Source organism: Pseudoalteromonas sp. MER144-MNA-CIBAN-0113, from assembly GCF_040308965.1.
Classification (GTDB): Bacteria; Pseudomonadota; Gammaproteobacteria; order Enterobacterales; family Alteromonadaceae; genus Pseudoalteromonas; species Pseudoalteromonas tetraodonis.
Window position 1 is genome coordinate 1 of sequence record NZ_JBEOOG010000006.1, and the last position, 56,933, is coordinate 56,933.

Annotated in this window: 56 protein-coding genes, 3 tRNA genes and 1 pseudogene (1 of these 60 running past the window's edge); 36 read left to right on the plus strand and 24 right to left on the minus strand. The window is 40.9% G+C overall.

Features of this window, described 5'->3' with window-relative positions; genetic code table 11:
* Positions 1-370 precede the first annotated feature (370 nt).
* Genes AAEY57_RS02600 through uvrD form a run of 4 tightly spaced genes read right to left on the minus strand, consistent with a single transcriptional unit; the run spans position 371 to position 6,611 of the window.
* On the minus strand, positions 371-1,228 hold the full coding sequence (locus AAEY57_RS02600; RefSeq protein WP_350606164.1) for a chemotaxis protein: 858 nt from the start codon (positions 1,226-1,228) through the stop codon (positions 371-373).
* Between the two features lie 56 nt (positions 1,229-1,284).
* Positions 1,285-2,409: an ABC transporter substrate-binding protein gene (locus AAEY57_RS02605; RefSeq protein WP_350606167.1), complete on the minus strand. Its 1,125-nt coding sequence runs from the start codon at positions 2,407-2,409 to the stop codon at positions 1,285-1,287.
* Positions 2,378-4,468 (minus strand): GNAT family N-acetyltransferase, encoded by a 2,091-nt coding sequence (locus AAEY57_RS02610; protein WP_350606170.1) that lies wholly within the window; start codon positions 4,466-4,468, stop codon positions 2,378-2,380. The genes AAEY57_RS02605 and AAEY57_RS02610 overlap by 32 nt, the downstream gene beginning before the upstream one ends.
* Positions 4,446-6,611 carry a DNA helicase II gene (uvrD, locus tag AAEY57_RS02615; protein WP_008108265.1) on the minus strand — a complete coding sequence of 722 codons (2,166 nt, stop codon included), beginning with the start codon at positions 6,609-6,611 and terminating at the stop codon, positions 4,446-4,448. Before uvrD ends, AAEY57_RS02610 begins: the two co-directional genes overlap by 23 nt.
* A gap of 315 nt (positions 6,612-6,926) precedes the next feature.
* Here uvrD and AAEY57_RS02620 point away from each other — a divergent pair, with 315 nt between their 5' ends.
* From AAEY57_RS02620 to AAEY57_RS02630, 3 genes are all read left to right on the plus strand, one after another.
* The gene (locus AAEY57_RS02620; RefSeq protein WP_036955616.1) at positions 6,927-7,151 is read left to right on the plus strand and encodes a hypothetical protein; all 225 of its coding nucleotides are present in this window, start codon (positions 6,927-6,929) and stop codon (positions 7,149-7,151) included.
* Positions 7,152-7,265: 114 nt separating this feature from the next.
* Positions 7,266-7,634 carry a YacL family protein gene (locus AAEY57_RS02625; RefSeq protein ID WP_013463756.1) on the plus strand — a complete coding sequence of 123 codons (369 nt, stop codon included), beginning with the start codon at positions 7,266-7,268 and terminating at the stop codon, positions 7,632-7,634.
* 52 nt (positions 7,635-7,686) lie between these two features.
* The gene (locus AAEY57_RS02630) at positions 7,687-8,313 is read left to right on the plus strand and encodes a dUTP diphosphatase (RefSeq protein ID WP_064663519.1); all 627 of its coding nucleotides are present in this window, start codon (positions 7,687-7,689) and stop codon (positions 8,311-8,313) included.
* A 1-nt stretch (position 8,314) separates the two neighbouring features.
* Here AAEY57_RS02630 and yrfG read toward each other — a convergent pair whose 3' ends face one another.
* Positions 8,315-8,962 (minus strand): GMP/IMP nucleotidase, encoded by a 648-nt coding sequence (yrfG, locus tag AAEY57_RS02635; RefSeq protein WP_090495025.1) that lies wholly within the window; start codon positions 8,960-8,962, stop codon positions 8,315-8,317.
* A 286-nt stretch (positions 8,963-9,248) separates the two neighbouring features.
* On the opposite strand from yrfG, the gene nudE reads away from it, so the two are divergent.
* The 7 genes from nudE (at position 9,249) to AAEY57_RS02670 (ending at position 13,742) form a co-directional block, all read left to right on the plus strand.
* Positions 9,249-9,821 carry an ADP compounds hydrolase NudE gene (gene nudE / locus AAEY57_RS02640; protein WP_350606176.1) on the plus strand — a complete coding sequence of 191 codons (573 nt, stop codon included), beginning with the start codon at positions 9,249-9,251 and terminating at the stop codon, positions 9,819-9,821.
* Positions 9,814-10,611, plus strand: a complete 798-nt coding sequence (gene cysQ, locus AAEY57_RS02645; RefSeq protein WP_350606178.1) for a 3'(2'),5'-bisphosphate nucleotidase CysQ — start codon at positions 9,814-9,816, stop codon at positions 10,609-10,611. Before nudE ends, cysQ begins: the two co-directional genes overlap by 8 nt.
* A 141-nt stretch (positions 10,612-10,752) precedes the next feature.
* A tRNA-Met gene (locus AAEY57_RS02650) sits at positions 10,753-10,829 on the plus strand.
* Positions 10,830-10,911: 82 nt separating this feature from the next.
* Positions 10,912-10,988: transfer RNA gene (locus AAEY57_RS02655), tRNA-Met, on the plus strand.
* 174 nt (positions 10,989-11,162) lie between these two features.
* Positions 11,163-11,239, plus strand: a tRNA-Met gene (locus AAEY57_RS02660).
* A gap of 342 nt (positions 11,240-11,581) precedes the next feature.
* Entirely contained in the window at positions 11,582-12,196 is a 615-nt protein-coding gene (locus AAEY57_RS02665; RefSeq protein ID WP_024601286.1) for a trimeric intracellular cation channel family protein, read from the plus strand.
* Positions 12,197-12,230: 34 nt separating this feature from the next.
* On the plus strand, positions 12,231-13,742 hold the full coding sequence (locus tag AAEY57_RS02670; protein WP_013463762.1) for a YifB family Mg chelatase-like AAA ATPase: 1,512 nt from the start codon (positions 12,231-12,233) through the stop codon (positions 13,740-13,742).
* Here AAEY57_RS02670 and AAEY57_RS02675 read toward each other — a convergent pair.
* Positions 13,739-14,443, minus strand: a complete 705-nt coding sequence (locus tag AAEY57_RS02675) for a response regulator transcription factor (protein ID WP_013463763.1) — start codon at positions 14,441-14,443, stop codon at positions 13,739-13,741. The genes AAEY57_RS02670 and AAEY57_RS02675 overlap by 4 nt on opposite strands.
* Before the next feature lie 164 nt (positions 14,444-14,607).
* The gene (locus tag AAEY57_RS02680; protein ID WP_350606183.1) at positions 14,608-17,100 is read right to left on the minus strand and encodes an alpha/beta hydrolase family protein; all 2,493 of its coding nucleotides are present in this window, start codon (positions 17,098-17,100) and stop codon (positions 14,608-14,610) included.
* Positions 17,101-17,184: 84 nt separating this feature from the next.
* On the opposite strand from AAEY57_RS02680, the gene AAEY57_RS02685 reads away from it, so the two are divergent.
* Positions 17,185-18,252: a hemolysin family protein gene (locus AAEY57_RS02685; protein WP_028835911.1), complete on the plus strand. Its 1,068-nt coding sequence runs from the start codon at positions 17,185-17,187 to the stop codon at positions 18,250-18,252.
* Here the strand turns inward: AAEY57_RS02685 and AAEY57_RS02690 are convergent.
* Complete coding sequence (locus AAEY57_RS02690) at positions 18,249-19,466, minus strand: EAL domain-containing response regulator (RefSeq protein ID WP_350606185.1); 1,218 nt, start codon at positions 19,464-19,466, stop codon at positions 18,249-18,251. The two genes, AAEY57_RS02685 and AAEY57_RS02690, sit on opposite strands and share 4 nt — an antisense overlap.
* A 357-nt stretch (positions 19,467-19,823) precedes the next feature.
* Here AAEY57_RS02690 and AAEY57_RS02695 point away from each other — a divergent pair, with 357 nt between their 5' ends.
* Positions 19,824-20,840, plus strand: coding sequence for a site-2 protease family protein (locus tag AAEY57_RS02695; protein ID WP_350606188.1), 1,017 nt, complete (start codon positions 19,824-19,826; stop codon positions 20,838-20,840).
* Between the two features lie 39 nt (positions 20,841-20,879).
* Here AAEY57_RS02695 and AAEY57_RS02700 read toward each other — a convergent pair whose 3' ends face one another.
* A complete protein-coding gene (locus AAEY57_RS02700; RefSeq protein WP_350606190.1) occupies positions 20,880-22,190 on the minus strand; it encodes a short-chain fatty acid transporter in 1,311 nt (436 codons plus the stop codon).
* Between the two features lie 170 nt (positions 22,191-22,360).
* A complete protein-coding gene (locus AAEY57_RS02705) occupies positions 22,361-23,308 on the minus strand; it encodes a chemotaxis protein CheV (protein WP_350606194.1) in 948 nt (315 codons plus the stop codon).
* Positions 23,309-23,474: 166 nt separating this feature from the next.
* Between AAEY57_RS02705 and AAEY57_RS02710 the strand changes: the two genes are divergently transcribed.
* Positions 23,475-24,542: a potassium channel family protein gene (locus AAEY57_RS02710; protein WP_036955669.1), complete on the plus strand. Its 1,068-nt coding sequence runs from the start codon at positions 23,475-23,477 to the stop codon at positions 24,540-24,542.
* Positions 24,542-24,733 (plus strand): hypothetical protein, encoded by a 192-nt coding sequence (locus AAEY57_RS02715; RefSeq protein ID WP_013463775.1) that lies wholly within the window; start codon positions 24,542-24,544, stop codon positions 24,731-24,733. Before AAEY57_RS02710 ends, AAEY57_RS02715 begins: the two co-directional genes overlap by 1 nt.
* 21 nt (positions 24,734-24,754) lie before the next feature.
* On the opposite strand, the pseudogene AAEY57_RS02720 reads toward AAEY57_RS02715, so the two are convergent.
* A pseudogene (locus AAEY57_RS02720) lies at positions 24,755-25,782 on the minus strand (cytosolic protein).
* 126 nt (positions 25,783-25,908) lie between these two features.
* The gene (locus tag AAEY57_RS02725) at positions 25,909-26,364 is read right to left on the minus strand and encodes an EVE domain-containing protein (RefSeq protein ID WP_013463777.1); all 456 of its coding nucleotides are present in this window, start codon (positions 26,362-26,364) and stop codon (positions 25,909-25,911) included.
* Between the two features lie 83 nt (positions 26,365-26,447).
* Between AAEY57_RS02725 and tesB the strand changes: the two genes are divergently transcribed.
* Positions 26,448-27,305 (plus strand): acyl-CoA thioesterase II, encoded by an 858-nt coding sequence (tesB, locus tag AAEY57_RS02730; RefSeq protein ID WP_013463778.1) that lies wholly within the window; start codon positions 26,448-26,450, stop codon positions 27,303-27,305.
* Between the two features lie 52 nt (positions 27,306-27,357).
* Here the strand turns inward: tesB and plsB are convergent, their stop codons facing one another.
* Complete coding sequence (plsB, locus tag AAEY57_RS02735; RefSeq protein WP_350606198.1) at positions 27,358-29,796, minus strand: glycerol-3-phosphate 1-O-acyltransferase PlsB; 2,439 nt, start codon at positions 29,794-29,796, stop codon at positions 27,358-27,360.
* Positions 29,797-30,223: 427 nt separating this feature from the next.
* On the opposite strand from plsB, the gene rpsJ reads away from it, so the two are divergent.
* From rpsJ to AAEY57_RS02795, 12 genes are all read left to right on the plus strand, one after another.
* Positions 30,224-30,535, plus strand: coding sequence for a 30S ribosomal protein S10 (rpsJ, locus tag AAEY57_RS02740; protein WP_002957900.1), 312 nt, complete (start codon positions 30,224-30,226; stop codon positions 30,533-30,535).
* A gap of 27 nt (positions 30,536-30,562) precedes the next feature.
* A complete protein-coding gene (rplC, locus tag AAEY57_RS02745) occupies positions 30,563-31,198 on the plus strand; it encodes a 50S ribosomal protein L3 (RefSeq protein ID WP_008108338.1) in 636 nt (211 codons plus the stop codon).
* Between the two features lie 17 nt (positions 31,199-31,215).
* Positions 31,216-31,821 carry a 50S ribosomal protein L4 gene (gene rplD / locus AAEY57_RS02750; RefSeq protein WP_008108340.1) on the plus strand — a complete coding sequence of 202 codons (606 nt, stop codon included), beginning with the start codon at positions 31,216-31,218 and terminating at the stop codon, positions 31,819-31,821.
* Positions 31,818-32,120, plus strand: a complete 303-nt coding sequence (gene rplW / locus AAEY57_RS02755) for a 50S ribosomal protein L23 (protein ID WP_008108343.1) — start codon at positions 31,818-31,820, stop codon at positions 32,118-32,120. Before rplD ends, rplW begins: the two co-directional genes overlap by 4 nt.
* A 17-nt stretch (positions 32,121-32,137) precedes the next feature.
* Complete coding sequence (gene rplB, locus AAEY57_RS02760) at positions 32,138-32,962, plus strand: 50S ribosomal protein L2 (protein ID WP_008108345.1); 825 nt, start codon at positions 32,138-32,140, stop codon at positions 32,960-32,962.
* A gap of 15 nt (positions 32,963-32,977) precedes the next feature.
* On the plus strand, positions 32,978-33,256 hold the full coding sequence (gene rpsS, locus AAEY57_RS02765; protein WP_004588689.1) for a 30S ribosomal protein S19: 279 nt from the start codon (positions 32,978-32,980) through the stop codon (positions 33,254-33,256).
* A 13-nt stretch (positions 33,257-33,269) separates the two neighbouring features.
* Entirely contained in the window at positions 33,270-33,602 is a 333-nt protein-coding gene (gene rplV / locus AAEY57_RS02770) for a 50S ribosomal protein L22 (RefSeq protein ID WP_004588690.1), read from the plus strand.
* A 12-nt stretch (positions 33,603-33,614) separates the two neighbouring features.
* Positions 33,615-34,316 carry a 30S ribosomal protein S3 gene (rpsC, locus tag AAEY57_RS02775; RefSeq protein ID WP_008108350.1) on the plus strand — a complete coding sequence of 234 codons (702 nt, stop codon included), beginning with the start codon at positions 33,615-33,617 and terminating at the stop codon, positions 34,314-34,316.
* A gap of 12 nt (positions 34,317-34,328) precedes the next feature.
* Positions 34,329-34,742 carry a 50S ribosomal protein L16 gene (rplP, locus tag AAEY57_RS02780; RefSeq protein ID WP_008108352.1) on the plus strand — a complete coding sequence of 138 codons (414 nt, stop codon included), beginning with the start codon at positions 34,329-34,331 and terminating at the stop codon, positions 34,740-34,742.
* Complete coding sequence (gene rpmC, locus AAEY57_RS02785) at positions 34,742-34,933, plus strand: 50S ribosomal protein L29 (RefSeq protein ID WP_004588692.1); 192 nt, start codon at positions 34,742-34,744, stop codon at positions 34,931-34,933. Before rplP ends, rpmC begins: the two co-directional genes overlap by 1 nt.
* Positions 34,933-35,190 (plus strand): 30S ribosomal protein S17, encoded by a 258-nt coding sequence (rpsQ, locus tag AAEY57_RS02790; RefSeq protein WP_013463780.1) that lies wholly within the window; start codon positions 34,933-34,935, stop codon positions 35,188-35,190. The genes rpmC and rpsQ overlap by 1 nt, the downstream gene beginning before the upstream one ends.
* 319 nt (positions 35,191-35,509) lie before the next feature.
* Positions 35,510-36,712 carry an IS256 family transposase gene (locus AAEY57_RS02795; RefSeq protein ID WP_350606204.1) on the plus strand — a complete coding sequence of 401 codons (1,203 nt, stop codon included), beginning with the start codon at positions 35,510-35,512 and terminating at the stop codon, positions 36,710-36,712.
* Here the strand turns inward: AAEY57_RS02795 and AAEY57_RS02800 are convergent.
* On the minus strand, positions 36,701-37,183 hold the full coding sequence (locus AAEY57_RS02800; protein WP_350606206.1) for a hypothetical protein: 483 nt from the start codon (positions 37,181-37,183) through the stop codon (positions 36,701-36,703). The two genes, AAEY57_RS02795 and AAEY57_RS02800, sit on opposite strands and share 12 nt — an antisense overlap.
* Before the next feature lie 143 nt (positions 37,184-37,326).
* Here AAEY57_RS02800 and AAEY57_RS02805 point away from each other — a divergent pair, with 143 nt between their 5' ends.
* Together AAEY57_RS02805 and AAEY57_RS02810 are read left to right on the plus strand one after the other, a co-directional pair.
* Entirely contained in the window at positions 37,327-37,509 is a 183-nt protein-coding gene (locus AAEY57_RS02805; RefSeq protein WP_350606208.1) for a hypothetical protein, read from the plus strand.
* A gap of 113 nt (positions 37,510-37,622) precedes the next feature.
* A complete protein-coding gene (locus tag AAEY57_RS02810) occupies positions 37,623-38,219 on the plus strand; it encodes a glycosyltransferase family 29 protein (RefSeq protein ID WP_350606210.1) in 597 nt (198 codons plus the stop codon).
* 30 nt (positions 38,220-38,249) lie between these two features.
* Here AAEY57_RS02810 and AAEY57_RS02815 read toward each other — a convergent pair whose 3' ends face one another.
* On the minus strand, positions 38,250-39,863 hold the full coding sequence (locus AAEY57_RS02815; RefSeq protein WP_350606212.1) for an endonuclease: 1,614 nt from the start codon (positions 39,861-39,863) through the stop codon (positions 38,250-38,252).
* A gap of 298 nt (positions 39,864-40,161) precedes the next feature.
* Between AAEY57_RS02815 and AAEY57_RS02820 the strand changes: the two genes are divergently transcribed.
* The 4 genes from AAEY57_RS02820 (at position 40,162) to AAEY57_RS02835 (ending at position 45,186) form a co-directional block, all read left to right on the plus strand.
* Complete coding sequence (locus AAEY57_RS02820) at positions 40,162-41,976, plus strand: assimilatory sulfite reductase (NADPH) flavoprotein subunit (protein ID WP_028835919.1); 1,815 nt, start codon at positions 40,162-40,164, stop codon at positions 41,974-41,976.
* Between the two features lie 62 nt (positions 41,977-42,038).
* Positions 42,039-43,736, plus strand: a complete 1,698-nt coding sequence (gene cysI / locus AAEY57_RS02825; protein WP_028835920.1) for an assimilatory sulfite reductase (NADPH) hemoprotein subunit — start codon at positions 42,039-42,041, stop codon at positions 43,734-43,736.
* 42 nt (positions 43,737-43,778) lie between these two features.
* Positions 43,779-44,519 carry a phosphoadenylyl-sulfate reductase gene (locus AAEY57_RS02830; protein WP_350606215.1) on the plus strand — a complete coding sequence of 247 codons (741 nt, stop codon included), beginning with the start codon at positions 43,779-43,781 and terminating at the stop codon, positions 44,517-44,519.
* Positions 44,520-44,655: 136 nt separating this feature from the next.
* Entirely contained in the window at positions 44,656-45,186 is a 531-nt protein-coding gene (locus AAEY57_RS02835) for a DUF4124 domain-containing protein (protein WP_013463785.1), read from the plus strand.
* Positions 45,187-45,196: 10 nt separating this feature from the next.
* Here the strand turns inward: AAEY57_RS02835 and AAEY57_RS02840 are convergent, their stop codons facing one another.
* The 4 genes from AAEY57_RS02840 to AAEY57_RS02855 form a co-directional block, all read right to left on the minus strand.
* Positions 45,197-45,433, minus strand: coding sequence for a hypothetical protein (locus AAEY57_RS02840; protein ID WP_024601183.1), 237 nt, complete (start codon positions 45,431-45,433; stop codon positions 45,197-45,199).
* A 158-nt stretch (positions 45,434-45,591) separates the two neighbouring features.
* Positions 45,592-48,336: an aconitate hydratase AcnA gene (gene acnA / locus AAEY57_RS02845; RefSeq protein WP_033102717.1), complete on the minus strand. Its 2,745-nt coding sequence runs from the start codon at positions 48,334-48,336 to the stop codon at positions 45,592-45,594.
* A 200-nt stretch (positions 48,337-48,536) separates the two neighbouring features.
* The gene (locus AAEY57_RS02850) at positions 48,537-48,965 is read right to left on the minus strand and encodes a hypothetical protein (protein WP_350606218.1); all 429 of its coding nucleotides are present in this window, start codon (positions 48,963-48,965) and stop codon (positions 48,537-48,539) included.
* A 96-nt stretch (positions 48,966-49,061) separates the two neighbouring features.
* Positions 49,062-49,445 (minus strand): RNA-binding S4 domain-containing protein, encoded by a 384-nt coding sequence (locus AAEY57_RS02855; RefSeq protein WP_013463789.1) that lies wholly within the window; start codon positions 49,443-49,445, stop codon positions 49,062-49,064.
* 243 nt (positions 49,446-49,688) lie between these two features.
* Here AAEY57_RS02855 and AAEY57_RS02860 point away from each other — a divergent pair, with 243 nt between their 5' ends.
* On the plus strand, positions 49,689-49,967 hold the full coding sequence (locus AAEY57_RS02860) for a hypothetical protein (protein WP_013463790.1): 279 nt from the start codon (positions 49,689-49,691) through the stop codon (positions 49,965-49,967).
* A gap of 56 nt (positions 49,968-50,023) precedes the next feature.
* A complete protein-coding gene (locus AAEY57_RS02865) occupies positions 50,024-50,689 on the plus strand; it encodes a hypothetical protein (protein WP_128583478.1) in 666 nt (221 codons plus the stop codon).
* Position 50,690: 1 nt separating this feature from the next.
* Here AAEY57_RS02865 and AAEY57_RS02870 read toward each other — a convergent pair whose 3' ends face one another.
* The 5 genes from AAEY57_RS02870 to glnA form a co-directional block, all read right to left on the minus strand.
* Positions 50,691-51,149, minus strand: coding sequence for a Crp/Fnr family transcriptional regulator (locus tag AAEY57_RS02870; RefSeq protein WP_013463792.1), 459 nt, complete (start codon positions 51,147-51,149; stop codon positions 50,691-50,693).
* A 31-nt stretch (positions 51,150-51,180) separates the two neighbouring features.
* Positions 51,181-52,566 carry a nitrogen regulation protein NR(I) gene (gene ntrC / locus AAEY57_RS02875; RefSeq protein WP_010391999.1) on the minus strand — a complete coding sequence of 462 codons (1,386 nt, stop codon included), beginning with the start codon at positions 52,564-52,566 and terminating at the stop codon, positions 51,181-51,183.
* Between the two features lie 15 nt (positions 52,567-52,581).
* Positions 52,582-53,652, minus strand: a complete 1,071-nt coding sequence (gene glnL / locus AAEY57_RS02880; protein WP_128583479.1) for a nitrogen regulation protein NR(II) — start codon at positions 53,650-53,652, stop codon at positions 52,582-52,584.
* An 81-nt stretch (positions 53,653-53,733) separates the two neighbouring features.
* Complete coding sequence (locus tag AAEY57_RS02885) at positions 53,734-54,255, minus strand: DUF4124 domain-containing protein (RefSeq protein WP_350606221.1); 522 nt, start codon at positions 54,253-54,255, stop codon at positions 53,734-53,736.
* Positions 54,256-54,369: 114 nt separating this feature from the next.
* On the minus strand, positions 54,370-55,776 hold the full coding sequence (glnA, locus tag AAEY57_RS02890) for a glutamate--ammonia ligase (RefSeq protein WP_013463795.1): 1,407 nt from the start codon (positions 55,774-55,776) through the stop codon (positions 54,370-54,372).
* A 508-nt stretch (positions 55,777-56,284) separates the two neighbouring features.
* Here glnA and typA point away from each other — a divergent pair.
* Positions 56,285-56,933, plus strand: the 5' portion of a protein-coding gene (gene typA / locus AAEY57_RS02895) for a translational GTPase TypA (RefSeq protein WP_350606224.1). 1,175 nt of this gene lie beyond the right edge of the window; 649 of the gene's 1,824 nt are visible here — the first part of the coding sequence; the start codon lies at positions 56,285-56,287; the stop codon falls past the right edge of the window.

A 56,933-nucleotide genomic window follows, 5' to 3' on the forward strand; every position in this document is an offset into this window, starting at 1 on the left:
TGACCTCCAATAAAAAGTTGAAGGTATTTTCAAATACAAAAAATGGTGTTGCTAGGTGTGGTTGGCCGGACGCTTACGAAATAGTCGGGCTTTTTTACGTCTGTAGGAAAGTGAAAATGCAGGTTCGAGGTGAAAGGTATTAGGTTAAAGGAAGAGAGTCGATCAGAGCTGACACCACGATATTCTACTGCGTTGTTGCTACGAAGTAGCGCACCATGGCTCCAAATTTAGAAAGCCCGACTCACTGAGTCGGGCTTTTTTAAACGTTCCAAAATTAGATGAAAGGCCTGAGGTTAAAGAAAAATATTCAGAGCCAAAAACACACTAACTGCACTGTTGTTCGTTAGTATTGTTTATACAAATAATTAGCTTAGAACAGTCCATAGGCTTCAGTCTCTTGCTCTTGTGCGTTGCTAGAGGTTTGAAGCTCTTTGGGTTTAAATATAGCGCTTGGATCAATAAGTACGCTGTGTTTGTCGGCTAGCTTAATTAATCCATGCATCATATTTCTTGTTTGTGGATCAATATCAAAGCCTATTTCAGTCAACTTATCGAGAGGTTTTATATCTTCTTGTCTATATTCAATATTATCTTCTACTTTATCAACTAATAAGCCAACATGCGGGGTCATTCCATCTTTTGTTGTAAAAACAATAATCGGTTTATAGTCTAAGGTTATTTGCTCTTTGGCTGATTCAAATAAGCGCTCTAATTGGATCAGCTCATGGCGCTTTACAATTTCAAGCTGTATGAGGACTTGTTTACTATTTTTTTGTTTATGTACTTTAATAGCGTCTTCTACTTTTTGTAAAAGTGATTTAAACGGCTCATTAAAGCGTGACATCGTACTTTTTAATTCGTCGTTATCGGTTTTAAATTCCATATAAAATTGTTCAAAGTCAGCAAGCTCATATTGACTCGTATTTAACGAATTTTGCGAACTTAGTAACGCTTGTTCTAATTTATTAAACCACGTATTGAGTTGTTTTTGCCAAGATTTAAGTTGCTTTAACGCATCACGGTTACTGTGCTCGGTAGACACGCCATTTAAAATTATTCCTAAGTCAAATACTGGGGTTGGGATCCCCATATAATCTTTAACGCCTAGGAAGCTCTCGTTATCGTTAGGCAGCACCGTGAGGTTATTATGAAATTGTTCCGTTAATAAGATATCAAGAATCTTAAGTGAAATGGTTTTATAACCCACTTTAAAATTAATTAAGTCCATGGCTTCCTCACATACTAAGTTTGTATACTAAGGATAGAACAATATTTGCAAGGTATTTATTTATTCACATAATAAGAGCGATAAACATTACGTTTATTGTTGTTTTCAGTATTTATGAATAACTTTTGGATAAGTGTATCGGTTACTAATAAAGAATTAAGCTCATTCATCAGGCAGGATTGCTGAAGGGGGAATTGACAGTTTTTCGCTGCTTTGCTAAATGCCATAGCGTTAATATAACCCTCAAAATGAAGACGACTCGGTTTTTTAATGTTGCTCGCTTGCATATCGGCTAAAAACTCAGTACAAAAATTATCGTTACAATTTAGTGGGTTTGGAACAATCTCCGTTACCATAATATGTGAGGGTGAGTTTACTTCATCAAATAAGTCAAAGCTGGGTACAAACGAAACGCTAGTATATTCAGGATTAAACCCTTGCTTTTGGGCGCTATTAATAAACTCAGAGAGTGGTTCATAAGTGCCGACTAAACAGATTGCCGTAACTCCGCTTAATTTTAAGGTATTAAGTGCCGACTCCACATCTTGGCTATTGCGTTTGTAGCGAGCAACTATTACCGGTGTAAGGTTATATTTAGCGAGTGCTTCTCTTAGTCCTGATTCTACATATAAGCCAAATTCGTCAGCCTGTATAAACAGCCCTATTTTAGTATGTTTATGCTCTTCAACGAGGTATTTGATTTGTTCTTGTGCTTCGTCGTTATAGCTTGCTCTTAAGTTAAATGCTTTAACTGACGGTTTTTCACGTAGAAAGCTCGCCCCGCTAAAAAGCATTAAGAACGGAATTTTTGATTGTTCTAGTAAAGGTATAATTGCATGGCTGGTTGGGGTACCCATGGCACCAAACAGGGCATCAACTTTATTTGTGTAAATAAACTCACGAGTATTATTAACGGTTTGTTTGGGTTCATAGTGATCGTCAGCAACTAAAAGTAGCACCTTAGCGCCATTAATGCCGCCAACGTTATTAACTTTGTCAAAATAAACGCTGCTACCTTTATGTAACTGTTGGCCAATATTTTTAGCCGGGCCAGTCAGTGCAGTAGACATGCCCAGCTTAATTACTTTGTTGTTGGTTTGCTCGGCATGCGCGAAAGTTTGCCCAAGCACTAATGCTATAAGGACAATGTTAAGGTTTGCTATTATGCGAAATGCGCTCATACCAATTATTTACAGCCTTTTTAAATAATGTATTAAATGACTTTGTGCCATTCAAACCTAACTGACTTTGGATATTTTTCGGTGTCCAATTTTGTAATACTAGCCTAATAAAAACATATTGGAAATTATCGTCATCGGTTGGCAAGCTATACGGCAATGCCCAAAAACGTCGCCAGAGCAATGGTTTTATATTAAAAAGCTGGTAGTCACTTGTTAACATAGACTTTAATCTTAATTGCTCAGTGATACTGCTAGTATGAGTATTAAAATGAGAGACAATTTTCGCGACCAGTTGATAATCAAGCTGACTATAGTGATCGAGTAGTTGCAAAGGGAAATCGGCTTCAAACTGTGCTACTAATTGCTCTACTAGTTGATCACTTTTAGTTAAGCTTTTAACAACTAATGCACTGTGCTCGCCCGTTGCCTTATCTTTTTGAAAACCGAGTTTAACTAAATCAAAGCCATTACTTTGCCAAAAACTGAGTAATTGCGCATTGCCACCAAAGCTGGCACCAAACCAATGACACTCGCTCTGCAATTGCTGTTCACAGTATTTAAGTAACTGTGTGCCTATTTTTTTGTTGTGATGCTGTGGATCAATGGCAATACGCACCACGCGGGCGCAGTGTTGTTTTAAAACATCAGCATTAAAACTCAATTGTGCTAACGTTTGTGCCATTAAGTGACCTTGAGGCCTGCGCTTTCCTTGTGCTATTTCATTGCTCATGGCGGCATTAAACCCACCTTCAATCGCAATTAAACAGACACCGAGAATATTATCACCTTGTTGGCAAACAAATACATGTTGTTTAGTGGCGTCTAGTAAGTGGCGTAAATCATTCACACTGGTTTGATAATGTGCCAGCGTTAGCAACCCAATCACTTGATAAAGTAGTGACTCGTTACTAGCAAGTTGATGTGCCTGTAACTGCTTAAATTGCAGAGGGGTAGAGTGTAAGGTGAGGCTGTGATGTTCAGCATCTAAGGCTAATAACGTGCGAATGTGCTGCTCTAATGGGTCCTGCTTTGCAAAGCGAATAGGCTGCTCAAGAGTCATACTGCGCATATTTTTAAAATGCGTTTTAATGTAGCGAGTAAACTTTAGAATATAGCCGCGACCATTGCCTTCATAGCCAACCATGGTGCTTGAAAATACCACGCGAGGATAAAGGTGGAGTAGTTTTATGAGCATTGGAACAGGGATTGCTGCCGCTTCATCAATTAATAGCAAGTCACACTCAGGCTGTTCGTTAAGTAGTTGATCAGGTGCCACATATTGCATATTTGCAATGCATTTATTGCCTGCTTGATACTCTAAATTGAGTGCGTTTGCTAAATGTTTAAAGCTGCTGTGTAATGCGCGAAATTGCACAGAGCTGATAAGGATTTTTTTATCGCTGAGCTCGCTTGCGGCAATCCCTAATGCCGCTGATTTCCCCCGTCCCCGATCAGCATTAATCAATAATGGTCTATTTGCCCGTCCGTGCGCGGTTTTTTTTATTAATTTAACACATTGTTGTTGCTCGGTAAAATCTATTGTACCTGCTGATGCATCAATGTCGGCAAGAGTAACCCAGCCATCTTGTTGATTAAAATGTAATAAGGAGGCGCTGCTCAGTAAGTGCTTTAAGCGTTGATTAAAAAAGCTGTATTGATGCGCTTGTCCAAATGATTGAAATAATGGCAGCGCAGGATCGCACCAATGTTCAAGTGATTCGAGCGCTGGAAGTAATACAATTAAAAAGCCACCCGCTTGAACTACGCCCGCTAAGGCTGCTAGTTTATCTGGCACCAGTCCACTGTAGCCATCATAAACAGCATGGGCGCACTCTTGCCCTAAAATTTGATGGGTATGCTCTGGCCAATGTGCATTAACTAAATTTGTGTTTTTAGAAAGAACAAAAGAGGGTTGCTGTAATTGAGCAAGCAGCTGAGTGCATTGCTCATAACACCAATTTTTATCGCCTGTAAGCAAGAGTAACTGACGATGTTTAGCATTCGTTAGCTGCTGTTGCAGATGCTCTATAACGCGGTTAAACGGCTTGTAGTCTTGCATAAGCTGTTACTAACCACTTACTACCTAAGTCGTCAAAGTTAACCTGTACTCGCGATTGTGCGCCACTGCCTTCGTAATTAAGCACCGTACCAATGCCAAATTTTGCATGTAGCACCCGTTGACCTAAATTAAATCCGCTTTCTTCAAAGGCGGCATGGCTAACCGATGCACTAAAGCGACCAGCTGCTGGCGGGCGAGAAACCTGGGTTTTAATGCGAATTTCTTCTACGCAGTCTTCGGGTATTTCACGTAAAAAACGCGATGGGCTGTGGTATTTTTCTTGACCATATAAACGGCGGCTTTCTGCGTGGCTTATATACAGCTTATCCATAGCACGGGTCATACCTACATAACAAAGGCGACGTTCTTCTTCTAAACGGCCCGTTTCTTCATTACTTTGTTGTGATGGGAACATGCCCTCTTCAACACCGACCATAAATACCAGCGGAAACTCTAATCCTTTAGCTGAGTGAAGCGTCATCATTTGTACCGCATCTTCATGTTCATCAGCTTGCCCTTCACCTGATTCAAGCGAGGTGTAGGCTAAAAAGCCTTGTAGTGGTGAACTAAACTCTTCCTCTTCAGGGAGTTCATATTGATCGCAGGCGCTAATTAATTCTTCTAAGTTTTCAACCCGAGCACGGCCTTTTTCACCTTTTTCAGCCTGATACATTGCCATTAACCCTGAGGTTTGAATGGCATATTTAGCTTGCTCATGCAGCGTTAAGTCACTAATTTTATCTTCAATATGTTCAATTAACTCAACAAACTTGGCAACCGCTCCAGAAGCGCGACCCGATAAATGCTGTTGCTCTACAATGGCTTTAGCAGCATACCAAAGCGGCAAAGATTCAGCGCGAGCGCAGTCACGTATATGGCTTAATGTTTTATCGCCAATGCCGCGGGCGGGCGTATTAATAACACGCTCAAATGCCGCATCATCTTGGCGGTTACCCACTAAGCGTAAATATGAAAGTGCATCTTTAATTTCTTGGCGTTCGAAGAATCGCATACCGCCATAAATTCGGTATTTTAAACCTTCTTGTAGCATTGCTTCTTCAAGTACCCGCGATTGCGCATTACTACGATATAAAATAGCCGCATCTTGAAGTGCATTACCCGCATTAAGCCAGCTACGTAATTTGCTACTCACAAAGCGCGCTTCATCTAGCTCATTAAAAGCAGCATAAATAGAGATAGGTTCACCGTCGTTACCGTCGGTCCATAAACTTTTTCCCATTCGCTCGGAGTTATTTTGAATTAACGCGTTTGAGGCTTTAAGAATAGTGGCAGTCGAGCGATAGTTTTGCTCAAGGCGAATCGTCTCTGCATCAAAATCGGTTAAAAAGCGTTTAATGTTTTCTATTTTTGCGCCGCGCCAACCATAAATACTTTGGTCATCATCGCCTACAATCATGATGCTGCTGGTATCGCCCGCAAGTAGTTTTAACCACGCATACTGAATGGTGTTGGTATCTTGAAACTCGTCTACAAGCATGTGCGCAAAGCGCTGCTGATAATGACGCAGCAAGGTTGGGTTATTTTTAAGAACCTCATAGCTACGTAGTAATATTTCTGCAAAATCAACAAGGCCCGCTCTATCACAAGCTTCTTGATAGGCGGCATAAACGCGCAGCATCATTTGCTCGTTAATATCGTATGCCTGAATATCTTTAGGGCGCAGAGCTTCATCTTTTTTAGCGCTTATGTACCAACCAAACTGCTTTGCCGGCCATTTTTTATCATCGATATTCATCGATTTTAATAAGCGCTTGATCATACGAAGCTGATCGTCAGAGTCTAAAATTTGAAAGGCTTCAGGTAAGTTTGCTTCACGGTGATGTGCACGCAAAATTCGGTGCGATAAACCATGGAAAGTACCAATCCACATGCCGCCTACAGGGGCTTTTAATGTTTCTTCAACCCGTGAGCGCATTTCTTTAGCGGCTTTATTAGTAAAGGTTACCGCAAAAATACTATAGGCAGAGGCTTGCTCTACTTGCATTAACCAGGCAATACGATGAACCAATACTCGAGTTTTACCTGAACCTGCTCCTGCTAATACCAGCATGTTTTGTAATGGCGCTGCAACGGCATCGCGTTGTTTATCATTTAAGCCATCGAGTAATTCTGAAACGTCCATCGTTACGCCTTTTTAATCAATAATGAGAGCAGTATAACAGGTGTTTTTGTTAGGCTAAATAAAATACTGTTTTTATAAACAGCTATTTATAAAATACGTATTTAAGTTGTTGAATAGTTAACAGTATAAACTGAGCAAGTAACTAAAATAGCTATTTAAAATTGCTAATTTGACTTATTTTTGGCAAAAAATACTAAACTGATAAATTCGTAATAATTTAACTGTATGATTTGTAAGCCTTAATAAATTGGCATAAAGTGTGTAAGTATAAATAATAAGTACAAATACAAAATTAATTAAACTACAGAGGTTAGTATGTCTCAACAAGGTTCTGGCGGAAATGTAATCGCCGCTCTATGTAATATTTTTTTCCCAGGTTTAGGGCAGTTGGTTCAGGGCCGTATTTTAGCGGCACTTGTTTTTGCAATTCTGGTTTTTGGCGGTTATGCGCTATGGTTTTTAGTTGTTCCAGCCATTGTTGGAGCCGTATTCCATTTATGGGCAATTATTGATGCTGCCCGCTATCGCTCAGGCGGTTAGCTATAGTGAGCATACTTTAATAGCGCCTTATGGCGCTATTTTTGTATCTGGCTTGCGTTATTCATAACTGACTAGGTTATAATCTGTTGTATTTAGCAGTACTGGAATAAAGTTATGGAATACCAATTTATTCGCGATCCTATTAGTGGGTTAAGAATTAAAATTAGCAGCGAGCACGCGATTATAGGCCGTTGGTTAAATGAAGAAATAGGCAAAGACAAAGTGGCTATGGTGCAGGCACTTATTAGCTCGGTGAGTTCAAGCTTTGAGCCGGTAACACTTAAAGGCCAAGAAATTGACCTAATTCTATCTAAAGATGAAGCATTATTCGAAGCGCATGCGCTGCATCAAGATAACGAAGATATATTAGCCTACCAAGATGACGAACTCATGCTTGAAGAGAATGATTTAAGCAGTGGTTGTGGTTTTGAAGACTTTGTTGACCTGATCAACTCGTGGCATGAGTTTTCGGCTGGTCGTTAAGTTATATTATCTGTATTATTACCCTAATTATAAATCCAACAGTGGAACCAATATGTCTGCGAATTTAAACAAACTAGTTGTTATGCTAGAAATGCAAAATGCCATGAATACCAAAGTACATGAGCAATGGTTTAGTCAAGGCTTTGAATGGTATAGAGCTATTTGGGTTGAATGTGCAGAAATGCTGGACCATTACGGTTGGAAATGGTGGAAAAAGCAAACCCCAGATACTGAGCAAGTGATTTTAGAGCTGGTTGATATTTTTCATTTTGGTTTATCGCTACGTATCGACGGTAAGACCAGCTACGAGCAAATCGCTACGCAGCTACAAACTCAAATGAGCGCCCCACAGCAAGGCGATGATTTTAAACAAACGCTTGAATTATTAGCGGCCAGTGCGGTTGCCAATAAAACTTTTAACGCGGCTGCTTTTGCCGGTTGTATGGCACAAATCGGTATGGATATTGATGATTTATATCGTGGCTATGTGGGTAAAAATACGCTGAACTTCTTCCGTCAGGATCATGGTTACAAAGAGGGTAGCTACATTAAAGTGTGGCATGGCAAAGAAGATAACGAACACTTAGTTGAAGTAGTTAAAAGCCTTGATACTGAGCATGCAGATTTTGCAAAACAGGTATATCAAGGCTTAGTAGCGCGTTACCCTCAGGGTGAATAAGCTAAATAAGCTTACGGTAATCGGTAACGCTTAAGTAATCGGTTATTTCGTTATGTGGTTGCTGGCTATTCGGGTTAGCAACCGCAAGTAAATGCTCAATGCCGTATTCTCGAGCCGCATTTAATACCGGTAAGCTGTCATCTACAAATAATGTGCGGCGTTTATCAAACCCTAAATCCCCTTGAACCTTATGCCACAAACTTTGTTGCTCTTTACTTACCCCATATTCATGCGTTGACACCACTCCGTCTAAATAATTATCAATAGCGGTATGTTCAAATTTAAGCATTACACATTCTGGATGAGCATTGGTAAGTAAAATGAGTTCTTTACCTGCACGTCGAAGTTCAGTTAAAAAATGCGGAACATCTTCACGTATTTTGATTAAGTGAGCAGACTGACGCTTTAATTCGAGAATAGGTAAGTTTAGCTGTGCTTCCCAATAGTCAGAGCAGTACCACTGAATTTTGCCACTCACAGCCTGATAGCGTTTTAAGATATCTGCGCGGGCTTCCTCAAAACTGATATTTTGAGCCAGAGCATGTTGTTGTGGAACAACATTGAGCCAAAAGTCAGTGTCGTAATGTAAATCAAGTAAAGTCCCGTCCATGTCGAGTAATACAGTATCGATTTTTGACCAATTGAGCATGATATATCCTTGTGGAAATTGAGGCGTTAAATGATTACGTTGCGATGAAATGCTTACAAGCGAAATATAATGGGCTCTGTTAATTGAACTTTAAAAACATATACCCAATGATGAAATATTAAGGGCGAATTCAATAACGCCAGATAAATATTTAACCTTAACTACGGGTAAGATATTTTATGATTAATTCTGCATTTAAATTGCTTTTAATTCAAACTGAAACTCGCATCTTATACTCATTTGGGTATATGATTAGTATAACTGCAATGATAGCAAATTGATGCCCATGACACAGAAAAAGCACCCAACACCACCACAAATTCTCAGTAATAATGTTGTCGCTAAAAGTCGCTTATTTACTGTGGAGTCTTTAGAACTAAAATTTTCAAATGGCGAAGAGCGTCAGTATGAACGAATTCGCGGCGGTGGCCGTGGAGCCGTTATGATTGTACCCATCACAGCTGAAAACGAATTACTACTCGTTCGAGAGTATTGCGCCGGCACCAATGACTATCAGTTAGGTTTCCCTAAAGGATTAATTGACCCCGGTGAAACACCTGAGCAAGCGGCAAACCGAGAGCTCAAAGAAGAAATTGGCTTTGGTGCAGAATACTTTGAAGCACTTAAAACGGTCACTATGGCGCCTAGTTATTTCAATGCCACTATGCATATTCTCTTTGCTAAAGATTTATACCCTGAAACCCTATTAGGTGATGAGCCAGAGCCATTAGTGCTTGTTAAATGGCCACTTGCGCAGTGGCAGTCGCTATTAGAACAACCTGACTTTACTGAAGCACGTAGTGTTGCCGCTCTGCTATTATTAGATAAGTACTTAGCCTCAGGAGCGACTAATGGATAAATTACTTGAACCATGCATAACACTTGCCCAAAGTGCAGGTGATGCAATTATGGCTATTTATAAAAAAGATGATATTGGTCAACAAGAAAAATCAGACAATACGCCAGTTACTAAAGCAGATTTAGCCGCAAACGATGTACTTGTTGCTGGCTTAAAAGCGCTAGCTCCCGATATTCCTATTATGTCCGAAGAAACGCCGATCCCAGCATTGGAGGACAGGCAGCACTGGCAACGCTATTGGCTGCTTGATCCGATGGATGGCACCGGTGAATTTATATTAGAAAGCGGCGACTTTGCCGTTAATATTGCGCTGATAGAAAATAATCATCCTGTATTGGGAGTGATTCATTGGCCAGCAAAGGGCGTGACCTATTTTGCTACCGCTAATAATGGGGCGTTTAAGCGTAAAGGCGAGCATGATAAACAAATATTTGTAGCGCCTCCCGAAAGTTTAACTTTGGCTGTAAGTCGCCGCCAAAAAATAGAAGCCGTGAGTCAGTATTTAAATGCGCAATTTGCAACGGTGGCTTTAGGCTCATGTTCGCTTAAAGCCTGTATTGTTGCTGAAGGGAAAGCTGACTGCTTTTTAAGAATTGGTCCCACTGGTGAATGGGATACTGGCGCATCACAAGTAATAGTTGAAGAGGCGGGGGGGTGTATTACCGATGCTGAGTTTAACCCTCTGACCTATAACCAAAGGGAAAGCACAGAAAACCCAGACTTTATTGTTATGGGGCATCCCGATTGGGAGTGGCAAAAAATGATAAATCCACATCAGCGATTACTGTAAATATCACTGTTTGATGGGTTTTTGTTCACTTAAACGTTTTTAATTAGTAAAACCTTGCATTATAGGTTTATTCCTATATTATAGCGCTCTCTTCGAAACAGGCTTGTGAATAACACAATACTGTTACTAAGAAATTACAGGCGCGGGATGGAGCAGTCTGGTAGCTCGTCGGGCTCATAACCCGAAGGTCGTTGGTTCAAATCCGGCTCCCGCAACCAATTTCCTTTAGAGGTTTTAGGTTACTGTAAACTCTAACTTAAGAGATTAAATTAAGTAGTCGATAGACTTAAAATATACAGGCGCGGGATGGAGCAGCCTGGTAGCTCGTCGGGCTCATAACCCGAAGGTCGTCGGTTCAAATCCGGCTCCCGCAACCAATTTCCTTTAGAGGTTTGAGGTTACTGTAGAGTGTTAGTTAAGGAAAAGCTTGTCGGTCTCAGCTCTTCATTAGCCAGCAAAGGTAGTCGCTTTAAATCCGGCTCCCGCAACCAATTTTTCATTGAAAGCCAAGTTGTAATGTAAGCAACTATAAATAAATCTGCAATTTCAGGCGCGGGATGGAGCAGTCTGGTAGCTCGTCGGGCTCATAACCCGAAGGTCGTTGGTTCAAATCCGGCTCCCGCAACCACTGAAATAACATGTTTTATTAAATCGACACGCCTAAAGCGTGTTTTTTTATGCCTAAAATTCAGTGAAGTAAATAGCTCGTCGGTCTCAGCTCTTCATTATAACGCAAAGGTCGTCGGTTCGCTCCTTACAAACTCTGGCTCCCGCAACCACTGAAATAAACAGTTATAGTAAAGCAACACGCCTAAAGCGTGTTTTTTTATGCCTAAAATTCATATTCCCTCACGCTATTTTTAACACGTATTTCTGCTGTTCTTTTCTAATTCTACTTTTTGAAAGTGTTATTGCTGAATATTTAGTATGCTATGCGTTAAACTCTTTAAAACTTTTTGTAATCAAAATTATGACTGAACTCTATCACTGGTTTGATTTAATTGGCGTAGCGGTATTTGCTATATCGGGCACCTTGGTTGCCTATGAAAAGAAAATGGATGGCTTTGGTGTGGTTGTGCTTGCAACCGTTACGGCTATTGGTGGCGGTACTGTTCGCGATGTGATACTCGATCAACCCGTATTTTGGTTACACGATCAAAGCTACTTCTATGCTATTTTAGCCGCAGTGCTTGTTACAACACGACTGATCAATAAACAAAAATCGATTCCTTATTATGTTTTACAAACAGCCGATGCATTTGGTTTAGCCTTTTTTGCGGTAATGGGAGCACAAAAAGCGCAATTGGCCGGTATGCCTGATATGACGGTTATTATTATGGCGGTGATCACCCCCTGTTTTGGTGGTTTGATTCGCGATGTGCTTGCCCGCGATATTCCTATGCTGCTCAAAGGTGAGCTCTATGCTATTACCTGTATTGCTGGTGGTATTGTGTATACGTTAGCTATAAACCTATCTTTAACGGTGGAAGTGGCGATGATCTTGAGTATGTTAATGACCTTATTGCTACGCTTTTCGGCCATTAAATGGAAGATTATATTACATGTTTTTAAATATCCTGACTAAACTGGTTTAATACAGCAGTTAACTAGGATAAGGAATGTCGTTAGCCCGTATATTTTCTCGCGCACAAGTAGGAATTAATGCCCCCGAGGTTATGGTTGAAGTGCATTTAGGGAATGGTTTACCTGCATTTCATATTGTCGGCTTACCCGAAGCATCGGTTAAAGAGGCCAAGGATAGAGTACGCAGCGCCCTTGAAAACTCTCAATTTGGATTTCCCGATCAACGTATCACCGTTAATTTAGCACCTGCCGATTTACCAAAAGACGGCGGGCGGTTTGACCTTGCGATTGCGGTAGGCATTTTGGTCGCATCGGGGCAAATAGTCTGCCCTGATATTCATAAGTATGAGTTTTATGGTGAGCTTGCACTTAATGGTGAAATACGTGCAGTGAATGCTATTTTACCCTCAGTGCTCGGAGCTAAAGAGCAAAACCGTTGCTGTTTTCTTCCTCTTGAAAACGATAGTTTGGCCAGCCTTGTCAGCGGTGTAAAACGAAAAGCGGTAAGCTCTATACAAGAGGTGTGGGGAGACTTACTCAACCAACAACCTTTACCATTGAATATTGCCTACCCTGACTGTACCCAAGCGCCAGATTTTTTACTCGATTTAAGTGATGTAAAAGGCCAACCCGGTGCTAAACGAGTACTAGAAATTGCTGCCGCAGGTGGACATAACCTACTATTTTTAGGGCCACCAGGAACCGGCAAATCAATGCTTGCGCAACGAATGTCTACAATAATGCCAACCATGTCAGATGATGAAGCCATTGATACTGCCGCTTTGTATTCCATTATTGGCCACTCAATCGATTTAACCAATTGGCGTCAGCGACCATTTCGAAATCCTCATCACACTTGCTCTGCAGTTGCGCTGGTAGGCGGTTCGTCTAACCCTAAACCCGGTGAAATATCGTTAGCGCACAATGGCGTATTATTTTTAGATGAGCTGCCTGAATTTGAGCGCAAAGTACTGGACTCGTTACGAGAACCAATGGAAACCGGAACCGTGACGATTTCGCGCGCGGCAAGACAAATGGAATTTCCGGCACAGTTTCAGCTTATTGCAGCACTTAATCCCAGCCCGACTGGGTGCCATCATGATAAACGGGCGACCCCTGATCAAGTGATGCGTTATTTGTCGCGGGTATCAGGACCGTTTATCGATAGAATTGATTTGCAAATTGAGCTCCCTAGACTAAGCAGCGTGGAGCTACAAAGTACGACTGCAGAAGAAACCAGTGCTGAAGTGAGAGCGCGAGTAGAAGCGGCTTATGCAATACAATTAAAACGCCAAGGTAAAGTGAATGCGCGGCTAAATAACAAAGAAATGAGCTTATACTGCGAGTTACCCGCTGCGGAGCTACAGTTTTTAGCTAGAGCCAGTGAAAAGCTGGCGTTATCGCCGCGCTCTTATCATAGAGTGATAAAAGTAGCGCGTACCATTAGTGATTTAAAAGGCGCGCCACAAATTAGTTTAAATGAGCTTAAAGAAGCGCTTAATTATCGGGCATTTGAGCGTTTATTATCGCAGTTAACCCAATACTAAATAGATAGCATATAGCCTTTACCACGCACGGTGACGATGCGTTTTTGATCTTTCTCATCGTTAAGCTTTTTACGTAAACGACCCACTAACACGTCTACGGTACGATCGTTGGGGCTCCAATCAGGCTGGCCAATTTCTTCTGATATTTTTTCACGTGAAGTGGCTTTACCGGCATTGCCGATTAAACAAATAAGCACTTTATGCTCTGCTTCGGTGAGCCGTGATTCAATCCCACTGGCTGTAATGAGTGTGCGGTTATCTGGATGGAGTTTAAAATCAGCGTATTCGATAAACTCTTCACTGTCATCGTCGTGTTGATTGTTTGCAATACGTTTGTATAAAGCGCGCATTCTCAACTCAAGCTCGAGTAAATCGACAGGCTTGCAAATATAGTCATCGGCACCTTGAGCAAGACCAGCAATACGATCAGCTTGTGAGTCACGGCTCGATAACAAAATAACACCAATATCGGTGAGCGTATTTAACTCTTTGGCAAGTTGTAAACCATTGCGCTTTGGCAGCACAATATCAATAATTGCCAAGGAAATAGCACTGCGCTGATTTACACGGCTTTTAACCATGCTTAAAGCATCGGCACCCGTTGCGTCAACGTCAATAGAGAACTCGGTATTTATAAAATGATTTTGGATGCGCTTTACTAGCAGCTCGTCATCTTCAACCAATAAAACATTAATTGCCATAGTCTGTTATTTTTTTAATAGTAGCCTTGCATGTTAGCATTATTCGTTACATGCATAACACAGAGTTTAATTTTTTCGGTAACTTTATATTACAAAAAAGAATAATGAAATTACCTTTGTATTGCGCACTTTATATAAATGATTTTAAGTGCGCATTTAAATGACTACTGGCCGTACATTGAGTCCCACCATTGTGGTTCATTTTTTAACTTTTTATCAAAGTAAGCCAACATAGTGTTCCACCAATTAAAGCGCTTATCGCGAGCAAATATTTGATGATCGGCTCCTTTGTACTCAATCATTTCAACATCTTTATTTAGCAGTTTTAGCGCGGTGTACATAGTTAAGCTTTCACCTACTGGCACATTCGTATCGCTGTCACCATGAATAAGCAGTAATGGCGTGGTCACTTTATCGGCATGAAACACTGGGCTATGTTGGCTATAAAGTTCAGAGTTATTCCACGGGAAACTATTTTTAGAGGCTTCGCCTGAGTATAAATATCCCCACCATCCTTCACCCCAGTAAGAAGTTAAGTTTGAAATTCCCGCATGAGCAATAGACGCGCTGAACATATCGGTTTTAGTAGCAAGCAGCATCGTCATAAACCCACCGTAAGATGCCCCTAAATTACCGACTTTACTTCTGTCTACAAAATCATATTTAGCTAAAAATGCCTCTGTGCCTTGCATAATGTCATCGGCGGTATAATCGCCCCACGCATTGACATGTTGCGCTGAAAAAGTTTGTCCAAAGCCCGTTGCACCAGTTGGCTGTACCACATAAACCACATAGCCGTTTGCTGCCCATAAATTAAAAGGGTAACGCCCTGTAAATCCACGAGTCACAGGTGAGGTGCCACCATAGTAATAGACCAGAGCAGGGTGCTTTTTAGTTTTATCAATATTACTTGGCAAGTAAACACGACCAGATATTTCTACGCCACGCTTATTGGTAAAGTTAAATTCTTCAAGCTTAGGAATCGTGGTATTGGCATATGCAATCGGGTTTGAATCCCAGATTAACTCCACCTTATTTTTGCTTACGTCAAAGCGCTTGAGTTGTTGGGCGCTTGAAGCATTACTGCCAGAGAGCAGTAGCTGGGTATTGCGAGTATTTGAAAAACTAAACTGTTCTACAATATCAAACCCTGTATCTAACTTTTTAAAGCGTTGTTTACTCAGATCATATAAATACAGTGGTTGGGTGTCTTTTTCTGTCACTTTGATTAACGCATCGCCATTGCTTAGTACTTCCAATGTGCCAATCGCAGGGTCAAATTGTTTACTTAACGCCGTTACTTTTTTAGCGTTATCGGTTAGTAAATACAGCTGGCCATCATAATTATTCGCCAGCATGGTTTGCGGTAGTACTCTGCCTGCGCCATTTTTAAAATCAGGGCCTGCAACAACATAAATATTGTTTGCGGTATATTTCGCTTGATTAAAGGTTTTAAACTTACCTAACGATTTTATGCTGTTGGATTTTAATGTAAGTTCAACCAGCTCAGTCTCTGGATGGGTTGAGGCTTGCATGGCCATTACTGGACGACTTATTAATAGTTTTCCACGGTTGCTATTAGCATCTTCAAGTTGATGGCTTAATACGCCTTCGGTCAGGGCTTTGGTTAAACCACTGTGGGTATCGAGTAAATATAATTGGCTAACCGTACGGGCGTAAGACCAACGGTCTTGCAAGCCTTTATGATGTTTAGTGAGGCTATTGGTTTCTTCAGGTGATTTGGACCAGCTAAAAAGAATACTATTATCGTTGTAATAGCTAAAGTTGCTTGCCCCCTCAAGGCCTGAGGCTAAGGTTTTTATAGCGAAAGTTTTACGGTTTAACTGCTTTAATTCGCCGTTGAGTAAATAGACTAAAAATTGATTATCAGGACTCCAAGTGAATTGGCTAGGCTGCGCTTCTTCAAATCGGTATACCGTTTGGTTATTAGTATTTTTAAGCTCGGTTGTGGTAATGGCGTCGTTGCCTGTTTTATCGCTGTAACGCTTTGTTGTACTTAAGTAATGCTTAGCATCAGGTGACAAAGACAAGCCGCTAATAGTTGGGGCGTCAAACAATTGCTTAGCCGATAAGCGCTTGGTCTTATTTGTCGTTAGGGTCACGGCGTCAGTTTCTGCTTTTGGCACAAACTCTAAGGTGACATCATTCCAATTAGCAACCTGTTGAGCAATGACAATAACGGTGTGTGAGCCGTTATTTAAAGCAAGCTGATAGCGTTGGTTTTCACCACTTTGTTTCTCACCGTTAATAAAAACCTGGCCTTGCTCTATTCCTTTAATGTTTAAGGAGCCTTGAGTAAATCGGTTAGTTTCAATATTAAATTTAAGTGCTTGTAAACCGCCTAAAGTAAGCGCGTTAATTTTATCAAGTGGTTGCCACTTGTGCTTTTTACCAAACACAACAAAGCTTTCTTTGTTTGATTCAATTTGTGCAAGCAGATTATTGATAATCACGTCGCCATGCGGTGTTTGAAATGGCTTTGCTTGCATGTCTTCTGCAAGAGGCCCGATAAACTGAATTTTTGATTGATCGAGTGGGGCAGCTAATGCCGTTAAACTCAAACTACTTAATGTGAGTAGGGCTGCCAAGTGAGTAAAACGTTTTGCGTAACGATGCCAAGGTGCGCTTAAATTCATTGCTATGCCTATTATTATTGGAGATTTGGCCAAATATAGCATGTATTGTTATGATGCTCATATATCCAATTTAGAGGAAAAAAAGTGACACTATTAATCGTTTACATGGTTACAGCGATTGTGATTTCGTTTCTATGTTCTGTCATGGAAGCGGTGCTATTGAGCATTTCACCTAGTTATGTTGCGCTGCTTCGTAAAGAGCGGCCAGTACTGGCTAAGCAACTAGAGAAGCTAAAAAGTAATATCGATCAGCCATTAGCGGCTATTTTAACACTTAATACTGTTGCACATACTGCCGGTGCTGCGGGCGTGGGCGCACAGGCTGCCGTGGTGTTTTCAGATGCGGCTGTGGGGATTGCGTCTGCGATTATGACTTTATTGGTACTGGTGTTATCTGAAATTATTCCTAAAACGCTGGGGGCTAATTATTGGCGTGCTTTAACGCCTAGTGTGACTTATGGTTTACGTATTTTGGTACTAGTCCTTAAGCCTTTTGTTTGGGCAGCACAAAAGCTAACTAATTTGATGGGTCAAAAGCATAATGAGGCCTATTATATTCGCCAAGAAATAGAAGCAATGGCCGACATTGGTAGTGAGTCTGGGGCGCTTCATGCTGATGAATCAGAAATCATTCGTAATTTGCTGCACTTTAGGCATGCAAAACTAACCGATTTAATGACACCGCGTACGGTCATTTTTAAAATCCATAAAGACCTTACCGTTAATCAATACTTGAGTGAACACGGTTCGTCGTCATTCTCTCGAGTGCTAATTTATGACAAAGACGCTGACGATATCATAGGCTTTGTACATAAAAACGATATTATGTTGGCATATCATCGGTTAGGCACAGATTACAAAATTAGTAAGTTAGTTAAACCTATCTATACGGTACCGAGCACCCAAAATGTATCGTCACTATTACAAACATTACTCACTCAACGTACCCACATTTGCTTAGTGATTGACGAATATGGTGATGTGCAAGGAATTGTAACGCTCGAGGATATGATAGAAGCGTTAATGGGCTTAGAAATTGTGGATGAGCGAGATCAATCTACCAATATGCGCGCCGTAGCAAAGCAGCGTTGGCACCAGCGTTTAGCTGATAGTGAGCATATCGTCAGCGCCGACGATAATGAATCTCGTTAGCTGTTTTTTGTTTTAGCAGCTGTTTTTATCCAGTGTTGGGCCCACGAGATAAATTCAGCTTTTGCTTTTGGGCAACTAAATAAAAAGCCCTGTATAGCTAAATTTGTTTGATAATGCTTGAGGTAGGCCAGCTCTTCGGGGCGCTCAACCCCTTCGGCCACTAATTCAAGCTGCTCTTGGGTTGTCATATTAATTAGTGAACTGACTACCACTTGAGAAAACTTATCGGTTTCTATGTGGCTGATAAAAGAGCGATCTATTTTTACTTCTGTAAATGGCAGCTGTTTCAGTTGGTTAATATTAGTAAAACCAGTGCCAAAGTCATCGAGTGAAATACCAAAGCCGAATATTCTTAATCTATTTAAGGTTTCGAGTTGTGTGTAGCTTGAAAGGGCATGCTGCTCGGTTATTTCAAGCACCACATCACTGGGTAAAACATCATGTTTTTGTAGAAGCTGTAATAACTTATTGGGGCTGTTTAAATCATCTAACTGACACGGCGATAAGTTAAATGACAATTTCAAATTTGTACCCAGCTGCTCTTTTAGTTGCTTGATGTCACCACAGGCTTTTTCAAATAGCGTAAACGTAATGTCATTGATTAAATCGCATTGCTCAGCCAGGCTGATAAAACGGCTTGGTAAAATAACTCGCTCGTCTTTACTTGATACAATGCGAGCCAGCACTTCAACACTTTGTATTTGATTGGTGTTTATATTTATTTTAGGTTGATAGTAAGGTGTTATTTCATTATTTTTTAATGCGTTAATTAGTTTTTCTTTAGTGATTGGGCGCTCTTTTACAAGTGTGTGGCTGTTTAACTGAGCGATTTTGGTAAGTAACGTATTTACCTGATTGAGTTGCACAGGCTTAGATAGGTTGCCAATTAAATGCACATTGTGCTGTTTAGCGAGGTCAGCGGCTAGGCTGATTATTTTAGGGTCCATTTCAGAAATAATAACAATTGCACCGCAATAGCCTATTTCACCTAAGTTACGGATCAGCTCCATGCCATCCATTTCTGGCATATTAAGATCGGTAAATATGGCATCAAAATAGTTTATATCAGCTTTTACTTTTTCAAGTGCTTTAACAGGGTTTAAACAGGTGGTTGTGGTTTGTGACATTTCGAGTTCATTAAAAATAGCTTTCATGACAATCAAAATGGCTTTTGAGTCATCGACAACGAGTATGTTTGGTAATTTTGTGTGCATTGTTGTCCTTAACTTAACGGTCGTAATTTATATCCTTCTGTTTTAAAAATAGTCGCTTGAATTGTTTTTGTCAGTATTTATTGCTGTTTTAAATTTTAAATATCAGCAAAGTCCAATCGACAAATTATTCTATCTTACTCGTGTTTTTTAGGTGGGTAGGTATACTAGCGCCATAATTTATAATGGTTATAATACCAATCCGCAATAATACTTAATCATTTTGAGGGGGCAAGTCAGACGCGAGCTGCGTTAAAAAATTCTTCTTTAAAGCAACTAAATAACGAAGTTTTTGCCTTGCTATCGACTGGATTTTTCTGCCTCAAAATAGCGCCCCTAATTAAGCGAACTGATATAACAATGATAAAAATCGATCTGAATCTAGCCGAACAACCGTTTACGCTTATGCTAGATAAGCAACAAATTGTAAAAATATTTCATGATCAGCAAGCGATTGCATTTGAAAATCCACGTGAAAACTATGTTGAGTTTATGCTTGATGAGCAGCTAATTGGTATTGATAGCAGTGACGTTAACCAACAGAGTATTGCGCTATTTGTAGATAATCAGTTTGCCACTCAGCTGGCTTTACCTGTGGCGGCGCAAGGCGAATCTAAAAAAGGCTTTTTGGGACTTGCGGCGCTAGGCTTTAAGTTATTTAAAAGTGCTAAGGTGGTTAAAGTGGCGCTAGCGAGCGCATCGGTGGCCGGTTATGCTTGGCTGTTTACCATTGAATTTGCGTTAATGCTGATTGCTTGCTTGGTGGTACATGAATATGGCCACGTACGAGCTATGAAGTATTTTGGGATAAAAACCAAAGGCATTTATTTAATTCCTTTTGTAGGCGGGTTAGCCGTTAGCGACGATAAAATAACTACGCGCTGGCAAGATGTGGTGATCTCACTAATGGGCCCTGCCTTTGGTTTGTTTACCTCAGTGCTAGGTGTAGTGTTTTATTACGCTACAGAAATGGAAATATTTGCAGGCGTTGCGGTACTTAGTGCGCTGCTTAATTTATTCAATCTACTGCCTATTTTACCGCTAGATGGTGGGCATGTACTAAAAAGTATTAGCTTTTCAATGCGCTCATGGGTTGGTTTAAGTGTGTGCTTACTAGGTGTGCTATTTGGTTTATGGCTTAGCTATACGTTTGGCTTGATGTTGCTGGTGTTCTTTTTGTTTGTTGGCGCACTGGAAATTGTATTTGAATGGCGCGGCCGCCATTACTCGCATTTATTGCCATTAGATAAATATGGCCAAGGCTTTTCAACGGTCATGTATGCGCTGGTGGTTGCTGGCCATGTAGCAGTGATGATGCACTTTGCTGACTCAGAAAACGCCATTTTAAGCTTACCGATGAAGATTTTATCGAGCTAAATAAGTGCGGGCTGTAATATGAGTTACAGCCCGATTATATTAGTAAAAGCTTAATACCAACGAAATAAACACCCCAGTAATAATCAGCTGTACCACGCAAAAGCCCATAATGTCTTTAGCTTTTAATCCTGCAATGGCTAATACCGGTAATGCCCAAAAGGGTTGAATTAAATTAGTCCACGCATCTCCCCACGCCACAGCCATAGCAACCCGCGCCATATCTGCACCAAGCTCTTGTGCTGCAGGTATAACAATAGGCGCTTGTACCGCCCATTGTCCGCCACCTGAGGGCACAAACATATTAACGAGTCCTGCACTAATAAAGCTGTAAAATGGCAAGCTATCGGCATCCGCTATGGCTATAAAGCCCTGTGATATTTGTTGCGCCAGTCCAGTATCTACCATGACCGCCATAATGCCAGCATAAAAAGGGAACTGAATTACAATTCCTGCGCCACTCGGAATCGCTTGTTGCAAGCTATTAAGCACATTATGGGGTGTTTGATGCAGAGTGATTGCCATAAACAAAAACAGAGCAATTACGCTATTGAGGTTTAAGCCGCCACCTGCGATAAAAAAGTAATAGCCTAAGTAGGCAAGTCCGAGTAATCCAATGCCCATACCTAGCAGTTTGCTTTGCTCTAAATGTTGAGCAGGGCGTGTTATTGTTACTTTATCAGGTGGTGTGTTTTCAAGCAGTGAAGGGTCAATATAAACACTGTCTTTTTCACTCGGTAGCATGTAGCGATTAACCAACGGCATAATGATAAATAAGCCAATCAGAATCGCAATATTAAAGCCTGCGAATAAGGTTTGCTGTGTGCCAATAATACCCATAGTCGTCTGTGAAAAATGCCCTTCGCTGGCAATGGTGAGTGGTACGGATCCCGCCAATCCTCCGTGCCATACTACAAAGCCTGAATAGGCACTTGCCACTAATAGCCGATAATCCACTCGAGTCTGCTTAGCAATCGCTTTAGCAAATAAAGCCCCAATTACTAAGCCAAACCCCCAATTTAGCCAGCTTGCTAAAAGCGAAATAAATGTCACTAAAATAATGGCTTTTGGGGCCGTATTAGCAAGCGTTGCTAATTTTGTTAGTAACATACTTATTAAAGAGGTACTGGCGAGCATGTAGCCTGTTACTAATACTAACAGCATTTGCATGGCAAAGCTCAGTAAGTTCCAAAACCCGCTACCCCATGATGTTATTACCTCAAGTGTGGTTGCAGGGGTCGCTAAATTCGCAATGACTAAAGTAATAATGGTGAGCAAAATAACAAATATAAATGGGTCGGGTAAGTAGCGCTCGACGAGCTTGGTAAATGGACTGGCAACTTTATTAAGCATAATTAATAACGAGTTAGTGAAAACTTATTTGTTAATTAATCATGAAATCTTAGGATTAGCAAACACCGCTTTGAATAAACGCTCAGCAAGGCAGACTTTTTAAAGGTTGTTGATGAGGGAATGTCGCTAGCAAATACTTACCTTGGTCGGTATTTGCTAGTTATGCTCAATTAAGAATCACCAAGCACTTGCTTTAAGCGATTTTGTACTTCTTGAACGAGTAAGTCGGGCTGAAATTTTGATAAAAATGCATTACAGCCTACTTTTTCCACCATGGCTTGGTTAAAGCTACCACTCAGGGACGTGTTAAGCACCACATGTAAGTTTTTTAAGCGGTTGTCGTTACGTATTTCATAGGTTAAGCGATAGCCATCCATCGAAGGCATTTCGGCATCGGTAATCACCATTAGCAGCTCTTTTTCAACATCGCGTCCTTCATCAGCCCAGCTTTTGAGCATTTGTAGGGCTTCTAGGCCGTTACTGGCAGGAATAATTTCGATGCCAAGCTGCGATAACGTATCGCTAACTTGTTTACGTGCTGTTGGCGAATCATCGGCGTGCAATATTTTGCGTCCTGCAAATTCGTTTACTATGGTTTCATCTAACACCCCATCAGTAATATTGACCTCGTACTCAACTATTTCAGTGAGTACTTTTTCTACATCAATAATTTCAACTAATTGCTCTTGGCCATCACGCTGTACTTTAGTTAGTGCCGTAATATAATGATTTTTACCCACAGAGCTGGGTGGCGGCATAATGTCAGACCAGGTCATATTCATGATTTGATCAACCTTGCCAATTAAAAAACCTTGTGTGGTACGGTTATATTCAGTTATGACCAGATTACAATCTTCACCATATTCTTTTTTAGCCATAGAAATGGCTTGGCGAAGGTCAATCACTGGGATAGATTCACCGCGTATATTGGCTACACCGGTTACCTTAGGGTGAGAGTGCGGTATTTTGCTTAAACGGGGAAGCTTTACCACTTCTTTTATTTTAAATACATTGAGTGCAAATAAATGGCGGCTATGCAAATAAAAAAGTAGCAACTCTAAACGATTTTCGCCTACAAGCTGAGTACGCTGATCAACTGACGCTAAAACACCTGACATAATAGACCCATATTTTTCCTCATAACTTTATAACTATAGTTTACTCTTATTTTTCTTCATAACGAACCGTGAATATTTCGATTACAGTAAAACGTTGCTTAAGTGTTATCATGTGCAGTATCGTGTTACTAAATGATTTAAATAATCAATCGATTAACAAAAAATTATGCATCATATTTTCAAACGTATTGTTGTGCTGTTGCGCAGCCATATTGATCAGGTAAGTTGGCAGTCTGTTGTAATAGCAACATCCTTACATATGCTGCTTACTTGGTGCTTATTGTTAGTGGCAAATGAGCAGGCACTGCTTTCACCGGGTACTTTTTTTTACTACTACACGGTAACCACTTCAACGGTAGGGTATGGGGATTTAAGTCCATCAACTGACTTAGGTCGATGGATTGTCGCATTAATACAAATACCTTTTGGTTTGGCTTTATTTGGTGTCTTGTTGGGTAAAACAGGACAAACAGTAACTTACTTAATTAGGCGCGCTATGACTGGTGATAAAAACTTTGCTCACAGTAGCAATCATATTATTATTTTTGGTTGGCATAATGCTCGTACCAAAAAAATGATCGACTACATTTTGGCTGATACTAAGCGGACAGATCGCCGTATTTTATTAGCGGTTACTGAACAAATAGAGCATCCGTTTTTAAGTAATGAGAATGTTGATTTTGCTCGCCTAACCAGTTTCACCGATTTGGATGAATTAGAACGCGTTGCCATTCGCCACGCCGATAAAGTGATTATTGATGGCCAAGATGACGACCAAACATTTACCACCGCACTGCGTATTAGCCGTTTAGTCAAAGAAGAATGCCACATAAGTGCGCACTTTTTTGATGAAACAAAAGTTGAAATGTTATTAGAACATTGCCACAACGTAGAGTGTAGCAGTACTAAATCAGCAGAGATTTTAGTGCGCTCAATGCAAGACCCAGGCTCAAGTCGTGTACAAGAGGAATTATTATCAACCTTGCATGGTGATACGCAGTTTAGTTTACAAATCCCTAGTAATGTAAAAACCATGGAGTTTGGTAAATTATTTCATCACTTTAAGTACGATCATGATGCAATATTGTTAGGTGTGGCTCATAATTTAAGTGCAAAAAATATGGATTTAAATCCGCCTTTAGATTATGCAGTAAACGCCGGAGATATTTTGCATTACATTGCGCAAGAGCGAGTATTGAGTAATGAAGTTGACTGGCCTAGCTTGGAAAAATAATGACTGAAATTGCGTTTTTAATTATCGTTTTATGTGCTTACATTTTCCCTATTATGATAATCCTTAACAGTAAGCGTAGCCAAGGCCATGAAAAAAATGGCTGGCTAGTAGGCGCTATCTTCTTTTCGTGGATAGCGCTGATTCTTTACTTTTCGATTGTGCCCAAGCAAGGGCACGCCAAGAAAAAGTAAAGAATGAGTACCTTTTGTTACTTATTCTAATTGTCTCAGCTTATGCTCAACCAGCGGGTCGTCTGGCGCTAGCTGTTGAGCCACTTCTAATAGTTTAATGGCATCATTTGGATTTTCATCTTGATGCTTAATGGCTACGTCTATTAAAGGTTGAATATCAATTTTTTCTTGGTTCTCTTGCACGTGCGCTGCTTTTTCGTCGATTAAAATAGTGTGAGCGGTACTTAATAACGCTTGACGATGCGGCGAATTAGCATTGGCTTTATTAAGTTTTTTATAATAATCCTCTTTTAAACGCAGTGTTTTTGTTTGTAGCCTAAATTGTGCAATGTCGATTTGTTGATTAGCAATAAAATCAACAGCCACTTGTTTATAAAACCCAAACTTATTTAAATAAGTGGCATGGGTGCCGTGCCCCATCCCAAACACGCGTGAGTGAGCTGCTGGTAGCGTTTAGCGTGTTGGCGGTCAATGCGGTTGGTTGGGTCATAAATAATGTAGCCCTGTGCATCCCCTAAATCTAAATCATGGTAGTCACCTTGCCAGTCATATTGCTGGGCAATGTCGGTACTTGAGCGGTCATCCCAAGGGGCGATAAGTTTGTTTTTAGTGCTAACAGGATGGAAAAGCAGTACTTTGTCGAGTTTGAGTAATTTAGCAAATGCACCCACAGCAAAGCCGCCACGACTAAGTCCATAGCCTAGCTTGGTTTCAAAAGGAGAGAGTAGGGTTGATAGTTGCTCAATAAAAAAGATTAAATTGCGGTTACGAAACCAATTACTTTTACCCAAATGCTGAAACGCAATAATATTAACGTTTTGTTTTTGTGCTAAATGATAGCCCCAAGGTGCAAAGTCTTCGTTCAAATCACGCTCTTGTACATCAGTACCGGCAGGTGAAAAAGTAAAAAGCAGGGGTTTGTTGAGATCAACAAAGTGATATTTTACATACACATCACCGAGTAAATCCCCACCAGAGGTAGGTAGTTTTGCTTGCTTCTCATTATCGCTGAGAGTTAACCATTCATCTAACCAGTATAGTAATTTCATTTTTCCTCCAGTGCGCACAAGCCGCAGATCATAGCAAATCTGAGGGCATAAGAGAAATTGAGCCAAGCTATGCTGCGCTGGTGGAGTGCCTTTTTAATGGCAAAATGTATGTTACCTTTGCGACTATTAAGCCATGTTCAAGATTTCATTCCAGTCATTTTCGGTCACTGGCATGACCGATAAACGTCCCCCTTTTTTAAGAGCAATGTCTGTCACTGACTCATTTGCCTTAATTGCTTGCAAGCTCACTATGCTACTGAGATGAGAATGGTAGGTTACTTCCACCACAAACCAACGGGGGGTCTCAACGGTTGCTTTGGCATCATAATAATCGCTACTTAAGTCAAACTGAGTCGGATCAGGGTAAGCGGCTTTAGTGACAATTCCTATTCCCGCAACGCCAACCTGTTTACAGCTAGAATGATAAATCATCACTAAATCACCTTGTTTAACATCATCGCGGATAAAGTTACGCGCTTGGTAGTTTCGCACGCCTTCCCATAACGTGGTTTGTTCGGGTGCATACTTTAAGTCATCAATTGAAAAGGCGTCGGGTTCGGTTTTAAATAGCCAAAAAGCCATATTAGTTTTCCTCACTCAGTGTGTTGGTATTTTTCCAGTATTGTATAGTATCATTTAGAAATTAGGGGATTGAGGAAGAAATAATGAGCCAAGTATTAGATGATTTATTGTCGTTGTTATCACTTGAAGAAATTGAACAAGGTTTATACCGAGGACAAAGCCAAGACTTAGGTTTTAGAGCGGTGTTTGGCGGTCAAGTTATGGGGCAAGCGCTTTCAGCAGCCAAAGAAACACTGCCAGCGGGGCGAATTGTTCACTCATTACATTCTTACTTTTTACGCCCAGGCGATGCTGCAAAGCCGATAGTGTATGACGTTGAAACGATTCGCGATGGTAAAAGTTTTAGTACGCGTCGTGTTAGCGCGATTCAGTACGGTAAGCCTATTTTTTACATGACGGCGTCGTTTCAAGGTGATGAACAAGGGTTATCGCATCAAGCGACCATGCCAGATGTTCCTGCCCCTGAAGAGCTACGTTCTTCATTAGAGTTTTATCAAGAAAATGCACAGCATATTCCAGAAGCAATCCGTAATAAGTTTATTCGTGAAATGCCGATAGAAATGCGCCCAGTGAATTTTCATAACCCCTTTAAGCCAGAAGCCATCGAACCAGTAAAACATATTTGGTTTAAAGCCAATGGCGATATGCCTGACGATCAACGTATTCATAACTATTTATTAGCGTATGCGTCCGACTTTGAATTTTTACCAACCGCATTACAACCACATGGCGTATCGTTTATGCAGCCGAATATGCAAGTGGCGACGATTGACCATGCTATGTGGTTTCATCGTCCGTTTAGAATGGATGATTGGATTTTATATACTATTGATAGCCCAAGCGCGAGCTCAGGAAGAGGGCTGGTACGTGGGCAGTTTTTTGACCGCCAAGGAAACTTGGTAGCCTCTACTATTCAAGAAGGGGTAATGCGCCAGCGCTAATCCTAATACCCACTATATTGAATACCTTCAATATAGTGGGTATGGCTTTATTTTACTTGCATTGAGCGTGCACAATATCTGTTATTGACTGCCAAATGCGTGCCGGTAATAGCGTTTGTAGTTGCTTGTAAGTCTCGCACAACGCTGAGCTGCCTTGTAAGCCACTGTCTGATTCACTAATCAGCTTTTGTTCGCGTAGGTTTGAAATAAAGCTACTGAGTACCTTTTTGTCAAAAAACTCCGGCGTTTTAATGCCATGTAACGTACCCAAGCGCTGCGCCAGCACATAGCTTTCACGTTCAAGCTCTGCTTTTTCAATCCCTTGGCTGGTTTGAATAAAGCCAATCACAATCGCATAACGTTGCAAAGTAAAGCTCAATGCACGACCGAGCATTTCGAGTTTGGCAAAGCTATCGTTATTTTGAGTCACTTTAATGTTATCACCATCAAGCACAATTAAGCCTTGATCACTAAAGTTAGTTAAAATACGAGTAACGTAGCTCTCATCTAACTCTTGCAAGTACCACTCTTTAGCAAACAATGGATAAAAAGATTTCACCAGCTGATGGCACTGAGTTACGGTGCTTTGATGTTGCTTAAATAAATGCAGCGCCACTAAACTAGGCACCGCAAAAATATGTAAAATGTTATTACGGTAATAATTGAATAAGGTTTTTTCTTTATCGCTTATCGCAATTATTTCGCCAAACTCATCACTGATCACGTCAAACTTGTTAAGTTTTAAGGCATGTTCAAGTAGCTGCTCTGGTGTTTCATCTGGTGCGGTTATTTTACTGCTATAGCTGGCATCACGTTGCAATCGTAAGTAAAACTCAAGCTGAGCTAACAGCTTTGGCTTACTCAATGCCTGCTTATCGTTTACCAGCAGTATCATCGCCAGTAAGTTAACTGAGTTAAGTGCGGCGGCATTGTTAATTTTAACCATAACCTGATCAGCAAGGTTAGCCACCTGCGGCCCTAACCATTGTGGTTTTTGCACATCGGTTGCATGAATTGATTCACGCCAGTCAGGCTGGTTATCATTTAAATACTGATTGATAGAAATAGGGTCGCCAAAGTTTAAATAACCACGACCATAGTTTTTTAAATTTTTAATTGCTTTAAAAATACCTAATATCGACTCGCCTTTTTTATCGTTCCCAGCCAGCTCTTTTAAATAGGTATTGATTTCCATGACGTGCTCGTAACCAATATATACCGGCACAATAGATATAGGTCTGTCTATACCGCGCAACATGGCTTGCATTGTCATTGCGAGCATGCCGGTTTTAGGGGGGAGTAAACGTCCCGTTCTGCTGCGCCCACCCTCGGTATAAAACTTTACCGAGTAACCTTTGATAAATAACTGGCTTAAGTATTCTTTAAATACCGCTGAGTAAAGTTTATTACCAGCAAACGAGCGGCGAATAAAAAACGCGCCACTGCGGCGGAATATGCCACCGGCTGGGAAAAAGTTTAAGTTAATACCCGCTGCAATATGCGGTGGAACAAGCCCTTGATGGTAAATAGAGTAGGTCAGTAGCAAGTAATCCATATGACTACGATGACACGGCATGTAGATTATTTCATGGCCTTTGTTGGTTAGGTCATGGATTTGCTCGGTGTACTTTATATCAATCCCATTATACAGCTTGTTCCAAAGCCAGGTTAATATGCGATCGGCAACGCGAATGGTGGCGTCGCTGTAATTAGCAGCAATTTCATCAAGAAGCTTTAATGCGTTTTGTCGCGCTTGGGCTTGGCTAATATTTTTTTCAGACGCTTCAGTTTGAATCGCTTTTTTTATCGTTGGGGATGCCAGTAGTGAGCTAAATAATTGATCTCGAGATGGGATTTTAGGCCCTGTGGCAGCCAGCTTCTGGCGCTTAAAGTGTACTCTAGCTACGCGAAGTAGTTTATGAGGAAGTTCATTTACATCGGCTTTTTCGTTCACCAGTAGTGATAAATCAAGTGGTTGGCTAAAACGAATAAAGTTGTCTCTACCTGAAAAAAGTACAACAAATATTTTTCTAAACCAGCTGGGCGTAAGTGAGTGCGAAAGTAAAGTGCTCAGTCCTGGCTTCTCTTTACCCGGTGCTCTGCCCCATAAAATAGTCACAGGCACAACCTGCACATTTTTTTGGCCACTATTTAATAAGTGCTCAATGATTTGCTTGCCCTGATCTAATGCATTGGTAGGCTTTTCTTTATTACCAAATAACGGTGGTGGGTTTTTAATGCCAATAAAACGATCTAACGCTTGGTCACCTAACACTTGCTGCTCGGTTGGGTCGGGTAAACCATTTCGTTTACATACACGCGCGAGTGCCGCTAAATCAAAGCGTGAATTTAAACGCACTATATAAAAGGTCGGGTTTTTAGGGTTTAACTCAAATTGCTCTAACGGCTTTTCAGGCAGTACTTTGCTTTTAACAAACAAACGGCTAATACCACCAGAGATAAGATTTAAACCATAATTTAAAATACGCATTGACTCACCATAAGAGAGTAGTTACCCAAATCAATATGGGTATATAACAGCAAAATTAGCGCATAGGATAACATATTATCTAAAAAATCCTCTGCAGATTAATCGACAAGCTATGACATTATAGTGACATCATCACTTCCATTACGTTCACTATTGTTAAACTTGACTGTTATTTAAACGACAATTGCAAAGCAATTATGTCTAAATAGTTGTTGCATTTATCACCAGCATCATTATAATACGCAGGCTTTCAAAATTCCCTCGGGAACAAGAAAGAATAAATTAAGCTTGGATTTCAAGCTAATAAACAGGAGTTCCGATTTGGAACTCAACGTAGATATAATCTAACAACCGGCATCTTAATTATTAAGATTGTTTCGGTCGTTTTTTTATGCTCTTTAAATGCTCTTTATATTGAGGTTTAAGAATGTCAAATCAACGCATTCGTATTCGCCTAAAAGCTTTTGACCACCGTTTGATTGACCAATCAACGGCGGAAATCGTGGAAACTGCGAAACGCACTGGCGCACAAGTACGTGGTCCAATTCCACTACCTACACGCTTTGAACGTTTTACTGTACTTACATCACCGCACGTTAATAAAGACGCGCGTGATCAGTACGAGATCCGCACCCATAAACGTCTGATCGACATCGTAGAACCAACTGACAAGACTGTAGACGCACTTATGCGTTTAGACCTTGCTGCTGGTGTTGATGTTCAAATCAGCCTGGGTTAATCGGAAGATTAGAGAGGTTTTAGGAAAATGGCATTAGGTCTAGTCGGTCGTAAAGTGGGTATGACACGTATCTTCACTGAAGATGGTGTATCTATCCCTGTGACAGTTATTGAAGCGACTCCTAACCGCATTGCTCAGATCAAATCTGACGCAACAGACGGTTATAACGCGCTTCAAGTAACCGCAGGCACTAAAAAAGCAAGCCGTGTAAACAAAGCAACAGCGGGTCACTTCGCTAAAGCTGGTGTTGAAGCGGGTCGCGGTCTGTGGGAATTCCGCCTAAATGGTGGTGAAGGCGATTTTGAAGTAGGCGCAGAGCTTACGGTTGAATTATTCAACGAAATCAACAAAGTTGACGTAACCGGTACTTCTAAAGGTAAAGGTTTCCAAGGTGGTGTTAAGCGCTGGAATTTCAGCATGCAAGACGCTACACATGGTAACTCTCTATCTCACCGTGCTCCTGGTTCAATCGGTCAAAACCAATCACCTGGTAAGGTGTTTAAAGGTAAGAAAATGGCCGGTCAAATGGGTAATGAGCAAGTAACAACTCAGAACCTTGAACTAGTTCGCGTTGACGCTGAGCGTAACCTGCTTTTAGTTAAAGGTGCAGTACCTGGCGCTATCGGCGGTGACGTTATCGTTAAACCAGCTGTTAAAGCATAAGTCCTGGAGATTTAGTGATGGAATTAGCAATTAAAGACGCTTCTGGCGCTCTTGAAGTTTCTGAAGCTACTTTTGGACGTGAGTTTAACGAAGCATTAGTACACCAAGTAGTTGTTGCATACGCAGCAGGTGCTCGTCAAGGTACTCGTGCTCAGAAGACACGTTCTGAAGTAAGCGGTGGTGGTAAAAAACCATGGGCTCAAAAAGGTACTGGCCGTGCACGTGCTGGTACAATCCGTAGTCCAATTTGGCGTTCAGGTGGCGTTAGCTTCGCAGCTAAACCACAAGACCACAGCCAAAAAGTAAACCGTAAAATGTACCGCGGTGCGATCAAAAGCATCTTATCTGAATTAGTTCGTCAAGAGCGTTTAATCGTTGTTGAAAGTTTTGGTCTTGAAGCACCAAAAACTAAAGAACTAGTTGCTAAGCTTAAAGAACTTGAGCTTAAAGATGTTCTTATCGTGACTGAAGAAGTAGATGAAAATCTTTTCTTATCGGCACGTAACCTGTACAAGGTTGACACACGTGATGTAGCTGGTATCGATCCTGTAAGCTTAATTGCTTTCGACAAGGTACTAATTACAGCTGCTGCTGTTAAGCAACTTGAGGAGGCGCTAGCATGATCCGTGAAGAACGTCTTTTAAAAGTGATCCTTGCTCCACACATCTCTGAAAAAAGCACAATCGCTGCTGAAGAAAACAACACGATTGTTTTCAAAGTAGCAAATGACGCAACTAAAGCTGAAGTTAAAGCGGCAGTTGAGAAGCTTTTTGAAGTAGAAGTAACTGGTGTTCGCACACTTAACGTTAAGGGTAAAACAAAACGTACTGGCATGCGTTTCGGTCGTCGTAGCGACTGGAAGAAAGCTTACGTTACTCTTAAAGAAGGTAGCGAGCTGGACTTTGTCGGCGGCGCCGAGTAATAAGGGGAGTTAGAATTATGGCACTTCAAAAGTGTAAGCCAACTTCTGCGGGTCGTCGTCACCTAGTTAAAGTGGTTAACCCAGATTTACATAAGGGTAAACCTTACGCACCACTATTAGAGAAAAACTCTAAATCAGGTGGTCGTAATAACAATGGTCGTATTACGGTTCGTCATATCGGTGGTGGTCATAAGCAGCATTACCGTTTAATCGATTTTAAACGTACTAAAGATGGCATTCCAGCCACTGTTGAGCGTTTAGAATATGATCCAAATCGTAGCGCAAACATCGCTCTTGTATTATATGCAGACGGTGAGCGTCGTTACATTATCGCACCAAAAGGCTTAAAAGCTGGCGATGCAATCCAGTCTGGTGTTGATGCACCAATCAAACCTGGTAATGCATTACCAATGCGTAATATGCCTGTAGGTTCGACTGTTCACAACGTAGAACTTAAACCAGGTAAAGGTGCTCAAATTGCACGTTCTGCTGGTGCATACGTTCAAATCCTTGCTCGTGATGGTCAATATGTAACATTACGTCTTCGTTCAGGCGAAGTTCGTAAAGTTGAAGCTGACTGTCGTGCTACGCTAGGTGAAGTAGGCAATGCTGAGCATATGCTTCGTTCACTTGGTAAAGCAGGTGCAAATCGCTGGCGTGGTATTCGTCCGACAGTTCGTGGTGTTGCCATGAACCCGGTTGATCACCCACACGGTGGTGGTGAAGGTCGTACATCTGGTGGTCGTCATCCTGTGTCTCCATGGGGTAAGCCGACTAAAGGTGCTAAGACGCGTAAGAACAAGCGTACGGATAAATTTATAGTACGTCGTCGTACTAAGTAATATTGAGGAATAGCCATGCCACGCTCTCTCAAGAAGGGTCCTTTTATAGACCTACACTTGCTGAAGAAGGTAGAGAAAGCTTTGGAAAGCGGTGAAAAGAAGCCAATTAAAACTTGGAGCCGTCGTTCAATGATCATACCTAACATGATCGGATTGACCATTGCTGTCCATAATGGTCGCCAGCATGTACCAGTTTTCGTTTCTGACGAAATGATCGGTCACAAACTAGGTGAATTTGCACCAACTCGCACTTACCGTGGCCATGCTGCGGATAAGAAAGCGAAGAAACGTTAAGAGGGGAAGATAAATGCAAGCATTAGCTAAACATAAATTCGCCTCTGGTTCGGCGCAAAAAGCACGTCTAGTTGCAGATCAGATCCGCGGGTTACCTGTCGATCGCGCACTAGAAATCCTGGCGTACAGCCCGAAAAAAGCGGCTGTATTAGTTAAGAAAGTACTTGAGTCTGCTATTGCTAACGCAGAGCATAACGAAGGTGCTGACATTGATGAGCTACGTGTAACAACGATTTTTGTGGACGATGGTCCAACAATGAAACGTATTATGCCACGTGCTAAAGGACGCGCAGACCGCATCCTTAAGCGTACAAGCCACATCACTGTTGTGGTTTCAGATAGCTAGGAGATATAAGTAATGGGACAAAAAGTTCATCCTACTGGTATTCGCCTAGGTATATCTAAACCTTGGGTTTCTACCTGGTACGCGAATTCAAAAGATTTCTCTGCACAGCTTTTTGGCGATCACAAAGTACGTACATTCCTTACTAAGGAATTAAAAGCGGCTTCTGTGTCTAAAATCGTTATTGAGCGTCCAGCAAAATCTATCCGAGTAACTATTCACACGGCTCGTCCGGGTGTTGTTATCGGTAAAAAAGGCGAAGACGTAGAAAAATTACGTCAAGCGGTAACTAAAATCGCTGGTGTACCTGCTCAGATTAATATTTCTGAAGTACGTAAACCAGAACTAGATGCACAACTAGTAGCAGACGGCATTGCCTCTCAGCTAGAGCGTCGTGTTATGTTCCGTCGCGCTATGAAGCGTTCGGTACAAAATGCAATGCGCATCGGTTCTAAAGGGATTAAAGTTGAAGTTAGCGGTCGTCTTGGCGGCGCAGAAATCGCACGTTCAGAATGGTATCGTGAAGGTCGTGTACCTCTACATACTCTTCGTGCTGATATCGACTACGCAACTTCTGAAGCCTTAACCACTTACGGTATCATTGGTGTTAAAGTTTGGATCTTCAAAGGCGAAGTTATTGGTGGTTTACCACTAGTACAAGAGCAAGAGAAGCCAGCTAAACGCGCACCAAAGAAAGCCAAAAAAAGTGCTAAGTAGAGGTAGCGAGTAATGTTACAGCCAAAACGTACAAAATTCCGTAAAATGCATAAAGGCCGCAACCGTGGTCTAGCGCAAAACGGTAACAAAGTAAGCTTCGGTACTTTCGGTTTGAAAGCTACTGGTCGTGGCCGCATGACTGCTCGTCAAATCGAAGCAGCTCGTCGTGCTATGACGCGTCACGTGAAACGTCAAGGTAAAATCTGGATCCGTGTCTTCCCTGACAAGCCGATCACAGAAAAACCTCTTGAAGTTCGTATGGGTAAAGGTAAAGGTTCTGTTGAATATTGGGTTGCTGAAATTCAGCCTGGTAAAGTACTTTACGAAATGGAAGGTGTTTCAGAAGAGCTTGCTCGTGAAGCGTTTAACCTTGCTGCTCGTAAACTGCCATTCAAAACAACTTTCGTAACTCGGACGGTAATGTGATGAAAGCAAGCGAACTAAAAGATAAAAGCGTAGAAGAGCTAAATGCTGAACTTCTAGGTCTTCTTCGTGAGCAGTTTAACCTGCGCATGCAAGCAAGCACTGGTCAGTTAGCTCAGACACACACGCTAAGAACAGTACGTCGCGATATCGCGCGTGTAAAAACAATTATTAACCAGAAGGCAGGTCAATAATGAGCGATAAAATTCGTACTCTTCAAGGCCGTGTAATCAGCGACAAGATGGAAAAGTCTTTCACTGTTGCTATCGCACGTTACGTGAAGCACCCAATCTATGGGAAATTCATCAAACGTACGACTAAGTTACACGTACATGACGAAAATAACACTGCAAAAGCGGGTGACGTAGTTACTATCCGTGAATGCGCTCCAATCTCTAAGAACAAATCTTGGACTTTGGTAGATGTTGTTGAACGTCCAAAACAAGCTTAATTTTTAATTAAGTCTGTTTTATGAAAAGCCCCGGCATTAGCTGGGGCTTTTTGTTTGTGTTTAAAAAAGCTGTAAGTTTGAAGCTTTAAGTCGTCAGCTGCTCGCAGTGAAGTGAAGCGCCTTAGTTTGGGTTGAGACTTACAAAAACTTAAAAGGAAGAAAGCGGTGAATAAATATAAAAAATAGAACTTTCTTATAAAAGTTACACCCACTGATTTGCATTTACTTTGATTAAACAATTAATCTAAGTAAAAACCAAATTCGGTAGTGTTTAGAAATCTGTGTCATTTCAGTATTATTAAGAAAACAGGAGTGACACATGACTCAATCTTTCGACTTCAACAAAGCATTAGCTGAACTTCAAGCTGGTAAAGGCCTTACTGGCGAAGACGGTGTTCTAACACCATTAATTAAACAACTCACCGAAGCGGCTCTTAAAGCTGAATTAGAGCAGCATTTAGAATCTGAGACCCAAGTTAACCGTAAAAATGGTTCAACCAAAAAAACAGTTAAGTCATCCATAGGTCAATTCGAACTTGAAACGCCCAGAGATCGTTCAGGTTCGTTTGAACCTCAGCTTGTTAAAAAGAACCAAACCAAGTTAACGCCTGAAATTGATGAGAAAATCCTATCTATGTTTGCTTTAGGTATGAGCTATCGAGATATTCGAGGCCACATACAGGATATGTATGGCGTTGAGGTATCAGAGGCCACCATCACTGCCGTAACAGACCAACTGATACCAGAGCTTAAAGCATGGCAAGCGCGCAGCTTAGACACGCTTTACCCGTTTATCTGGCTTGATGCCATTCATTATAGGATTAAAGAAAATGGGCGCTACGTGAGTAAGGCTATTTATACCGTACTAGGTGTCAATATCGAGGGCCGCAAAGAGTTACTTGGTTTATATATCTCTGAAAGTGAAGGGGCTAACTATTGGCTATCAGTATTAACAGATTTACATAATCGTGGTGTATCCGATATTTTAATTGCCTGTGTTGATGGACTAAAAGGCTTCCCTGAAGCAATAGCAACAATCTATCCTGACGCCGAAGTGCAGGAGTGCGTTATTCATCAAATTCGTAATTCGATGAAGTATGTTGCTTCAAAGCACCAAAAAGAGTTTATGGCTGACTTGAAACCCGTTTATAAGGCAGCCACTAAAGATGCAGCAGAAGCCGCTCTTACCGAATTAGATGCCAAATGGGGCAAGTTATACCCTATCGTTATCGAGTCTTGGCGTCGAAAGTGGGGCAATCTGTCGGTTTACTTCAAGTATCCAGATTACGTGCGAAAAGCTATTTATACCACAAATGCAATTGAAGCTGTACATCGTCAGTTTAGACGACTCACCAAGACTAAGGGAGCATTCCCTAATGAAAACAGCTTGATGAAATTATTGTATGCAGGCATATTGAATGCCTCGAAGAAATGGACAATGCCAATCCATAATTGGAATCTGACATTGTCGCAATTGGCCATCCACTTCGAAGGTAGGTTAGATGGTGTGCTAGATATTTAGCAACTTAGGCTGACACAGAATTCTGAACGCCCTCCCAAATTCGTTTCTTATCCTTTGTAAATCTCCTTCCACGCTAATTTTCACTTCTTCAAGAATTAGGATTTCTTCCACAGCATCTTTAATCGTGAGATCTCTTTCTCTTTCCTTGTATTCAGCAATCATTTTGGCGAAGTTTTTTTGACCTTTCTTAGCTCTATTACCTGCTGACTCTATTCTTTCTAAATAATTTTGATCGACGTTAAGTGTTGATGATTTTACTTTTGCTAAGTTAGCTTCTTGTATAACATCATTCCATAGCGAATTTATATGTGCAGATGTAACTCTTATGATCCTTTTATATTCAATTAATTGGATTATTTCCGTATGTTGGCGCATGCGCCAAGCAATCATCGCACTAATCATTGAAACTAACATGCTAACTATAGCAATAACAGACGGTGCTAAGCTTACCAAAACAGAGGATGTGCTCATTAATTATTTCACTTTTAATAAATGTATATTTTGAGTTCTAAATTGAGCTTATCACAGTTTAAAATTGATATATTCACAAAAATTTTATCAGCTACTCTCACTAAAGTAGTTAATTTTTATCTAGCTATTTTAGTGAGAGTAGCTTGAAGTTAAAAGAGCAGGTTGATGGCAAGTGGGAATCTATTTCTTCCTTTATGCCGCAAATACCAAATGGGCAAACAGTGTATTTAAGCCGCACCTTTACAGATAAAGTATGGCTGATAAAAATTACAGGCAAACGCTACGAATCAATAAAGCGTGCAGAGCAGGCCTTAAATCAAAAGTAACGCCTGTTAATTTACCGTACAGTGTGTGGCTGCAAAAAAAGTTTAATATAAGTTTGCTGGTAAAGTGTGGCGGGCACGTTAGTATGCGCTAATAAAGGTACAAAGAGCGTAGTATGGCTAAGCAAACAGTGTTAATTATAGGTAATGGCCCCGTCGAAAAGGATGTAAGTAAAGCCCTAAATAGCTTTGATAGAGTGGTGCGCTTTAATATGTGTGCAAACATGCCTGCATACTTAGGCCGAAAATGTACTGATTTATGGCTAGTAGGAAGAGGTAAGCAAGGCGCAATGCTTTGCGCAGCGTTTCCAGATATAGATATAACGCAGCTGAAAAATGTCATGATCACTGACCCAAAACCTAACTTATTTACTCAACCTTTTTATAAGTTAATTAACCGCAGGGGCTGTATTGACCATGGCGATGAAATAATACGTAAATATAGCCCGCATGCAAACGTGAGTCGAATCGCCCAGCACGATAAAACAGTATTATTAAAACACTTATATACGTTTGGCAAACCTGCTTTTAAAGCTAAAACACCCAGTTCGGGAATGTTAGCCATTGAGCACTTTTTAAAGCAGCAAACACAGGTGCATATTATCGGTTTTGGTTTTAAGGGCTGGAAGCATCATCCGTGGGATTTAGAAAAGCAGTATGTAGCGTCACTTATTGCCAAACAAAAAGTACAGTTATTAATAAGCCCCAGTTAATGCTGGGGCTAAAAAGTTATAACCAAGCTATTACCAAATCATCTCAACAAATTCAGGGTGATCGATATACGGGTTACGATTACCTTGAAACTCATAAGCTGCTTGGTTGCGGTCTAATTCCATTTGGCTAACAGGATCGTTGCTGTGCCACTTTAACAACATGGCCACAACCCAGCTTTCAAATACTTGGGTACTGGTGCCATTAAGCACGTCATTACTAGCTGCGGTGTTATTTTGCCAAGCACCAATTACGTTTTGATAACGGGTTGCCATGTAAAAATAAGCGCGAGCAAAGTCACCTTTAAATTCATCAATAGGCTCAAATACAGTACCAGTGTAATTAATCGCACTACTTGCAGAACCTAGTTTGCTGCCGTTTGTTGATGTAAACGTAGCGCTGGCCACTTCACCGAACGGGAAGTTGCTACGCTTTGAATTTACATAGCCGTCAGTGGCGTAAATATGATGAACATCAGAGTTCATTGGTTCTATGGTACCGCCAAACCAGCTTTTAGGAAATGAATGTTCACGGTTATAACAATCGGCTTCGCTATTGTAGGTGCCACACTGATCGCTTACAGCGGTATAAGTGTAGCTATCTACTCCATTTGGCTTTTCACTGTACATGTCTAAAATACTGTTATCATTTTCAAAGTATTTATCGCGTGCTGATGCGTCGTAAAAACTCCAAATAGCAGAATACCCTTGAGCGTTATGGTTATTAATAATGTTATAAAGCTCAGTTTTTAGCGTGTATCCAGTTAAGCCTTGGGTTGTCACATAGTAGCCGGTTGGCGTCGGTGTTGGCTGAGTCTCACCTAATGAGAATGCGGTAGACTCACTTGATTGAAAGCTTGATCCACTGGCAAGCAATGTGGCTTCATTATTCAAGGCGTAGCTACCACTGCCATATGAACAGCAAATACCATCGCCATAGCTGTCATTAATAGTAAATGTATACTCACCATCGGCTACGCATAATTGTTCGGTATATTGGGTGTTGGCAGTATATCCACTGCCGCTTGCAACTATACCAGCCTGGTTGTGCGTTATTTGCCAACTGGTTTCTTCGCCATAGTTATCTGTGGTTAGGTTAAAAGTAAGGCTGTTATCTGCGCAGCTTGGAGAACCACCGCCGCTATCATTATTAGGTAAGAAGTTATCAACATAAACTAACTCACTACCATCAAAGCCGCTTGTATCGTAAAAGCGTAAACCGACATCAATCGTTTTACTACTATCAGCGGTATAGCTGTAAGTTATGGTTTGCCACTGGTTTGTTAAAGCAGGGTTTGAGTAGCCTTGATAACCATCTATGAACAAACGGGCCTTAAGATGACCTTCGGTATGATACACATCCACTGAAAATTCATAAGTTTCACCCATTTCCACCGCGACTTGCTGTAAAAAGTCAGTGTTACTTTGTGTGCCAGTATTTACGCTAATCGCTGCTGCTTGTAAGCCTGTACTCACGACTGCGCTGTTGGCAGATACGTTAATACCGCTATCAATCACCGTCCATGCTTGTGGGGTGTTGCCTGTCCATTGTTCAAAGTTGCCATTAACCACATTAGCCATCGCAGGCAAAGAGCTCAATAACAACGCGCTCAAAAGTAATTTGTTTTTATATATGCCGTGTAACATAGGTGTTCCTATTTTATAGTTTTAAGCAATATACATTAGATTATAAAGGTTACAAAATTGTTAAATTAGAATTTCATAAAAGGCAATAAAAACCCTTTAGGTTAATTTCACTGGTTTTTAACTAGATTAATAACTAAATGGAATATCAAAGCAGATTCTATTCTTTTTTTATCTATGCTTAGACGGCTATCCTGCATACTCAATTAACCTCAACAGAACCTTCTGAATGAGGTGGCACTCATTTTAAACAATGTGAACAAGCATTGTGTTTAACGTTCAGGGTTATGAGGAAAAATTCATGTTGTTAGGTCAACTCAATGCGCTAGCAAGTCCGCTTTCGCAAGAGCAAGTACAAAAGCTACAAGGTTTAGTGGCTGAGCTTAATCCAATTCAGCAAGCGTGGGTTAGCGGCTATTTGGCTGCTAATGCTAATTCAGCAGCGCTAGGTGCGCCAATTGCAGGTACACCGGCAACTTCTGAGGCAGCAGTACTTACTATTTTGTATGGTTCACAAACAGGTAACGCTAAAGCGGTGGCGACTAAGCTTAAAGAGCAAGCTGAATCTCGTGGGTTAGCTGCAAAGCTGGTTAGCATGTCAGATTACAAGCCAACCGCATTGAAAAAAGAAAAGTTTTTAACCGTTGTTGTATCGACTTATGGTGAAGGTGAGCCACCTGAAGATGCCGAAACACTGTACGAATTTTTAATTACCAAAAAAGCGCCAAAGCTTGATGGCGTTAAAGTCGCGGTATTAGGTTTAGGTGATTCTAGCTATGAATTTTTCTGTCAAACCGCTAAAGACTTTGAAGAGCGTTTAACTAAACTCGGTGCAGAGGTTATTTATCAACGTGCCGACCTAGACGTTGATTACGATGATGAAGCCGCCACTTGGATTGAGGGCGCGTTAAATGCGTTTGAACCAGATTTAAAAGCTCAGCAAGATGCCACAGGCGGCCAAGTTGTATCAATGCCATTTGGCACGCCCACGACAGCGGCTAGCCAATACACTAAGCAAAACCCGTTTGCGGCAGAGCTAAGCTTAGTGCAAAAAATTACCGGTCGTGACTCAACCAAAGATGTACGCCATGTTGAAATTTCACTTGAAGGCTCTGACATTACCTATACGCCGGGTGACTCGTTAGGCATTTACTTTTTAAATGATGAAGCCCGTGTAGATGAGCTACTAGCGCAAACGCAAATTGATCCAACTAGCCGCGTTAAACTTGGCGATGAAGAACTTAGCGTGCGTGATGCCTTAATTGAAAAACTAGAGCTGACACAATCGTACCCTGGGTTTGTTGAAAAGTACGCCACGGCTACAGGCACGCCTGAACTTCTTAAGCTTGTGGAAGATAAAGCCGCAATGCGCGAATATATTGAGCCTCGCCAAATTTTTGATGTGGTTGCACAAAACCCAGCTAAATTAGAGGCGCAAACACTGGTTGATTGCCTACGTAAACTGCAAGCGCGCTTATATTCAATTGCTTCTAGCCAAAGCGAGGTTGAGGACGAAGTGCATTTAACTATTGCATTGGTTGAGTTTGAAGCGTTTGGCACAGAGCATTTAGGTGGCTGTTCAGGCTATTTAGCACGCCGTGCGCAAGAAGGCTGTAAAGTAAAAGTATTTAGTGAACATAACGACAACTTCCGCTTACCAGTAAATGATGACACACCGATCATCATGGTAGGGCCAGGTACAGGTATTGCACCGTTCCGTGCTTTTTTACAAGAACGTGATGCGCGAGAGGCTACGGGTAAAAACTGGCTGTTTTTTGGTAACCCACACTTTACCCAAGACTTTTTATACCAAGTAGAAATTCAAGGTTACTTAAAATCAGGCTTATTGAGTAAAGTAGATGTGGCGTTTAGCCGTGATCAAGCAGAAAAAGTTTACGTGCAAGACAAGTTACGTAAAAACTCAAAAGAAGTATTTGACTGGTTAGAAGCGGGTGCTCATTTTTATGTGTGTGGCGATGCAAACCGTATGGCTAAAGATGTACACAATGCCTTAATTGATATCATTACAGAAAATACCGGCAAAAGTAATGAAGAAGCCGATCAATACTTAAAAGATTTGCGTAGCGCAAATCGCTATCAGAAAGACGTGTATTAAGTGCACGTTGTTTATTTTATTAAAAGCTAACAGCCGTCACTGTAACAAATTTAGGATTTAAAATGAGCGAACAAGATAAAACCGTAAAGCTTTCTGATAACGAACGTTTAAAAAGAGAAAGTAACTTTTTACGCGGCACTATAGCGCAAGATTTAAAAGATGAAATTACCGGTGGTTTTACTGCCGATAATTTCCAGTTAATTCGTTTTCATGGCATGTACCAGCAAGATGACCGCGATATTCGTCCTGAGCGTGCTAAGCAAAAGCTAGAACCACTACATAATGTCATGCTGCGTGCGCGTATGCCTGGCGGCATTATTAAGCCCGAGCAATGGTTAGCAATTGATAAGTTTGCTGGGGAGAAAACCAGCTATGGCAGTATTCGTTTAACTACGCGCCAAACATTTCAGTTTCATGGTGTATTAAAACCTGAAATTAAAGGTATGCACCAATTACTTAATAGCGTGGGTATTGATTCTATTGCAACTGCCGGTGACGTGAACCGAAATGTACTTTGTACCACTAACCCTGTTGAGTCTGAGTTACACCAGGAGGCGTATGAGTGGGCGGCAAAGATTTCTGAACACTTATTACCTAAAACCAAAGCGTATGCAGAGATTTGGCTCAATGGCGAAAAAAGCGAAACCACAGAAGAGCCAATTTTAGGCTCAACTTATTTACCGCGTAAGTTTAAAACCACTGTAACAATTCCACCAAATAATGAAGTGGATGTTCATGCAAACGACTTAAACTTTGTGGCGATTGCTGATAACGGTAAATTAGTTGGTTTTAACGTGCTAGTAGGGGGTGGCCTTGCCATGACCCATGGTGATACTGCAACGTATCCACGAAAAGCCGATGATTTTGGTTTTATTGCCCTTGAAGATACCTTAAAAATTGCTGAGCACGTGGTATCTGTTCAGCGTGATTGGGGTAATCGTTCTAACCGTAAAAACGCAAAAACTAAATACACACTTGACCGTGTTGGGTCTGATGTATTTAAAGCAGAAGTTGAAAAACGTGCAGGCGTGAGTTTTGCACCAAGCCGCCCTTATGAGTTTACTCATCGAGGGGATCGTATTGGTTGGGTTGAAGGCATTGACGGTAAACATCACTTAACGCTCTTTATTCAAAGTGGTCGTATTTTAGATTACCCCAATAAGCCACTGAAAACAGGGTGTCGTAAGATTGCAGAAATTCATCAAGGTGATTTTCGCATGACCGCCAATCAAAACTTAATTATTGCCGGTGTGCCTGCGGATCAAAAAGCAATCATTGAAAAAATAGCGCGTGAACACGGTTTGATTGATGACAAAGACACTGAGCAACGTAAAAACTCAATGGCGTGTGTGTCACTGCCCACTTGTCCTTTAGCGATGGCTGAAGCCGAGCGTTACTTACCGAGTTTAATTGAAAAAATAGAAGGCTTATTGGCTAAGCATGGAGTACCAAATGACAGCATTATTATGCGTGTGGTTGGTTGCCCTAACGGCTGTGGTCGTGCCATGCTAGCTGAAGCTGGATTAGTAGGTAAAGGCCCAGGTAAGTACAATGTTTACCTTGGCGGGAATACGGAGGGTACGCGTATCCCTAAGCTTTATCTTGAAAATGTGGGCGAAGAAGTTTACCTAGAGGCATTTGATAAGCTGATTGGGCAATGGGTTAGTGAGCGCAATGAAGGCGAATGCTTTGGTGATTTTGTTATTCGCAAGGGTATTGTTGCAGAAGTAAAAGTATCTGTTACCGATTTTTACGCATAATTTAAAAGCAGCGCACCGCGCTGGTGAGGTTTAAAATTGACCATGAGTGAATTTAAAAACATATTACAGCTAGATAAGCAAAGCCAACAGGCTATGTTAGCTGATGCGAACGGTTTGCTGGCTAACATGAGTGCTGAGCAGCGCGTTGCATGGGCGTTAGAGCTCTTGCCTGACACCGCGTTTTTATCATCGAGTTTTGGTATTCAAGCAGCGGTAATGTTGCATTTAATGACATCACAGCGCCCCGATATACCTGTTGTATTAACAGACACGGGTTATCTATTTCCAGAAACCTATCAGTTTATAGAGCAAATGACTTCGCAGTTATCACTTAATTTAAAAGTGTATAAAGCGCAGTTGAGCCCTGCATGGCAAGAGGCTAAATTTGGAAAACTATGGGAGCTAGGTGAAGAAGGTATTAAGCAATACAACCAGCTCAATAAAGTAGAGCCAATGACGCGTGCTTTAAAAGAGCTTAACGCGAGCACTTGGTTTAGTGGTTTGCGTCGAGATCAATCGTCGAGCCGTGCTGAAAAACAAGTTTTAGAAATCAGCCGGGGTACAGTAAAAGTGTACCCTATTATTGAGTGGAATAATCGTGATGTGTACCAATACCTCACTAAACATGATCTGCCATACCACCCATTATGGGAGCAAGGTTATGTGTCTATGGGTGATGTACACACTACGCGTAAATTAGAGCCAGGAATGAGCGAAGAAGAAACCCGCTTTTTTGGGCTGAACCGTGAGTGTGGCTTGCATATTGATGGTGATGGAATTTAATTACCTTATTATTCAAAGCTATAAATTTAAAAACGCAGCTAAAGCTGCGTTTTTATTTTGTGGAAAATAATTGCCTGACTGCTGTTTTTTTATTATATTAATGATAATAAAGGATTAAATTTACAGCAGGAACGCTATGAAATACTTTACTTACTTAGCAATATCAGTAATGGTCATTGCTCTTATCTCTTTGTTTTATCTTAAAAAGCCAAATGGGCAACCTTGGCTCACCAGCTCATTGATTAAAAATGAATCTTTTTCTATTAAAGATAAAGTGGTAGCGCTTTCATCTAATACATTCGAACAGCTCACACTTGAGCTTAAAAAAGTAGGAGATAAAATCACATCGTCACCGTTAGCATCTGACTCTCAAAGTAAAATTTATAAGTGGCAAGATGAGCAAGGGCAGTGGCATTTCTCCGATGTGCCAAATAAAAATGGCAAGAGTATTGAAGTGCACCTTGACCCTGCAGATATTAATGTTGTGGTAGCCGAAGATACGGCTATATTAAGTGGCAGTGCTAAATCTGCGGCAAAACCTTTTCCTCAGCGAGCGCCTGAAATATACAACAGTGAGTCAATTAATAAGTTGTTTGAAGATGCTGAAAAAGCCAAAAAGAGAATTGAGCAACGCAGTAAAGAAGTCGAAAGTTTCAGCGGCTTTTAGCCCTAGGGGGTTACTGCGATTTCAAGTAGCGCTTTTCTGCTTCCATTAATAATATGGTTAAATAAATTTTAGTTGGCAGTGATAAAAACACACCAATTGCAATACACGCTGCTGCAGTAATAATGCCTTTAATACCGTACTGGCTGGTAAAGTAGCTCGATACAATTAATACATGGCCTGTCACAATCAGGCATAACCCAAGCAAAATAGATGTTTTAAGTAGTCTTATCATTACTATTGAAGACATGGTGACCTCTGCGCAGCGTGTCTTCTTAGTGTATGGTATCTTGATAGAGCAACATTGATTTAGCGCAAGGGTGTATCAATATTTACTTCTATAGCGAATGTAAAAAAGCCCAGCTCATTGCTGAGCTAGGCTTTTAAGCTACCTTGTTTAATGCCTAGTTAGTCGAGCATATTGCGCAGTACGTACTGTAAAATACCGCCATGTTTGTAGTAATCCCACTCTTTCGGAGTATCAATACGCACATCGGCACTAAAGCTAACTTGTTTACCTTCACTGTTAGTCGCAATCACACTGACTTCGTCGGTTTTATCGTATAACCCTTGAATATCAAATTGCTCTTGCCCAGTTAAGCCTAGTGATTCATGGCTTTCACCTTCTTTAAATTGTAAAGGAAGCACGCCCATACCAATCAGGTTCGAGCGGTGAATACGCTCATAGCTTTGTGCTATCACAGCTTTAATACCGAGTAGTAATGAGCCTTTTGCAGCCCAATCTCGTGAGGAGCCGGTACCATATTCTTTACCTGCTAGAACCACTAATGGTGTTCCACTCTCTTGATATGCCATTGCCGCATCATAAATACTCTCTAGCTTATCGTCAGGTTGAGTGCGGGTTACACCGCCCTCAGTACCAGGGGCTAGTAAGTTTTTAAGGCGCACATTAGCAAACGTACCACGCATCATTACTTCGTGATTACCACGGCGAGAACCATAAGAATTAAACTGTGCTTTTTCTACCCCATTTTCTTGCAGGTAAAGTCCTGCGGGTGCCTCCGCTTTAATCGCACCTGCTGGTGAAATATGATCGGTAGTCACTGAATCGCCTAGTTTAGCTAGACAGCGCGCACCTTCTATTTTTGGGATCCCCGGTGGTTCAACACTCATACCATCAAAGAATGGCGCTTTTTTGATATAAGTCGAGGCAGCATCCCAATCGTAAAGCTTACCATCAGGTATTTGAATTTTTTGCCAGCGACTGTCGCCATCGTAAACATTGGCGTAGCTTTTTTCGAACATTTCTTTAGTTACCGTATTTTTTACAAGCTCACTCACTTCTTTAACGCTTGGCCAAATATTTTTAAGGTATATATCGTTACCATGCTTATCTTGCGCAAGTGGTTCGTTGTATACATCAATATCGGTTCTACCTGCTATAGCATAAGCTACTACAAGTGGTGGCGACGCGAGGAAGTTCATTTTAACGTCTTGGTGAATACGCCCTTCAAAGTTACGGTTACCCGACAAAATAGAGCTTACAATTAGTTTATGTTTTTGAATAGCTTCTGAAATTTCATCCGCTAATGGGCCTGAGTTACCGATACAGGTGGTACAGCCATAACCAACTAAGTTAAAACCAAGCGCATCAAGATCATCCATCAACCCTGCTTTTTCAAGGTAATCGGTAACCACCTGCGAACCTGGTGCTAAAGACGTTTTAACCCAAGGTTTTACATTAATACCTAATTGACGTGCTTTTTGAGCCACTAATCCTGCCGCTAAAATTACGCTTGGATTAGAGGTATTAGTACAGCTTGTGATTGCAGCAATGACGCAGGCGCCATCGTTTAATTCAAACTCTTGGCCATTAAAGTTAACTTTTGCTGCGCCCATAAACTGCGCTTCATCAGTGGGTTCGTCAGGATTGGTAGTAGGGCCTTCACTTTCAATACGCGCTTGCTCTTCATCGCTTTTATCTCGACGTGCCATACGTTCGTCTTGGAAGTCTTTTAAGTGTTGACCAATAACATCACCGGCTTTATCCAGTGTGATTCTGTCTTGTGGACGTTTCGGGCCAGCAAGACTTGGTACTACATCATCTAAAGTTAGTTCTAGCTTATCGGTATAATGTGCTTCATCGCCATCATTACGCCATAAACCTTGATGTTTTGCGTAATCTTCAATCAGTTTAAGCTGCTTTTCATCACGATTAGTTAAGCGTAAGTAATTAATCGTTTCATCATCAATAGGGAAAATACCACAGGTTGCGCCATATTCCGGTGCCATGTTGGCAATAGTCGCTCTGTCGGCTAGTGGTAAGTCGGCAAGCCCGTCACCATAAAACTCAACAAACTTACCTACCACACCGTGGTTACGCAGCATTTCAGTAACAGTAAGTACTAAATCGGTTGCTGTAGTGCCCTCAGGTAAGCGGCCATTTAATTTAACGCCAACGACCTGAGGAATAAGTAGGCTAATAGGTTGGCCAAGCATTGCGGCTTCGGCTTCAATACCGCCTACACCCCAACCGAGTACGCCTAGGCCGTTGATCATGGTTGTGTGAGAATCAGTACCAACCAGTGTATCTGGATAAGCTAACGATTTACCGTTTTTTGTATCATTGAACACTACACGTGCTAAGTATTCTAAATTTACTTGATGGACAATACCGGTGGCTGGTGGCACCACTTTTAAATTATCAAATGCGGTTTGACCCCAACGTAAAAACTCGTAGCGCTCTTTATTACGTTCATATTCTAGTTTTGAATTTAAGTCGAATGAGCCATCTTTACCGTAACCATCCACTTGTACTGAGTGATCGATCACCAGTTCAGCCGGAGAAAGCGGATTTATTTTTGCAGGATCGCCACCAAGCTTTTCCATCGCATCACGCATGGCGGCTAAGTCAACAATAGCAGGGACACCGGTAAAATCTTGCATTACTACGCGGGCAGGGGTGAAGGCTACTTCGGCCGAGGGCTTAGCCTTTGGATCCCAATCTAGTAGTGCCTGAATATCTTGCTCTTTAATATTCACACCATCTTCATTACGCAATAAATTTTCTAGTAATATTTTTAACGAAAAAGGCAGGCGTTTGGCTTTATCGCCAAGTCCCATGAGCGAGTTAATATGATATTGCTCGCCATTGATAGTAAGCTGTTGTTGGGTGTCGAAACTATTTTTCATTATTTGTCCCTTCAATAAATTAGATTGATATTCTTGAAAAAGTGACCTCTGTAGTAGTTTGCAAACTGTGTACCATGATAAAAAAATACCATGCAGTGTAATTTTTTTGACTGTTATATAAATAGAGATGAAGGCCAAAAGTTAAAATTCAAGGGATGCTCTGAGTAATAATTGGCCACAAAACTAAACTCAAAAAAGTGTTATTTAAAGTAGTCCAGTTGTTTTAAGTGGAAACTTAAATACACCAATGCAATCGCAATTAAGGTCACTGCAATAGGCATAAAAATAGCGCTAACGCCAAACAAGCTGATGCTATCAATAATTATAAAATTATAGTATTGCTGAGCTAAAACCGCTGCCAAAGAGATTATTAATGTTAATGCGGCTAGTGACTTTTTGAATAATAAAAGTACGCACCCTAATGCGCCGCCAAATACTGCAATAGCAAACGCTAAAGTAGCCCATAGAGGTTGGCTGTTATAAGCAAGTTGTTGTTCTTGTGGGAGCTTACTTACCATTTCGGGTGTTAATAATAGCTGCATGATAAATGCAAAAACACCTAATATATTCCATAACAGGGCGCTGATGAGTACGGGTTTTATCCAGCGGTTTGCAGTGTTTTCTGACATGTAAGCATCGATTTTTTATTATTGGTATTCTATTAAAGAATAAAAAAGCCAGTGATGCAAACTGGCTTTTAATAATACATATGACGTAAGCGAATGTTAGCCAAACGAAATAGGACGACGACCCGTTTTTTCATCCACTTTAGGTTTTTTAGTACGTTTGCGCTTATTTTTAGCCGGCTCTGTTGTTGCTACTGGCGCGGCTTTTTCTGCTGTAACTGTTTCATCAATAACAGGACGCTCTGCAGGAGTTGCATCTTCACTTAGCGTCAGTTGGAACAACTCGCCATCAAATGTAAGAACATCGCCACTGTATAATTTTTTCCGTTTAATTGTACAAATTTCATGGTTAACACCTACATAGCCACCGCTAATTAGATTTTTTGCTTGGCCACCACCTTCAACTAGATCTAATACTTTTAATAATTTACAAAGCTCTATAGGCTCTTCTTCTAATTCAATTTCTATATATTCTTCGTTCATCATGTTTCTCTGTGGGGGTGGCATTAGCTGTAGTATAAAGGCTAGCTGGTTATTTTGCACCAAAGTGCGTTTGTTAGATGCGATGATTGTGCATTTTTTATGAAACTTTTTACCTCTTTCATTTGTCTTTAAAAAAACTGAAGTAATTCAAGACTACACTTAGCGTGAAAAAATTACACATTGGCGCGCTTATTGCCAATATCTGTCGTAAAAAGAGATTGAATATAAACAGTGGAGTAAAACATGGGCATAAGATTAGCGATGAAAAAAGAGCTAATGGGCTTAGACAATTCAGATATGTTAACTGCTGATGATGTTAGAAAGCATTTGGCTCAGCAGGTACAAGAAGACACTGAACGTGGTTTTTCAGTTATCTCCAAGTTTAATGACACCCACAGTCAGTTAGTCAGCGGGCTTAAAACCAAACAAAGCGAGCTGGTATTTGAACGACATCGTTTATTTAATGAAGTACTTTATAATCGCCAGAGTGTTGATGCATGGTTAAATAACCAAATAAATTAAATTGCCATTTTAAATCCCCCCTTATAGACTACACTTGTAATCATTTGGGGGTGATAATGAAAAATGGAATTTTAATATGTATATTGGTGTTTTTATTAGCTGCGTGCCAGCGACCTACTGTTTATGTTTTTATTGAAAACTTGCAAGGTGAACAGCGCAACCAGCTAGATGCTGCACTAAATGCACAAACTCTTCCCTATGAATATGTAGAACTAGCAATCCCATCAGATTTTGGTGAGGCCACATTACTACTCTCAAGCGATAAAATTTACCCCAAAGAGACGGAGCAACTTGCAGCTATAATGCAAGAGTTAGGGTACGCGCCACAAGTTAATTATACAAGTCGTTCAAATCATTTTTATGGTGATGGCAATATAGGCTTTTATTTAAAAAATGCTGATGCCAATAGAAATTTTGTTATGCCTAAACAGCTGAGAACAACTCATTGCAGCGAAGATAAATACAATGATTTAGCAGTCAAATTTGCAAATGAAGCTGTTGAGTTTACATTACCAAGTGGCGCAATCGTGAGGTTAAGTTGGGAATATTTATATGGTTATGTTGTTGTTTATTATAAAGACTATTCGCAAACATACAGTCATTCGCAGCCGCTTGTAAATACCCCCTTTGGCGCCAAGCCGTCAGATACCTACACATTTACCGCAAGTGTTAACACCCCCGGTTGGCTTGATTGCTCACTACAAATTGTTTATATGGACTGATTTAACCGTGGGTTTCTATATGTTCGCTTAGTTTAGCTATGCGCAGGCTCATTCCTTCAATAATACGGTCTTTAATTTTTTCGCGTATAACATTAGGCAGGCGGGTAAGGGCGTCGGCAGTAATAGCCAGTACGATGGCATTTTCTTTGGCGCGTGCATTAATGCTGCGCTCTCGGTTATTAATAAACGCGCCTTCACCAATAAATTCACCAGGTTCTATACTACCCAGTTCCAGTAGGTGACTATGCTTAAACACCATCAAAGAGCCACTGAGGACAATAAAAAGTCGCTTGTCATTATCAAACTCTTTAAATAAAAACTGATTTTTACTTACTAAGTATAATAATCCAAACGACTCTAAAAGAATTTGACGTTCATTAAGCGTGAACTCTTTAAAGAATTCTAAGCGATTTATAATTTCCATTTGCTTAAACAAAGGGATGTTTTCAATTAACTTCATCAATAACCTAGGGCGCTAGCCTTATAAAATATCAGCTAATATTGCGCTCTTTTAATTTACGGGTCAACGTATTGCGACCCCAACCAATTTTTACCGCGGCTTCTTGCTTATGGCCTGAACAATTAGCGAGTGCTGTTTTTATTAAGCGGGTTTCCAGCTGGGCTTGAATATCCGGCCAAATATTTTCTTTACCTTGTTTAAACTCTTGATTAAGCCATTGCTGAAATGAATCTAGCCAATCGCCTTCTTGAGTTGCGGCGGCATTATCAATAATTTCAGGGGGTAAATCTTGCTCACCAATCAGCTCCCCAGGTGCCATTACGGTTAACCATCGACAGGTGTTTTCAAGCTGGCGAACATTTCCTGGCCAATTAAATAAACACAGTTGTTTAATCGCTTTAGGGCTAAGTACTTTACTATCTACTTGCAGGTCTTTTGCACTTTTATGTAAAAAGTGTAGCGCTAAGCGTTCTATGTCTTCGGGGCGCTCGCGTAGAGCCGGCAAGCGTAAGCGAACCACGTTTAAACGATGAAATAAGTCATCTCTAAACTTACCTTGTTTTACCAGCTCTTCTAAATTTTGGTGAGTGGCAGCAATAATGCGCACATCCACCTTTATACTTTGATGGCCGCCAACGCGGTAAAACTCGCCATCGGCTAATACGCGTAACAAGCGGGTTTGTACATCAAGTGGCATATCACCTATTTCATCCAAAAATAAGGTACCGCCATTGGCTTGTTCAAAGCGCCCTTTACGCACGCTATCGGCCCCCGTAAAAGCGCCTTTTTCATGGCCAAATAATTCAGACTCAACTAACTCTTTAGGAATAGCGGCCATATTAAGAGCAATAAATTGATTTTCTTTACGCGGGCTATGATTGTGCAAGGCGCTGGCAACCAACTCTTTACCGGTACCTGATTCACCATTGATGAGTACGCTCATACTGGATGCTGAGAGTTTGCCTATAGCACGAAACACTTCCTGCATAGCAGGGGCTTCGCCAATAATATGAGCGCTTTTGGGTGGCGCGCTTTTTCGTTTGGTTTTTTTGGTCGAATTAGCACGATAGGCGCTTTCCACTAGCGCAACGGCTTCATTTAAATCAAACGGTTTAGCTAAGTACTCAAACGCACCTTTTTGAAAAGCATTAACCGCTGAGTCTAAATCAGAGTGTGCGGTCATAATAATAACGGGTAGGCCAGGGGTTTGCTCAGCTATCAGCTCAAGTAACGCCATCCCGTCCATCCCCGGCATTCTTACATCTGAAATTAACACACTGGGTTGACTAAATTTTAGTGCATTAAGAACGTTTTGCGCATCTGCAAAGCTTTCTACTTCAAACCCTGCGCGAGTCAGTGCTTTTTCTAGTACAAAGCGAATTGAGGCATCATCATCTACAAGCCAAGCTGTTTTCATGCAAACTCCAAAGTATTAATCTGTAAATGGCAGATAAATATTAAATTCAGTATGTCCTGGCCAACTATCGCATTCGATATAGCCATCATGTTGATCAATCAAGGTTTGCGCTATAGATAATCCAAGTCCCGAGCCACCTTCTTTATTAGTGGTCATAGGGTAAAATAAGGTGTCGCGTAAATTAGCATCAATACCTGGGCCGTTATCCATTACTTGAATAAGTAATGCCTTTTTAGGGGCTTTTCCCGGACGACGATGCTGATAATTAATCCGTGTTTTTATTTTTATTTCGCCACCATCTACCAATGCCTGTTGTGCATTACGCACAATGTTTAGCACCACTTGTTGAACCTTGCTCTGATCAATATAAACATCAGGAATACTCGGGTCGTAGTCTTTAACTAACCGAATATTGCGGTTGTTATCTAACGTACTGAGTTTAACAACCGACTCTAATGTTTGATGTATATTGCCATACGATTTTTGCGGTAGTTGGTTAGGCCCAAGGAGTTTATCAACTAATTCACGCAACCGATCGGCTTGTTCAATTATCAGTTCTGCACATTGATCTCTTTCTTGTTGATCACCCTCGTACTGCAATAATTGCGCCGCCCCGCGAATTCCACCCAGCGGGTTTTTAATTTCATGAGCTAAACCGCGAATTAAGTTACGCGCAGCTTGGTATTGATGCATTTGATTTGAGACTTGGTCATGCTTTATTTCGTCATCGGTTTGTCGACATTCAAATAAAATATAATAGGTGTCGTTATGTTTTATTCGCCGAGTACTCACCGCTAATTTTGCATGGCGAGAATCGATAAACACCACGTCAGCTCTGTGCTGGTGGCAGTCTACACCATCAACTAACGAGTACTGTGCAATGCGTTTTAAGTCGATAGAATGGTAGTTAAATAAATCGTCGAATGCTTGTCCTAGCAAACGTTTTTCGCCTAAGCCAAGTAATTCACTGGCACTGGTGTTAGCGTAAATAAGCTTAAAGCTTTCATCAAGTAACATCAGGGCGGTGGTTTGGTTTTGCCAAATTATATTCAGTAGCTCTGGGCTAAAATGTGTTTTATTAATCATCATTGCACCATTTTAGTGCGCCTGGGGAGGTAGGCAAGGTTTTTAGTAAAATATACGCTAATTGTACGTACTTAACTGCAATTACCGACCTATATTAAGGCCTTTACGGTGCATAAAAAATACACTCTCAGGGCTAGTTGCAATTACTTGGTTTTGTTTATTATAAAGTTTAACTTGTAGTGTGTGTTGCCCGCGCTCTACATCTCTTAACGCCAGCGTAGTGGTGTCACTAGGTTCACCAATGGCAACGCCATTTAAAAATAAACCAATGGTAAATCCAGCTTCAAACCGAGGCGCAATCTGAGTTGAAACATACACAGAGCCGGTGTTTTCCCTGATAGTTTGGTTTGGTTCAGGCGATGAAATACTAATACTAAACTTTACTGCTGTTTTAGTAGGAGCAGTATCAAGAATATCGGTGTTTGTAGCGGGCATGCTGAGATGTTGGCTCGTGAGTTTAACCTCTTTAGCGCCAGGCTGAGGAGTATCTGAAAAAACCAGCACCCCATTTTTGTCTTTCCATGCGTAAATTTTTTTATCGCTCGCATGGCTATTAAGGCTTAACATTAAAGCTATTAATAGCAACAAAATCTTACCTACCATCCAGCTATCCTGCATTGTTTAAACTAACTTCACTTTAGTGTAGAACCGTTAAATTTACCATAAAAAAAGCCCGCAAAGCGGGCTTAAAACACACATTATTTATCGGTTAATAAATTAACAGCTGTAGTACATTTCAAACTCAACTGGGTGAGTTGTCATGTTAAGTTTTTCAACTTCTTTTGACTTAAGTGCGATGTAAGCATCGATTAAGTCATTGGTGAATACACCACCTTGGTTTAAGAATTCACGGTCTGAATCAAGCGCAGCTAATGCTTCATCTAATGAAGAAGCAACTGTTGGAATTTCTGCCGCTTCTTCAGCAGGTAAGTCGTATAAGTCCTTGTCCATAGCATCGCCAGGGTGGATCTTGTTTTTAATTCCGTCAAGGCCAGCCATAAGCATTGCAGAGAAAGCAAGGTATGGGTTAGCTGTTGGATCTGGGAAGCGTACTTCGATACGACGACCTTTTGCAGATGGAACCACTGGAATACGGATTGACGCAGAACGGTTACGAGCCGAGTATGCAAGCATTACCGGTGCTTCAAAACCAGGTACTAAACGTTTGTACGAGTTAGTTGACGCGTTAGCAAAAGCGTTGATCGCTTTAGCATGTTTGATAATACCGCCAATGTAGTAAAGTGCATCTTCAGAAAGTCCGCCGTATTTATCACCTGCGAATAAGTTTACGCCATCTTTTGCTAAAGACTGGTGACAGTGCATACCAGAACCGTTATCACCAACAACCGGCTTAGGCATAAACGTTGCCGTTTTACCGTAAAGGTGAGCCATGTTGTGGATAACATATTTCATTTCTTGGATTTCATCGGCTTTTAACACCATAGTGTTAAAGCGCGTTGCAATTTCGTTTTGACCGGCAGTCGCCACTTCGTGGTGATGCGCTTCAACAACTTGACCCATTTCTTCTAAAACTAGGCACGTTGCAGAACGCCAATCTTGGAAATCATCAACAGGTGCAACTGGGAAGTAACCGCCTTTAACACCTGGGCGATGGCCTGTGTTGCCATCTGCATATTCTTTATCTGAGTTCCAAGCTGCTTGCTTAGAATCAATTTTGTACATTGAACCTGACATGTCAGATTTGTATTTAACGTCGTCAAATACGAAAAACTCTGGTTCTGGGCCAAATAAAACGGTGTCAGCAATACCCGTAGAGCGCATGTACTCTTCAGCGCGCTTAGCAACTGAGCGAGGGTCGCGTTCGTAACCTTGTAATGTAGAAGGTTCAACCACGTCACAACGAACGATTAGTGTTGTTTCTTCTGTGAAAGGGTCAAGTTTAATTGAATCTGCATCTGGTAGTAACACCATGTCTGATTCGTTGATGCCTTTCCAGCCAGCAATTGAAGAACCGTCAAACATCTTTCCATCTTCAAAAAAGTCTTCATCAACTTGATGATGAGGAATAGAAACATGTTGCTCTTTACCTTTTGTGTCAGTAAAGCGTAAATCAATGAACTTAACGTCATTTTCTTTAATAAAATCTAAAACCGATTGTGACATGTGTCCTCCAACTATTGGGTTTTATTATTGCTGCTTAGATACGTTGAATACTTATAAGCTGATTTTGTGCCACTATTATAATTATTTGTTTTTTATGTAAAAAAATATAAATAAAATAAAGGTGATATAGATTAAGCACCATCTTAGTGCGTAATTTTTCCAAAATGGTGCAATATTTACAAAGCAATAATTGCTTGTAAATTAATCACCTTAGACTAGCACAAAGAAAATGCAAAATACGCAGTAAAGTTGCTTTAAATTAACCCAAAACCATCTTTTTATATAAATATCTAAAAATTAATTATCATAATTAATTATTTTAAAACAATGGGTTAATTATTTTATTGAGAAAGTTTGAAATTTTATTTTGGATAAACTTTCATCCATTCCATTTATAGGGGATAATATGCGCCCTTTTAAATCCTATGCTGGGACATCTCGTGAAAGCGCAGGTGAGAACGTATAGCCCCTGCAGGATCAATGAGATTCAATTTCTCTGAGTGAATATATGAGCATCGAAAAGTTAAGAAATATAGCAATTATCGCCCACGTTGACCACGGTAAAACAACACTGGTTGATAAACTACTTGAGCAATCAGGTACATTAGAAACACGCGGCGGTAATGAAGAGCGCGTGATGGATTCAAACGACATTGAAAAAGAACGTGGTATTACCATTTTAGCGAAAAACACCGCTATCTCATGGAATGATTACCATATCAATATCGTAGATACTCCTGGACACGCCGACTTCGGTGGTGAAGTTGAACGCGTACTTTCGATGGCTGACTCAGTATTACTACTTGTTGATGCTCAGGAAGGTCCAATGCCACAAACGCGTTTCGTAACGCAAAAGGCATTCGCGCAAGGCTTAAAGCCAATCGTTGTTATCAATAAAATTGATAAGCCAGGTGCTCGCCCTGATTGGGTTATGGATCAAATCTTTGATTTATTCGACAACCTAGGCGCAACTGATGAACAGTTAGACTTTAAAGTAATCTACGCATCAGCAATCAATGGTTGGGCTACATTAGATTTAGACGAAGCATCTGATAACATGGAACCTATGTTCAAGATGATCGTTGACGAAGTATCACCACCGGATGCAGATCCTGAAGGTGACTTCCAAATGCAGATCTCACAGCTTGATTACAACT

Bases quoted from the DNA above. Each gene is read 5' to 3' on its own strand.
- AAEY57_RS02705 (WP_350606194.1), bottom strand. From the start codon at position 23,308: ATGTCAGGTGTTTTAGCGTCAGTTGATCAGCGTACTCAGCTTGTAGGC.
- AAEY57_RS02610 (WP_350606170.1), bottom strand. From the start codon at position 4,468: ATGCAAGACTACAAGCCGTTTAACCGCGTTATAGAGCATCTGCAACAG.
- tesB (WP_013463778.1), top strand. From the start codon at position 26,448: ATGAGCCAAGTATTAGATGATTTATTGTCGTTGTTATCACTTGAAGAA.
- AAEY57_RS02675 (WP_013463763.1), bottom strand. From the start codon at position 14,443: ATGGCAATTAATGTTTTATTGGTTGAAGATGACGAGCTGCTAGTAAAG.
- rplV (WP_004588690.1), top strand. From the start codon at position 33,270: ATGCAAGCATTAGCTAAACATAAATTCGCCTCTGGTTCGGCGCAAAAA.
- glnA (WP_013463795.1), bottom strand. From the start codon at position 55,776: ATGTCACAATCGGTTTTAGATTTTATTAAAGAAAATGACGTTAAGTTC.
- AAEY57_RS02715 (WP_013463775.1), top strand. From the start codon at position 24,542: ATGACTGAAATTGCGTTTTTAATTATCGTTTTATGTGCTTACATTTTC.
- rpsJ (WP_002957900.1), top strand. From the start codon at position 30,224: ATGTCAAATCAACGCATTCGTATTCGCCTAAAAGCTTTTGACCACCGT.
- AAEY57_RS02800 (WP_350606206.1), bottom strand. From the start codon at position 37,183: ATGAGCACATCCTCTGTTTTGGTAAGCTTAGCACCGTCTGTTATTGCT.
- AAEY57_RS02710 (WP_036955669.1), top strand. From the start codon at position 23,475: ATGCATCATATTTTCAAACGTATTGTTGTGCTGTTGCGCAGCCATATT.
- glnL (WP_128583479.1), bottom strand. From the start codon at position 53,652: ATGATTAATAAAACACATTTTAGCCCAGAGCTACTGAATATAATTTGG.
- AAEY57_RS02630 (WP_064663519.1), top strand. From the start codon at position 7,687: ATGTCTGCGAATTTAAACAAACTAGTTGTTATGCTAGAAATGCAAAAT.
- rpsQ (WP_013463780.1), top strand. From the start codon at position 34,933: ATGAGCGATAAAATTCGTACTCTTCAAGGCCGTGTAATCAGCGACAAG.
- AAEY57_RS02885 (WP_350606221.1), bottom strand. From the start codon at position 54,255: ATGGTAGGTAAGATTTTGTTGCTATTAATAGCTTTAATGTTAAGCCTT.
- AAEY57_RS02695 (WP_350606188.1), top strand. From the start codon at position 19,824: ATGATAAAAATCGATCTGAATCTAGCCGAACAACCGTTTACGCTTATG.
- rpmC (WP_004588692.1), top strand. From the start codon at position 34,742: ATGAAAGCAAGCGAACTAAAAGATAAAAGCGTAGAAGAGCTAAATGCT.
- yrfG (WP_090495025.1), bottom strand. From the start codon at position 8,962: ATGCTCAATTGGTCAAAAATCGATACTGTATTACTCGACATGGACGGG.
- AAEY57_RS02840 (WP_024601183.1), bottom strand. From the start codon at position 45,433: ATGTCTTCAATAGTAATGATAAGACTACTTAAAACATCTATTTTGCTT.
- rplW (WP_008108343.1), top strand. From the start codon at position 31,818: ATGATCCGTGAAGAACGTCTTTTAAAAGTGATCCTTGCTCCACACATC.
- AAEY57_RS02600 (WP_350606164.1), bottom strand. From the start codon at position 1,228: ATGGACTTAATTAATTTTAAAGTGGGTTATAAAACCATTTCACTTAAG.
- AAEY57_RS02725 (WP_013463777.1), bottom strand. From the start codon at position 26,364: ATGGCTTTTTGGCTATTTAAAACCGAACCCGACGCCTTTTCAATTGAT.
- rplP (WP_008108352.1), top strand. From the start codon at position 34,329: ATGTTACAGCCAAAACGTACAAAATTCCGTAAAATGCATAAAGGCCGC.
- AAEY57_RS02810 (WP_350606210.1), top strand. From the start codon at position 37,623: ATGGCTAAGCAAACAGTGTTAATTATAGGTAATGGCCCCGTCGAAAAG.
- AAEY57_RS02870 (WP_013463792.1), bottom strand. From the start codon at position 51,149: ATGAAGTTAATTGAAAACATCCCTTTGTTTAAGCAAATGGAAATTATA.
- AAEY57_RS02855 (WP_013463789.1), bottom strand. From the start codon at position 49,445: ATGAACGAAGAATATATAGAAATTGAATTAGAAGAAGAGCCTATAGAG.
- rplC (WP_008108338.1), top strand. From the start codon at position 30,563: ATGGCATTAGGTCTAGTCGGTCGTAAAGTGGGTATGACACGTATCTTC.
- AAEY57_RS02865 (WP_128583478.1), top strand. From the start codon at position 50,024: ATGAAAAATGGAATTTTAATATGTATATTGGTGTTTTTATTAGCTGCG.
- AAEY57_RS02625 (WP_013463756.1), top strand. From the start codon at position 7,266: ATGGAATACCAATTTATTCGCGATCCTATTAGTGGGTTAAGAATTAAA.
- AAEY57_RS02830 (WP_350606215.1), top strand. From the start codon at position 43,779: ATGAGTGAATTTAAAAACATATTACAGCTAGATAAGCAAAGCCAACAG.
- AAEY57_RS02700 (WP_350606190.1), bottom strand. From the start codon at position 22,190: ATGCTTAATAAAGTTGCCAGTCCATTTACCAAGCTCGTCGAGCGCTAC.
- AAEY57_RS02670 (WP_013463762.1), top strand. From the start codon at position 12,231: ATGTCGTTAGCCCGTATATTTTCTCGCGCACAAGTAGGAATTAATGCC.
- acnA (WP_033102717.1), bottom strand. From the start codon at position 48,336: ATGAAAAATAGTTTCGACACCCAACAACAGCTTACTATCAATGGCGAG.
- AAEY57_RS02795 (WP_350606204.1), top strand. From the start codon at position 35,510: ATGACTCAATCTTTCGACTTCAACAAAGCATTAGCTGAACTTCAAGCT.
- rplB (WP_008108345.1), top strand. From the start codon at position 32,138: ATGGCACTTCAAAAGTGTAAGCCAACTTCTGCGGGTCGTCGTCACCTA.
- AAEY57_RS02605 (WP_350606167.1), bottom strand. From the start codon at position 2,409: ATGAGCGCATTTCGCATAATAGCAAACCTTAACATTGTCCTTATAGCA.
- ntrC (WP_010391999.1), bottom strand. From the start codon at position 52,566: ATGAAAACAGCTTGGCTTGTAGATGATGATGCCTCAATTCGCTTTGTA.
- AAEY57_RS02690 (WP_350606185.1), bottom strand. From the start codon at position 19,466: ATGCACACAAAATTACCAAACATACTCGTTGTCGATGACTCAAAAGCC.
- rpsS (WP_004588689.1), top strand. From the start codon at position 32,978: ATGCCACGCTCTCTCAAGAAGGGTCCTTTTATAGACCTACACTTGCTG.
- cysQ (WP_350606178.1), top strand. From the start codon at position 9,814: ATGGATAAATTACTTGAACCATGCATAACACTTGCCCAAAGTGCAGGT.
- nudE (WP_350606176.1), top strand. From the start codon at position 9,249: ATGACACAGAAAAAGCACCCAACACCACCACAAATTCTCAGTAATAAT.
- AAEY57_RS02665 (WP_024601286.1), top strand. From the start codon at position 11,582: ATGACTGAACTCTATCACTGGTTTGATTTAATTGGCGTAGCGGTATTT.
- AAEY57_RS02860 (WP_013463790.1), top strand. From the start codon at position 49,689: ATGGGCATAAGATTAGCGATGAAAAAAGAGCTAATGGGCTTAGACAAT.
- AAEY57_RS02815 (WP_350606212.1), bottom strand. From the start codon at position 39,863: ATGTTACACGGCATATATAAAAACAAATTACTTTTGAGCGCGTTGTTA.
- AAEY57_RS02820 (WP_028835919.1), top strand. From the start codon at position 40,162: ATGTTGTTAGGTCAACTCAATGCGCTAGCAAGTCCGCTTTCGCAAGAG.
- rpsC (WP_008108350.1), top strand. From the start codon at position 33,615: ATGGGACAAAAAGTTCATCCTACTGGTATTCGCCTAGGTATATCTAAA.
- plsB (WP_350606198.1), bottom strand. From the start codon at position 29,796: ATGCGTATTTTAAATTATGGTTTAAATCTTATCTCTGGTGGTATTAGC.
- uvrD (WP_008108265.1), bottom strand. From the start codon at position 6,611: ATGGACGTTTCAGAATTACTCGATGGCTTAAATGATAAACAACGCGAT.
- rplD (WP_008108340.1), top strand. From the start codon at position 31,216: ATGGAATTAGCAATTAAAGACGCTTCTGGCGCTCTTGAAGTTTCTGAA.
- cysI (WP_028835920.1), top strand. From the start codon at position 42,039: ATGAGCGAACAAGATAAAACCGTAAAGCTTTCTGATAACGAACGTTTA.
- AAEY57_RS02680 (WP_350606183.1), bottom strand. From the start codon at position 17,100: ATGAATTTAAGCGCACCTTGGCATCGTTACGCAAAACGTTTTACTCAC.
- AAEY57_RS02620 (WP_036955616.1), top strand. From the start codon at position 6,927: ATGTCTCAACAAGGTTCTGGCGGAAATGTAATCGCCGCTCTATGTAAT.
- AAEY57_RS02850 (WP_350606218.1), bottom strand. From the start codon at position 48,965: ATGTCAGAAAACACTGCAAACCGCTGGATAAAACCCGTACTCATCAGC.
- AAEY57_RS02835 (WP_013463785.1), top strand. From the start codon at position 44,656: ATGAAATACTTTACTTACTTAGCAATATCAGTAATGGTCATTGCTCTT.